The organism is Sporosarcina sp. P20a (assembly GCF_002743175.1).
Lineage (GTDB): Bacteria > Bacillota > Bacilli > Bacillales_A > Planococcaceae > Sporosarcina.
Genome location: NZ_PDYT01000001.1, coordinates 1 through 57,671, shown reverse-complemented (window position 1 = coordinate 57,671; position 57,671 = coordinate 1). Strand labels below are relative to the sequence as shown.

The following is a 57,671-nucleotide window of genomic DNA, read 5'->3' as shown; positions in this document are numbered from 1 at the left end:
CCTTCTGGCAATGTTTACACCTCCAGTTCAATCATGAATTCTTGGAATGTTTGTTCCTGTTCATCTTGTGTTTCATTTTGTTCAGTAGCTTGTTCTTTTTGTTGCTGATTTTGTTTATTAAACGCCTGTTCCCGATCACTCTTTGAAGGATCTTGTAGCGTTTGTGATAAATCGATCCGTTCTACTTGTAAGTTCTGTTGTGTGAAAGCTTGGCGCAACTGATGCATTTGGCTGTCGAGCATTTCACGTGCCATCGCAGTAGATGCTAAAATCCTTGCAGTCATAACACCATTCACTTCCAATAGTTCAACACGTATTTGTCCAAGATGTTCTGGATATAATTTGATTGAAATCCGATTCATTCCATTCGTTTGACCGAAATTCGCTCTGTTTAGTACTGCTTGGAATTCCCGCATCAATGCCTCACTTCGGCTCTCCGGTACTTTCTCTGTAGCATTTATTTGGAATACCGGTCTTGTTTCATTCTGCGTAGCGGCTAAAACTGTAGTTACTGTTTCATTTGGCTTCGACTGTTGATCTTGTTGCTTTGTATCCGCGGCAGATTGTTCTGTCATGAACCGAACGATATGCTGCATAGTCGGTGGAATTTGAACAGGTTGCTTCACTTCAGGTTGAACAATCTTTTGTTCCAGTTGACCTGCAAATTGTGAAAGAATTGGCTTAATCGTTTCCACAAGATCTATCTGTTTCGTAAATAAATCCATTTTAGGGGCCGCTAGTTCAATCGCTTTAAGCAATACCGTTAATTCTACTGTTACTTTAGGTAGTATATTCTCTATCGCGGCTTGTACTTTTTCAGTAGGTAATTTCTGTAGTACATCGAGCATGAACCAGATATCCCCTGTAGCTGCCATCTGATCAAGTTGTTCTTTGGTCATGCCGACATCTTCTAGGACGTTTGTAATCGTTTCTACTAGTTTATCAGGTTTTTCACTAATAAGATGTGCTAATTGTTGCAGACTAGGAAACTCCTGCAAGTTTGGCAGATCCTTTAAACTTAATTCAGCATCTTCACTTAACTCTACTGGTGTATTTTGGAGCTGGTCTCCTTCTAGTATTCCAGAAAGCAACGTTTTAACAGCTACATCATTTTCCGGAATATCCCGAAGCATTACTGAATCTTTAAAGAATTTGGCAACAGCTGTTGACTTAACAGGCCGCTCTAACTCTTCAAGGAATCCTTCTAGCTCTTCCAAAGAGCCAGCTTTTAGAACATCACCAAGTAATTCGGTTAACTCTTGTTCCGTATCTATTACCTTTATTGAAGCAGGCAAGGCAGTAGCAGACATAAGATCTTGGAACACACTACCCAATCCTTTTCCTTCAATATTCGCTGTTGAAGCGGATGAATTCAAAGGCATGCTTGGCGCACCGATATTCATTAGTAGTCCTAAATTCACTATTTCACCTCCCTCATACACTATTGTACTACTTCGTGAGCATAGAAGTATATTTTGCGGCATCTTCAGGGGACATTTTCTCTAGTATGGATGCTAAAGTAGCGGGCTTTAGACTAGATAATATTTGAACAGCTTCTGCGTCCCCCATTTTCGTAATGACAGGTGCTGAGGATTTGGCTGACATTTGCTCGTACGTTGTGACAATTTCCTTGAAATCACGCGTAGATTCACTTTGCGCAAGTTTTAATTTCTCGATTTCTTCATTCAGCTTTTCTTTCTCTATTTCAAGTGTTTCGTTCGAATCTTTTACTTGTGTGAGTTCATCTTGAACTTCAAATAATTGCGCTTCTTTTTCTTGAATCTCTGCTTGAAGAGAAATGACACGTTCCTCCAATATTAGATCTCCCTCGACCTTTTCATCAGTTGCTTTTTGTTCAATGAATGGAACTTTTGATGTCCACTCCTTCGCCTGATCAAAGACATTGACATCAGCTACTTTGGCTATGATCAGAACGACAGCCGTTGTGAACATAAGAGGGATGATGATCCATGCGAGCAATATTTGGAAAAAGCCAATAGACTTTTTGCTTTGCCTATCCACTGATTCTCCAACCACTCTTTTCTTTTTCAACTTAGCCACTTTACCACCCATCTTCTCTTGAACGAAACTTCATCGTCGATAGCTCGTCAATTCGATTTGTCTCTACGTGTTCCATTTCAGCATCATATTGCTCTTTCCCAATTTCTTTCATCTTCTCAAACTTTTTCACTTCAATATTCTTATCTAACAATTGAGATTCATACCAATTCATTTTCGTTCGGGATTTCATTACTTCTTGCTGAATATGATCAATCGTCAAATCAAGTGTGTTTATGAATCGAGAATAGCTGTGCAAATCATCAATGGAAAAACCTGTAGTCATTCGTTGTTGCTGTTCTTCCAAGATATTTTCTTTCTTTTTCATCTGGTCATATAGTTGTGTTGCGATCTTTTCGAATTCTTCGATTGCTTCTTTATAAGCCATTTCTGTTTCATCACGTTCTTGTTCACGTAAATTCAGCACCTTATCAAAACGATAAAGGAATGAAGTCATCTGCGCTCTCCTCCTCCAGAAGCTAACGCGATCATTTCATTTACCGTATCTTCCAATTGGATATTCTCATTAAATTTTTGTTTTAGAAAATCGGTAATGATCGGCTCATATTCAATCGCTTCGTCAATTTCACGAGACGTCCCTTTTTTATATGCACCAATATTAATTAAATCCTCGGATTTGTCGTAGGCATAATACAGTTCGCGTAATTTCGCGGCTGCCTTCAAATGTTCAGGATCTGCAATATGATTCATCAGACGACTGACACTTTTCAAAATATTGATTGCAGGGTACTGACCTTTATTGGCAAGTGTACGGTCCAAGACTATATGACCGTCGAGAATACCTCGAACAGCATCCGCTATAGGCTCATTCATATCGTCACCGTCAACTAGCACGGTATAGAATGCAGTAATAGCTCCTTTTTCATTAGTTCCGCTACGTTCCAAAAGCTTAGGTAAAATAGCGAAAACAGAAGGAGTATATCCCCGCGTTGCTGGTGGTTCTCCAACTGCCAGACCAATCTCACGCTGTGCCATGGCTACACGTGTGACTGAATCCATCATCAACATCACGTTCAGTCCTTTATCCCTAAAGTACTCTGCAATGGCCGTTGCTGTCATAGCGCCTTTAATTCGCATAAGTGCCGGTTGATCAGAAGTGGCCGCTACTACAATTGTTTTCTTAAGACCTTCTGGACCCAAGTCTCTGTCGATAAATTCACGTACTTCACGGCCACGTTCACCTATAAGGGCAATCACGTTGATATCCGCTTCCGTATTGCGTGCGATCATCCCTAATAATGTACTCTTGCCGACACCGGAACCCGCGAAAATACCTACACGTTGACCGCTACCTACCGTTAACATGCCATCGATGGCTTTCACACCTACAGCTAACTTGTCATTAATTTTAGGTCGTGTCAAAACGTTCGGTGGACTGTTTTCTGTACGAACAGTTGCCAAGCCTTTAGGCAATGCGCTTGAATCAATAGGCTTACCTAAAGAATCAAGGACTTGTCCTAATAAATTCATGCCTACTTTTACTTCAAGTGGCTTGCCAAGAGTTTCAACTAGACAGCCACTTGATATATTGCGTATATCCGTGTAAGGCATCAGCATGACAATCTCTTCCCTAAAACCTACAACCTCTGCTTGAATTAGAGAGCGTCCTCCTTCAGGAACGTTCAAATGGATAAAACATACATCTCCAATCGATGACTCAGGACCTTTGGATTCTATTAACAATCCAACAACCCGTATTACCCGACCATATTTTTTTAAGGTGTTTATATTTGGAATGATTGGAAGTAAATCTTCGGCTTTTTTCACATTCACACACCATCTTCCATGATTTTCACCAATTGTTCTTTCAGTTCATTCAGTTGCTCATCTACACTCACTACGATTCGGCCATGGTTCGTTTCGATAAAACAATCTGTTGCATTGAAATCTTCATTGACAAAAATAAGGAATGGTGTTTCGGGTGGAAATATGGAAGCTAGCTCAGAGCGATGTGTCGTTACCATTTTAAACTGTTCAGTTGGTACGAATAATTTTATCTCTTTACTCTCCTGTGCTTCCTTAATCCCTTTCCTTACGATGGATAAATACGCCTCATCATCTGCTTCTATCACTTTATTAATTATTCGTTCTGCTGAGTGCATTCCAATATCTAAAATTACCCGTTCTTGATTTATTAAATATTGCGTAGCGTTCTCATAAGATAATGTAGTAATTTCGTTCGCAGACTCTATCATTTCACTCATTTCCGCCATTGCCTTATTGCGTCCATCGTCGAATCCGACTTGAAACCCTTCGTCATATGCTTGTTGTTGCAGTTCTTCTTTTTCACTTGCCCAAGCCGCATGCATCGATTCGATATCCGCTGCCGCTTGTTCCAATCGTTGTTTTATTTCAGTATCTATAATATTTTTTCGTTGCTCCATCTCCTGCAATAAGCGATTGCGTTCCATAAACATCATGCCTGCGCTCACCGGCTCTTCAGCTTCTTCAGCCGGTTCCACCAACTGCAAGTTGCGTATTGATATCGCTTTTGTGGGGCTTTGATTCATTATAGTTCGCTCGGAACGAAACAGATTAGACAATGATGTCATCTCCTCCTCCACGCGCTATGATGATTTCTCCTGCATCTTCAAGTCTACGGATAATTCCTACGATTCGAGACTGCGCTTCCTCCACGTCACGGAGTCGCACAGGTCCCATTACATCCATCTCTTCCTTGAATGATTCTGCCATACGTTGCGACATGTTTTTGAATAGTATATCTTTTACTTCTTCACTAGACACTTTCATCGCTAAAATCAAATCTTCATTTTCACAATCACGGATGACACGTTGAATTGACCGGTTATCCAATGTGATAATATCTTCGAAGACAAACATTCTTTTGCGAATTTCTTCGGCAAGCTCAGGATCTTGAATTTCAAGAGCATCGAGAATTGTTTTCTCTGTCGAACGATCTACACCATTCAACACTTCAACGACCGCGTCTACGCCGCCTGTTTCGGTAAAGTCTTGAGTTACAGTAGATGATAATTTTCGTTCAAGTACTGCTTCGATCTCACTGATTACTTCAGGAGAAGTCGATTCCATTGTAGCTATTCGTTTCGCAATATCCGCTTGCGTTTCTTGTGGAAGCTGTGACAAGATTAATCCTGCTTGTTCCGCCTCCAAATAAGATAAAATTAATGCAATTGTCTGCGGGTGTTCATTTTGGATAAAGTTTAGTATTTGTGAAGGTTCTGCACGTCTAGCGAAATCAAACGGTCGCACTTGGAGTGAAGATGTCAGGCGGTTAATAATAGCTTGGGCATGTTCTTTTCCGAGTGCTTTTTCAAGTACTGTCTTGGCATAGCCAATACCCCCTTGAGAAATGTAATCCTGTGCAAGAGCGATATGATGAAACTCTTCAATAATCTCTTCTTTTACTGAGGATTCTACTTTTTTCACACCTGAAATCTCCAACGTCAGTTGCTCAATCTCTTCTTCATTCAAATGCTTATAGACTGAGGCTGAGACTTCAGGACCCAATGAGATAAGCAGAAGGGCAGCCTTTTGTTTTCCTGACATGTCTTTGTTTTTCTTTACCAACTAAACCCCTCCGTTATTCTTTGGCGATCCATGTTCGCAATAATTTCGCAAACTCTTCAGGTTTTTCTTTAGCCATTTTCTCTAATTGTTTTCTACGCGCTGTCGCTTCTGTCTCTTGCTCCATATTGATGTCGTCGATTTGTGCTGAATCTAATTGAGTCTGAGCTTGTTCCAACGCCAGCTCTTCTTCCATTTCTGCTTCATTGCGTCTCTTACGCAAGAACAGCACAACTAAAACAATAATTGCAAGTAGCAATACACCGCCAATCACATATACCCACCATGGAATGACTGTCTTAGTATCTTCAAACGCAATGTTTTTCCCTTTTAATGGTTGAACTGAAACTGCTATTTTCTCAGCTAGTATTTCTTCAGTCAATTCTCCAGCTACTTCTGTATCCAATGAAGTACGTACTATTGTCTCTAAAATACGTTCAACATCCTGTCGTACTTCAGGTTCCAATGAGGTTGGATCATCAGCAGTAGGAGGTTCAATCATCACTTGTATACCGATATTACTAATTTTGTATGGGCTCTCTACTATATCTTTTCTAATTCTATTTACTTCATTATTAATTGTTTCTTCTAGACGTTCGTAATCTCCGTCTCCCCCTTCACCTTCAACATAGGTAGTCCGATTATCAGTCGGATCTTCCCCTTCAGGTGTACCGCCTACTGCCGGATTGGTACCTGAGAATGATTCAGTTATCCTTTGCACACTCAATGCAATACCTTCCATGTTTTCTGGATCCACCGGTGTTACAAGATTCTCTTCACGTTGTTCTTTCTTAAAGTCGATATCTGTCGTAACGGATACAACTACTTTGTCTTGCCCCATCAACGTACCGAGCATCATTTGAACCTGTCGTTGCAAGTCGCGCTCAATAGTCTTTTTCACACCCATTTGATCCGTCACACTAGCGCCGTAAGAATTTGCTGAATCTTTTAGATCAAAATACTCAAAATATTGGTTCTGAATGACGATATTCTCATTAGATAGATTAGGCAGGCTTTTTGATACTAGATTATAAAGTGATGTGATTTGTTGTTCAGAAAAGCTTTGCCCGGGATTTGTCTTCAACATAATTGCTGCACTAGCTTCTGATGTTGTGTCATTTACGAAAATTCCCTCTGTCGGTAAAGTAAGCATTACTTTTGCATCCTTAATACCTTCTATACCCTTTATTAGATTAGCTAATTCTGTTTGCATTGCGGCAAGCTTAATCATATTAAATTCATTATCCGTAGTACCAAACCCGGCATTATCCGAAAAGAATGAATAATCGATAAGTCCTGAATCCGGGAAACCTTCTGCCGCAAGTGATACACGTAAATTATCCAGTTGTTTTTCAGGCACTGAAATTGCAGTACCACCCGGTTCCACTAAATACGGCACTCCCTGTCCATCGAGGACTTCTTTTATCCTCCCAATTTCAGAAGGTGATACTTCTGAATAAAGCGTTACATATGTAGTACGAGACATAGTCATTGTTAAAAAAACCGCCAGTGCGATTATGCCGGCCGCTGTCGTTATATATATAATCTTTTGATTTTTTGTCCGACTTCCCCAGAAAGCTTTGAGATCGGCTCTGAGCTTTGTCAATCTTTCTTTCATTCTAATCCCCCGGTCAGCCTCACTAGGCCAGATTCCACTTGTGCCCAGTGCTCTCTATCTGTTAGACAGGCATTCTAATGATTTCTTGGTATGCTTCTACTACTTTATTTCGCATTTCTACTGTTGCATTTAATGCAATACTCGCTTTTTGTGCCGAAATCATCACATTGTGTAAATCGACATCTTCACCTTTAGCAAGCTTCGCTGTCATAGTATCTGAGACCTTTTGCGTGTGGTCTACCTGATGAATTGCGTCGTTCAACATTACCGAGAAATTCTGTTGAGCTTCAAAAGGTGTTCGCTGTGCTTTCACTTCGGGTTGCTGCATCGTCATTGTAGGCATAGCACCTGTAATAGATTGTACGGCCATCTAGTTCACTCCTATTTGAATACTACTATATTATCTTCCGATCTCCAGCGCTTTCATAAGCATAGATTTATTTGCATTCAACGCAGTTACATTCGCTTCATACGATCTCGTTGCAGACATTAAATCAATCATTTCGCGCAGTGGGTCAATATTTGGCATTTCTACATAACCTTCTTCATTCGCATCTGGATGAGAGGGATCAAATACCAATTTGAACGGAGTCTCCCGATCTTCTTTCACACGTGTTACGGCCACTCCATTTCCCGCATTATTGTGTGAGTGAACACCTCTTGCCGCTTGCAAGAATGAAGAGAACTGTCCTTCCTTCGGTTGTAAAGTGACTGTTTTTCTTCTATACGGCTCCCACTCGCCTTCTACCCGCTTGGCTCGAGTTGAATCAACATTCGCCATATTGGAAGATATGACATCCATACGTAACCTTTGAGCAGTCAATGCAGAAGTCGACGAGTTCAGACTATGAAATATACTCATGATCAACGACCTCCTTTAATAACACTTTGTAATGAATTGAATTTCCCGTTTAATCGTTCTATCAAAGCAGAGTTATAAATTTGATTTGCAGCTAAATCTGCCTGTTCTTTGTCCATATCAACACCATTGCGATCTTGTCGATAACGTAAATTAGATACATCGAATGTTTTACTTGTCGTAGAATGTGTAAAGTCTAAATGCTTCGAGTCGGTTTTGTATGCCTCTATGCCTTTACTTTTCTCATTAGAAAACACTTCTTTAAAATTGACATTTTTAGTTTTATAGTTGGGAGTATCTACATTCGCTATGTTTTGCGAAATTGCTTTACCTTTCGCAGATGAGTAGTCCAATCCTTTTTCAAGCAGGTTGATGGTACCACCATAAATCTCCATCGTTTCCCCACCTTTCCCTAATTTAGTCCCTTTTTCGCGTTTTTTTATGATTTTACATAGTTCATATTATTCTTTAATAATATATTTGATTAAATAGGTTATTTCTTATTATTCTACTATCCCATTGTAGCTGAGACTAATGATTTTTGTCCAATGTTTTCTAAATGAATTTATAGTATAAAGTAACCACATTAAACTTTTCAGAGTAATCTATACATTACCACTAATCACTTAGTATTATATAAATTTATTTTCAATATAATTAATAAGTACTTCTTCTATATTTTTTTTGGATTATATTGTCGAAATTTAGCGTATGGTGCAAACAGCTTGCTACAGCAGGTGACACCATGTTTTCCTTCTTACCTTCACACCCTACATATCATCACTAATATAGTAAATATTTCCTACCGAATATGTATGAAACGCAAGATGAATTGCGTTCTATAATTAAGATATTTTATAAATAAAAAAATAAAAAAACTGAAGAAAATCCGTAAATACGGAAGTTCCTTCAGTTTCTAAACACTTTTCTTGTAAAGTGATATTTATTATTACGAATTGTGTTTTTCGAGCTCAGATAGGAATTTATCGTTCAATACTTTAATATACGTACCTTTCATTCCTAAAGAACGCGATTCAATAACACCAGCACTTTCAAGTTTACGAAGTGCATTGACGATTACTGAACGTGTAATTCCAACACGGTCAGCAATTTTAGATGCTACAAGCAATCCTTCATTTCCGTCTAACTCTTTGAAGATGTGCTCGATTGCCTCATGCTCACTGTAAGACAATGAGTTGATTGCCATTTGTACAACCGCTTTACTGCGAGCCTCATGTTCAATTTCCTCAGACTTTTCACGTAAGATTTCCATACCGACTACCGTTGCACCATATTCAGCAAGGATTAAATCATCTTCTGTAAATCCTTCTTTTAATCGCGCAAGAATCAAAGTACCCAAGCGCTCGCCACCACCGATGATTGGTACGATCGTAGTTAAACCTTCTTGGAATAGTTCTTTGTTTTCGATAGGAAATACTGTATGTTCGCTCTCGATATCGATATTTGGAGATGTCTCATTAATCTGGAACAAGCGAGTAGTATACTCTTCTGGGAATTTACGATCTTCGAACATTTTCTTCATACGATCATTGTCGATTTGGTGGTGGATTTCTAAACCAAGTAATTTACCTTTTCTGCTTACGATAAAAGCATTACAATCGATTACGTCACTTAGCTCTTCCGCCATCTCTTTAAAGTTAACAGGACCGCCTGCACCTTTTTGTAACATTGCATTAATTTTTCTTGTTTTAACTAATAAACTCATTTCATTGTTCCTCCTCAAGGATTTCTTCTGACTTTAATGAATATTCTAAAGGTTTTCAATCGTTAAATAAACTATTACGACTTCCTTATAGAATAAAATGTGACAAATCTTTGTTCTTTACAATTCCATCCAGCTTTTCGTCCACATATGCTGGTGTGATCTTAATAGATGCAGGGCCGATTTCTGCCGCTTCGAATGATAAATCTTCTAGCAACTTTTCCAAAATCGTATGCAATCTTCTAGCACCAATATTTTCTGTTTCATTATTTACTTCGTATGCAATTTCAGCCAGCTTGCTGATCGCTTCGTCTGTAAATTCAATTTCAACTTCTTCTGTTGCAAGAAGGCGTTCATATTGTTTTAATAAAGAAAAATCCGGTTCTCGCAGTATGCGCTCAAAATCACCTTTTGTCAATTTGTCTAATTCTACACGAATTGGGAATCTACCTTGTAGCTCCGGAATAATATCAGACGGCTTTGACATATGGAAGGCTCCAGCAGCAATGAACAAAATATAATCTGTCTTAACAGCCCCGTATTTTGTTGTGACTGTAGAACCTTCGACGATTGGCAAAATATCGCGTTGTACACCTTCGCGAGATACTTCACCAGAAGACTTTTGGTTGCTACTTGCGATTTTATCCATTTCATCAAGGAAAATAATTCCCGCTTGTTCTGTTAGTTCAATCCCTTTGCGTGCCACTTCATCTTGATCAATTAACTTATCCGCTTCTTCTGCTTCCAATACGATTCTCGCGTCTTTTACTTTCATGCGACGCTGAACTTTCTTCTTCGGCATTAGTGATGATAAAGCGTCTTGCATACCCGACATTTGATCCATACCAGACCCTTGCAATGCATCGAATAGAGATGGTTGTTGCGCTTGCACTTCTACCGTCACCATTTTTTCTTCGATTTGACCATTCGCAAGTTGTACAGCTATGTCTGAACGTTTTCGTCTAATCTCGGATTGATCTTCAGTTTGTTCAGGCTCAGGCTGCGTTTTTTGACCGAAAAACATTTCGAAAGGATTTTGACCTTCTGTATTCTTTTTTGCTTCAGGCACTAGTAACTTTACTAAACGTTCTTCCGCAAGCTTTTGAGACTGCTTTTTAACGGCTTCGCGCATATCTTCTTTTACCATGCGTACTCCGACCTCAGTTAAATCGCGAATCATTGACTCAACATCTCTTCCAACATATCCGACTTCCGTAAATTTTGTGGCTTCTACTTTTACGAAAGGTGCATGGATCAGCTTTGCAATCCTTCGTGCAATTTCTGTTTTTCCGACACCGGTAGGTCCGATCATCAAAATATTTTTTGGAATGACTTCTTCTTGTTCTTCAGCAGTCAATTGCATACGACGATAACGATTTCGCATAGCCACCGCAACTGCTTTTTTAGCTTTTTCCTGCCCAATAATATAACGATTTAAATACGCTGTGAGCGCTTTAGGAGTCATTTCTTGCTTCATCACTTAAAGCACCTCCACGATAATATTATGATTGGTGAACACACAAATATCGGCCGCTGTCTCAAGTGAAATTTCAGCTATTTCTTTCGCTGTCAATTCACTGCTATGTTTCTTCAGTGCACGTCCGGCTGCTAGTGCATAATTACCTCCGGAACCAATTGCCAATACTCCGTCATCCGGTTCTATTACTTCACCAGTACCCGAGACAAGTAACAGTGTATTTTCGTCCATAACGAGTAACAACGCTTCTAACTTACGCAGGATTCGATCTCCACGCCATTCTTTAGCAAGTTCAACTGACGCTCGTTGAAGATTTCCATCGTATTCATTGAGTTTCGCTTCAAATAAGTCAAATAGCGTAAATGCATCCGCTACAGAACCAGCAAAACCAGCTAAGACTTTGCCGTTATATAATCTACGGACTTTCTTCGCTGTGTGTTTCATGACGACTGATTCGCCCATCGTCACTTGCCCATCACCTGACATAGCACATTGCCCATCATGATGAATAGCAAATATCGTAGTTGCATGAAATTTCATTATAGTTCCTCCTAAGCACGAGGGTGCGTTTGTAAATAAGTCTGGCGTAAGTGTTCATTTGTGATATGGGTATAGACCTGAGTTGACGATAGATGGCTATGTCCCAGAAGTTCTTGTACGGACCGAAGATCTGCTCCAGCGCCAAGTAAATGCGTCGCAAACGTATGACGGATCATATGCGGCGTTATATTAGTATGCAAGGATGCTTTTTTCATTAAGTCATCTAATACGTAGCGTACACCACGATCCGTTAAAGGATCTCCACGTAGATTGACGAACAATTTTGTATGCTTCTTTTGCTTCATCAATCTTGGGCGACTACTGTCTATATAGTGTTGCAAAGCTTCCTCTGCAAAACTCCCGAATGGCACAAAACGTTCTTTTCGTCCTTTACCCATTACTTTCACAATTCCTAAATAATGATCCACATCTTGCACTTCGATTTCTACTAGTTCACCGACACGGATGCCTGTTGCATAAAGCAACTCAAGTAAAGCACGATCTCGTAAAGAGCGAAAATCTTCTCCCATCGTCACTTCAAAAAGCTTTTCCAGCTCTTGCTCATAGAAAAAAGCAGGAAGGCGTTCTTCTTGCTTCGGATGATACAATAATCGAAATGCCTGATCTTCAATCCCGTATCGCGCATTAATGAATTTAAAAAACGACCGGATAGCTGATATTTTCCTGGAAATGCTTGTTCTCGCATAAGAACGATCATATAGACGTGTAACATACAGTCTAGCTACGGGGTAGTCGATGTCTTCCATTTTCTCTATTCCCTCTTCTTGCAAGAATAATAAAAAATCCCGAAGATCTTTTTCATACTCCGCGACCGTGTAGGATGAGTAGTTTTTCTCTAGACGAATATAGGATACATATTCTTCTGCCAATTGATTTATTTCAGGAATCATTTTATCACCTCGATACGAATTTATCCTCGTACAACGTGCACCTGAAGATTCGAAAGATTATTGATTACATATAGTTCGAAATAAACTATCAAAGCCGAATGTTGTCCCTAAAACACTATACATTAGCAAGGAAATTTGGGCAACTTTGAAAAACTGATTGTTGATCATTTTTAGATATAAGAACTTTTTTCGTCACATAACAGTCAAATTACTTTAATAGCTAAGTAATTATTCATCATACTGATCATCATTTCTTCCTCAATATAAGACGTTATATACATTAGGAAGTTGCATAATGCTACTTCAACTAAAAAACTGAAGACAGAACCCCGATTAGATGGAGTTCCGTCTTCAGTACGACCTCAAGTCATTAAAGCAAAGATTTTAGTTATAAATTTGTCGTTGATTTAAATTCTTGTATTGCATCCAATGCGCGTGTTGCATGTTTGTTTGCACGTTCAGCTTTCGTTCTATATCTCCTATTCAGCTCAGGGAATAATCCGAAATTGATATTAATTGGCTGGAAGTTATTTGGATCAGCTTCTGTGATATAACGCGCCATGCTGCCAAGTGCGGTTTCTCTTGGAAATCGGACAGGCTTCTCGCTTTTTGCCAATTGTGCTGCATTAATACCAGCAATCAATCCTGATCCTGCTGACTCTACATAACCTTCCACACCTGTTACCTGACCCGCAAACAGGACAGTCGGCTGTGATTTAAGTTGATACGTGCAATTCAAAACTCTAGGTGAGTTGATGAATGTATTACGATGCATCACACCGTAGCGCACGATATCCACATTTTCCAATCCAGGTATTAGTTTCAATACTTCTTTTTGTGCTCCCCATTTAAGATGCGTCTGAAATCCTACTAGATTATATAATGTTCCAGCTGCGTTATCCTGTCGTAATTGAATAACCGCTTTTGGTTCTTTTCCTGTTTTAGGATCTTCTAGTCCAACCGGTTTTAACGGACCGAATAACATCGTTTTTACACCACGCTTCGCTATCTCTTCGATTGGCATACATCCTTCAAAGTAAAGCTCTTTTTCAAAATCCTTTAAAGGAGCCACTTCAGCTGAGGTTAAGGCTTCATAGAAACGCTCGAATTCCTCCGCGTTCATAGGACAGTTTAAATAAGCCGCTTCACCTTTGTCATAACGTGATTTCAAATAAACTTTATCCATATCGATGGAATCGGCTTCTACGATGGGAGCTGCGGCATCATAGAAGTATAAATAATCTTCTCCAGTTAGCTGTCGAATTTCTTCAGCTAACGCCGGCGATGTTAGTGGTCCAGATGCGATTACCGTAATTCCTTCCGGTAATTTTTTCACTTCTTCATTAATCACTTCTATATTCGGATGATTCCGGATCTTTTCAGTGACGTTGTCAGAAAATTCATGACGGTCTACTGCAAGCGCTCCGCCAGCAGGTACTGCACATTCATCCGCAGCTTGAATAATCAATGAATTGAATTGACGCATCTCTTCTTTGATCACACCTACTGCGTTCGTCAGGTTATTGGCACGCAACGAGTTGCTGCATACTAACTCCGCAAATTTATCTGTATGATGGGCTGGGGTTTGCTTCACGGGACGCATTTCGAATAATTTCACTTGGACTCCTCTATTAGCTAATTGCCAAGCAGCTTCACTTCCAGCTAATCCTGCACCAATCACATTTACAATTTGCGTCATTACAACTACCTCTTTCTCATTATGTTGAATTACTTTTTTCACTTTAGCCTTGCGGTTCTTCTTTATAATCACAATCAGTACATTGGATTTGAACACCCTTTTTCAGGCGTTTTTCGACCATTGTATGCTGACATTTCGGACATGGTCTTGTGATCGGTTTATCCCATGAAACGTAGTCGCATTCAGGATATTGATCACAGCCAAAGAAGATTCTCTTCGTTTTACTTTTACGTTCAACGACTTCGCCTTCTTTACACTTTGGACATTTTACGCCAATTGGTTTAATGATGGCTTTTGTATTACGACAGTCTGGGAAATTGGAGCACGCCATGAATTTTCCGTAGCGGCCCATCTTATAAACCATCGGAGAACCACATTTTTCACAATCTTCACCCGCTGGTTCATCTTTAATTTCAATCTTTTCCATTTCGGCATCGGCTACTTCTACGTGCTTTTCGAAATCGCGATAGAAATCATCGATCACTGTACGCCATTCGATTGTGCCTTCCTCCACATGGTCAAGACGCTGCTCCATCTGTCTTGTAAATTCGATATCAATAATATCTGGGAAGTATTGATTAACTGCCTGATGTACGATTCCCCCAAGTTCTGTTGGAATAAACCGTTTGGCATCTAGTGTGACATAGCCACGTTTTTGAATGGTATCAAGTGTGGGTGCATACGTAGAAGGTCTACCTATACCTAGCTCCTCAAGCGTCTTCACTAAACGTGCCTCCGAATACCTTGGTGGCGGTTGTGTGAAATGCTGTTTTGGATCTATGTCTGAATATTTGATACGCTCGCCTTCTTCAAGCGGCGGTAGAATATTCTCTTTTTCTTCTTGTTGATCATCATTGCCTTCGATATAAACTTTCATAAAGCCTGGGAATTTCACTTGAGATCCCGATGCTCTGAAACGAATATCTCCATTTAAAAAATCAGCAGTTACTGTATCCAAAACCGCTGGCGCCATTTGACTTGCGATGAGACGTTCCCAAATCAGTTTATATAGACGATGTTGGTCTCTCGTTAAGAACGCTTTCATTGCATCTGGTGGTCGCATAGCTGAAGTCGGTCTTACTGCTTCATGCGCATCTTGTGTCTTCGCTTTAGCTTTCGCTTTTTTCGTACTAGTTGAAATATACTCTTCACCATACATCGTATGGATGAATGATTTCACTTCTTCTTTTGCGGTATCAGAAATTCTCGTCGAATCGGTACGCATATACGTAATCAAACCGACTGTACCTTCTTTTCCAATCGCAATTCCTTCATATAATTGTTGTGCAAGCATCATCGTCTTCCTCGCGCGGAAGTTCAGCTTACGTGCAGCCTCTTGCTGAAGGGATGATGTTGTGAACGGCAATGCCGGATTACGTTTACGTTCTTTCTTCACTACTTTGGATACTTCGAATTCGTCCGGCTTTATTGAGTTGACTATTTTTTCCACTTGTTCCTGATTCGTCAGTTTCACTTTTTCTGAAGCATCGCCATAAAATTGTGCTTCAAAAGTTTTATCACCTTTAGTGAATTGTGAAGTGATGGACCAGTACTCTTCTGGTTCAAATGCATTGATTTCATTTTCCCGGTCGATGATCAAACGCAAAGCTACTGATTGCACACGCCCTGCGGATAATCCCTTCTTAACTTTCTTCCAAAGGATCGGACTGATATTATAGCCTACTAATCTATCCAAAATTCTTCTGGCTTGCTGCGCGTCTACTAAATCCATATCAATAGGACGTGGGTGTTTAAATGATTCTTTGATTGCTTCTTTTGTAATTTCATTGAAGACTACGCGGCAATCTGATTCGATATCTACACCTAATTGATGTGATAAATGCCAAGCTATTGCTTCCCCTTCACGATCCGGGTCAGCTGCGAGAAAAATTTTCTTCGCTTTTTTTGCTTCTTTTTTTAAATCTTGAAGTATCGGTCCTTTTCCTCGAATCGTAATATACTTCGGTTCATAGTTATTTTCGGTATCTACACCCATTTGACTGCGGGGTAAATCACGTAAATGACCAAGTGATGCACTAACTTTATACTTTTTTCCTAAGTAACGTTCAATCGTTTTCGCTTTAGCAGGCGATTCCACTATTACTAAGTAATCTGCCATATCGTTCCCTCCTCAGAGAGATTTCTTTATATTTATTCAGCAAAAGAATATCTGTTGCAAAATGTATAACAGTTTTCAGGATAATGCAACCTTTTAAACATCTGCCAAAAAGAGGTTATGCCGGTTTATAGTAAAGAATCAACAATCTGATAACCACTCCACAACGGCTTGGCTCCTTCATCCAACAGCTTATTTGGACCCGCTGAAAGAGGGGAATCTATAGCACCAGGTACTGCAAATATTTCTTTTCCATGATCAAGAGCATGCTCCACTGTACTCATCGTTCCGCTTCTTTCGACAGATTCTGTAATGACTAGCGCGCTAGACAAACCACTGATAATTCGATTGCGCATAGGAAATGTCCATTTTGCTGGCGGAAAGTATGGTGGATACTCCGTCACGAGTAAATGATTTTCCGCCATTTCTTCAGCTATTTTTTGATTCTTTTTTGGATACATATGTGAGAACCCATGACCTAGTACGCCAATTGTTTCCCCGCCATATTCGATAGCCGCTTGATGAGCCATCGTGTCCGCTCCATCTGCTAAACCTGAAACAATTGGAATTTGATGATCGACGAGCGGTGGCACAATAAATTCCAGCGCCATTTTGGAATAGCTTGTAGCTTTACGAGAGCCAATGATCCCTACACGAAGTTGCTTTTTCAACAAAATCTCATTCCCTTTAGTATAAAGAACCGCAGGAGGATCACATAATTGTCTTAATTCAATGGGATAATTCGAATGAAAATAAGTAATGGGGGTCACACCGTTTTCCTTCAGCATTTCTACTATCGGAAAACAAGATATCTCATTAAATTTCACTGGAAACTGTTCCAATCTTTCTATCGGTATATTAAAAACCCGCGACCATTGGAGAGCTGTATAAGAATGTAAATCTTCTAATGAAGGGTTTTCCTTCAAAAGCCTTGTAAAACGATTAAAGGGCACGGGATGGATATATTGTATGTTCAGTAATTGTAGTTGCTGATGGGTATATAGCATCGAATTCTCCTCCGTTCGACACTACAAGCATGAGCACGAAAAAAGGAGTAGCAATTAAGCTACTCCTTTCAGTTTACTTTGTTTTACATTTCTCGTATAGTCCTTTTTCTTTCAGAACTTTAATTAATGTTTCACCTATGACTGAAGGTGTCTCCGCAACTTGAACGTCAGCGGCTTGTAGAGCTTTGATTTTATCTGCAGCTGTCCCTTTACCTCCGGATATTATAGCACCTGCGTGTCCCATACGCTTACCTTCAGGTGCTGTTTGACCGCCGATAAAGCCTACTACAGGCTTCGTCATATTTTCTTTAATCCAAGTGGCTGCTTCTTCTTCTGCAGTACCACCAATTTCACCGATCATGACTACTGCATATGTTTCTGAATCTTCATTGAATGCTTTCAAGACATCGATAAAGTTCGTACCATTTACCGGGTCTCCACCAATTCCGACAGCTGTAGTTTGACCAATGCCTTCTTGTGTTAACTGGTGAACCGCTTCATAAGTTAATGTACCTGAACGAGAAACTACGCCCACGTGCCCTTTTGTATGAATATAGCCTGGCATGATACCAATTTTCGTCTCGTCTGCCGTAATAACACCCGGACAGTTCGGACCAATCAATCGTGTCTCTTTGCCTTCCATATAACGTTTCACTTTAATCATATCTAGGACAGGAATATGTTCTGTAATACAGATTACCATTTCTAGTCCTGCGTCAACGCCTTCCATAATTGCATCTGCTGCATATGGTGCAGGTACATAAATAATGGAAACTGTTGCGCCTGTTTCTTTTACTGCTTCTTCCACAGTGTCAAATACCGGCACGCCTTCCGCCGTCTGACCGCCTTTACCAGGCGTTACGCCAGCGACAATCTTCGTACCATATTCCAACATTTGCTGTGTATGGAACAGGGCAGTGGAACCTGTAATTCCTTGTACAATGACTTTTGTATCTTTATTCACATAAATACTCATGATTTGTACCTGCCTTTCTTATCCTATCAACTCAACGATTTTTTTCGCGCCTTCTGCCATGGAATCCGCTGCAACTATATTAATACCGGATTCTTTCAGCAAGGCTTTCCCGCGTTCTACATTCGTTCCTTCAAGACGTACAACAAGTGGTACTTGAAGACCAACTTCTTTAGCTGCTTCAATGACACCTTCAGCGATTACGTCACATTTCATGATTCCACCAAAGATATTGACAAAAATACCTTTAACTTTTGGATCGGATAAAATGATTTTGAAAGCGGCAGCAACTTTTTCTTTCTTTGCACCGCCCCCAACGTCCAAGAAGTTAGCGGGTTCTCCGCCGTAGAAATGGATCGTATCCATTGTAGCCATCGCTAAACCGGCTCCATTTACCATGCAACCAATATTTCCATCAAGAGAAATATAGCTTAGGTCATACTTGGATGCTTCAATTTCTTTCGGATCCTCTTCATCAAAGTCGCGTAATTCCATAATGTCCTTATGACGGAATGTAGCATTGTCGTCAAAGTTGAATTTCGCATCCAACGCAAGTACTCGTTGATCTTTTGTAACAACAAGTGGATTAATTTCAACGATAGATGCATCTTTTTCGCTGAACACTTTATATAAACCTAGGAAAAATCTTACTGCTTTATTAATTAAATTATTAGGAATTTCCATATTAAACGCCATACGACGTGCTTGGAAAGGAACCAATCCAACTACTGGGTCGATTACTTCATAGAAAATCTTTTCAGGGCTATGTTCTGCCACTTCTTCGATTTCCACGCCGCCTTCTGCAGATCCCATCAATGTTACACGATCTGTTGCCCGGTCAACGACAAGACCAATATAAAATTCTTTTTCGATATCAATTCCTTCTTCAACAAGAAGACGCTTTACTTCTTGTCCTTTAGGACCTGTTTGGTGTGTAACGAGTTGCTTACCGATTAAATCAGCTGCTACTGCGCGCACTTCGTCAAGAGTTTTCACAATTTTGACTCCGCCTGCTTTACCTCGTCCACCTGCATGTATTTGGGCTTTTACCACGATAGGTACTGTCCCAATTTCTTTTGCCACTGCCATTGCGTCTTTCGGTGAAAACGCGACACGGCCTTTTGAAACAGCCACTCCATAATCTCTCAATAGCTGCTTCCCTTGATATTCATGGATGTTCATACGTACTGCCTCCATTCGATTTACAATTGCTTGAAGTTCAACTACTGCTTTATTGTAATCAAACCGTCACACTTTGTCCAAGAATCGCTATTGCAAAACGAAATTCTTTAATTTTCAACAAATTAAACGCACTCTTATTTCATCTTACTTTTTTCACGATCTAAACGATATATATAAGCGAACACTTCCGATACAGCTTGATATAGTTCTTCAGGTATTGTTTCGTTGACATTTAATTGACCAAGTAACTCCAGCAGACTTGGATCTTCTTGTACAGGAATAGCATGTTCTTTCGCACGTTCCAGAATATTCTCCGCTATTTTCCCTTTTCCTTTGGCTATTACTTTCGGAGCATCTGATACTTCAGGGTCATAGGACAGTGCAATGGCTTCTTTTCTAGTAAATCGTTGTTGTTCTTTCATATCTTGTAATCTACTCCTCCCTCATCTAATTGGAAGGTGCTGACCGTTTTTTTGATATCGTGCTGTTTTTCTGTGAATGGTTTGAAAGTAACACCTGAAAGTTTGTAGCCAACTCCTTCTAGGCCATCCTTTAATACATCTTGAAAGGTTGGTCCAGTAGTTTTTAGAGATGGTAAATCATTAAAAACTGTTAAGTTTACAACTTTATTTTGCACATGCATATCAACCAATGTTGTCGATAGTGATTCCAATTCTAAATAAAACAATATCCGCGCAAAGGCCGGATCGATTTTCCCATTTTCCTTCATCCGACTATTCCATTGCAGCGTAGCATCGATTTTCTTACCGAATATTTCAAGTGGTAGTTGCATAATCAGCTGGTGTTGTGTGCCTGTATCCCCTGATTGGAGTAAAGTCCCATTCATGCGAAGCACCATTGTCTCCGCTGCATCACGTAGTGCCGGTGAAAGAGATGGATCCTGAAGCACGGCTAGTAATTGTGGTTTTAATGTACTCGCCAAATTGGCTACATCAGATTCTTTGCCTCCAAGCATCGCTTCGTAATTCACTCCTAATGTACTGAATACATGTTGTATAGTTTCTTTCATGGCAGCTCCGTTCATCGTCTGTGATACTTGAGCTTCAGCTGTATGGATGAGTTGTTTCACTTGATTATTCCCTGATTTTTCAGCCGTTTGCATCAATGCCCGAAGTACCTCATCCATTTTCTCAGGCGGTACTAAGAGCGACGGAACTGACTGTTGTACTTCTTTCATGATAGTTTGTTGCTGTAATGGCACAACGGCTGTTTCTTGCTTGCTCGCTTGTTGCACCAATGTTTGACTAAGTTGTTCGACTAGCATTGTTTTTGCACCATCTGTCATTGGTTGCTGTGCAAATTGTTTCAATACATTTTGTAATGCATTTTTCATTGATTCAGGTAAAGCTGGATTACTACTCAGCTGTTGAGTCAAATGCTGTACGTTCATTTTAATTGCTTCTTGGTTTGCTACTGGCGATTGGCTTATTTGACTAATTGTTGTTTGGACCGATTGCATGGTAGCTGGGGTTACTACAGCTTGTTGCGCTATGCTAGTTAGTCCCGATGTCGCGGTAGTTTGAGTTGCGATAGCTTGAGCTTGGATAAACACTTTACTAAATTGTTCAACCACAGTAGCTTTAGAACGATCCGTCAGTGGTTGTTCGGTCAACTGATTAATTACAGTCTGCAACGCATTTTTTACAGGTTCCGAAAGCGCTGTGTTCGGTAATTGTTGTGTAATATTTTTCACAAGCGCTTTTATTGTTTGTTGATTTGCGGCGGGCGTTTGACCCAGTTGACTTATTAAAGAGTGGATGGTTTTATTAACATCTGCTTGATTCGTCATGCTACTTGTAGCACTCGCAGATTGCATACTCGCTTTAGTGACCAGCTCAGCCAGTACTTGAGGCAAATTCGCCAACGATGTTCGAGCTGGCAGTATATCAGCATTCTTTAATAAGCGCAGCGCTTCAAACCGATCCGTTTTACTCGCTTGTGGATTTAGCAATTGAGATAAACTTTGACTAAGCAGTTCCTTCCCTATCACCTGGCCCAAAGGGGAAGAAAGAGATTGCATCGTCGTTAGAAGCTGTTCACGCATCGTTAGAGGAAGGTTAGGCTCGTTTTGGATGGTAGCTAGTAACGTCGTCATTTGCTGCGCAATCGTACCTGTCTGAACTTGTAGAAGCGATTGAAATATAACTGGCGTGAAAGGTAGTTTTGCTTCAGCGATTTTACCAAGCGTAGCAAGTGCCTCAGTTTTCATTCCATCTGGTAACGATTTCAGAAGATGGACAGCCTCAAGTATATTTTCTTTTGTCATAGGAATTTTTTGCTTGATCATCGTCGCGAGTATATCTTTCATTTCTTGTGATTTAGGTACATGCAGTGAATCCATTAACTGGGTTAATTGAGCCGATTGACCTTCTCCTCCACGCATCGGACCGGAAACAACCTGCAACTGCAATTCAGGTTCAGTGCCATTGACTTTGAAGTAATAATGATCTCCCGCTTGCATGGGTACTTCCAATTTAGCAAACAACTGCTGATTTCCAACTTGAACTTGCGCCATTTGACCGGGAAATAATTGTGTGATCTTTCCATGTATCATTTGTCCTTCTTTTAGAGATAGCGGCTGAGTTTCCGTAGCAGCTTTTGCAAATGAAGCAGATAATGAATGTAAATTCATTGTCGATCCCTCCACATCGTTTTGATCGGCTCGAATGATTTGCGATGGTGTTCGGAAAATCCATGCGTTTCAAGTCCTTGTAAATGTTTCGCAGTTCCATATCCTGCATTTTCATTAAATGCATACCAAGGAAACTCCTCATGTAATTCATTCATCAGTGCATCACGAGTAGTCTTGGCTAATATAGAAGCAGCTGCGATAGTTAAGCTTTTTTCATCTCCTTTGATAATGGAATAACACGGGCAAACTGTTTGCAGATTCATGGCATCTGCTAAAACCGCATGTGGGGCAATCTCAAGTTCACTTATAGCTATTTCCATTGATTGCTTTGTTGCCTGGTATATATTCAATTCATCTATTACTTTAGCAGGCTGCACATGTATGGCATACGCCACAGCCTGTTCCTTAATTAGTCGAGCAAATTCTTGCCTCTTCTCCTTGGAAACTTTTTTCGAGTCGTCCAATCCGATAAGGGCCGAACAATCTTCGGGTAGTATAACCGCAGCTGTAACTACCGGTCCCGCTAGAGGTCCTCTACCAGCTTCGTCAATTCCAGCGACTAACAAAACTCGTGAGGATCTATAGGAATCATCAAAGGCTATTTTCTTTTGAAATTCTTGAATAAGTGCTTGTTTTTTAGTATATCGGGTGCGCCATTGAAAAATTGCTTGCTGGACACCCTTTCTAGTGTCGGTTTCAAGTTCTGTAAGCCAATCATTTGGTTCTTGTAACTCTAGTAATTGTTTTTTTATTTGCTGTATCGTTGTCAATTTCTTCACCTGTCCATCTAAAATATATTTGTCTACGTATTATATCGGTTTCCATATGATTTTTTCGACAAAAAAGCAACGGTTCGGAAACAGAGTTCCAAGCCGTTGCTTCTAGTCATTCGAATTCTTCAGGAAAATCGAATGTTAATTTACCTACTTGCTGGTCGCGGATGTCTTGTACGATCATTTCTGCTACTTTGTCATAATCGATTTCTCCGCCTACAGTATATACTTTTCGACGTTCGCCGATTTTATCAAACAACGATTGGATATTGTCACCCACTGTTGTCATTTCATAGCGCTGTGCCAGTCTATCAGGATAATGCGACTCCAAAAACCGAAGTCCATATAATGCAAGCTCCTCCATATTCAATACGGAGTCTTTAATTGCTCCTGTTAGAGCTAACTTATAACCTACTTGTTGATCTTCAAATTTCGGCCACAGCACTCCTGGTGTATCCAGAAGTTCTAATTCTTTCTCGAATTTAATCCATTGTTGCGCTTTCGTTACGCCTGGTTTATTTCCTGTTTTAGCTATATTTTTCTTCGCTAATCGGTTAATCAACGTAGATTTACCAACGTTTGGAATGCCAACAATCATGGCGCGAATTGCCCCAGGACGTATGCCACGCTGCTTCATGCGATCATACTTCGGCTGCAAAATTTCTTTAGCAGCCCTGGTGACTGTTTGGAGACCTTTACCTTCAAATGAATTAATAGCAACTGTACGTAAGCCTTGCTTTTCAAAGTAGGCAATCCAGCGTTTAGTTTGTATTTCATCCGCTAAGTCCATCTTATTCAAAATCAGCAATCTCGGTTTCTGTTGCGTGACTTCGTCTATCATAGGATTACGTGATGAAAGTGGCAATCTAGCATCAATTAATTCAAATACTATATCAACTAATTTTAACTTTTCTGAGACTTCTCGTCTCGCTTTCGCCATATGGCCCGGAAACCATTGAATAGTCATTCGAATCGTCTCCTTTCGTTATTTCACAAGACCGAAATCTTTAATCGGCCAGAATACTACACTCGTACTACCGATGACTTCATCGATTGATACGGCTCCAATATGTCTAGAATCTTTACTTTTCCGACGGTTATCACCCATAACAAATATGTGATCTTCCGGAACTGTTTGTGCATCGATTTGCGGCACATCCTGCAGTGTGAAATCTTCCGTCAGTGTACCATCCTGCACTTCAGATTTGTATTGATCGAGATACGGTTCTTCATACGCTTCATCATTTACATAAAGGACATCATCTTTATACTCCACTGTATCTCCTGGCAGGCCAATTACACGTTTAATATAATCTTTCTGCTCAGGTGCATGGAATACTACGATGTCAAAACGATGAGGTTCACCAATCGTATAGCCGATTTTATTAACGATCATGCGGTCACCATGTTCCAACGTTGGCATCATGGAAATACCATCAACGACGATGGGTGTGAATAAAAAGATACGAATAATGGCGGCTAATCCAAACGCTATTAATAATGCTTTAATCCATTCTAGTCCTTCACTTCTCGTTTTTTTCTCTTCCATCAATCCAGCCTCCTGCCCTGTCTGTTATTATTGTACAGCCAATTGTCTTTCTGAGCAAAAAGAAAGGAGGCCAAGTGCAAGGCCCCCTTCGTTTCTGTTTATCTTATTAGCGGAGTTCTTTGATACGTGCTGCTTTACCACGTAGTTTACGTAGGTAGTACAACTTCGCACGACGAACTTTACCGCGACGAGTCACTTCAATTTGAGCTAGCTTAGGCGTGTGTAATGGGAATGTACGCTCCACTCCAACACCGTTTGAAATTTTACGCACAGTGAAAGTTTCGCTGATTCCGCCACCGCGACGTTTGATAACAACACCTTCGAATAACTGGATACGCTCACGAGTTCCCTCGATGATCTTCACGTGCAAGCGAAGTGTATCGCCAGGACGGAATGAAGGGTGTTCAGTGCGTAACTGATCTTTTGTAATATCTGCAATTAGTTTTTGCATATTTTTTCTCTCCTTCTTTTCTGATGCTCTTGCACGTTTTGCTTTGCAGCGGAACAACAGTAAAATAGGCGCTCTTAAAAAGCGCTTTATAAATCATAGCACACGCCTGTTAACGAATCAAGCAAATTTAGTCTCTTTTTTGTTTCCATTGCTGATGGAGTTTTTTTTGATAATCTGTTAACGGCGCTTCTTGCAATAATTCGGGACGGCGTTGTGCCGTGCGGAGGAATGCCTGCTCTTCTCTCCACTTATCAATCGCGGCATGATTGCCCGACAACAGCACAGAAGGCACTTCAAGGCCGTTAAACGTAGCAGGTCGAGTGTATTGTGGATGTTCCAGCATACCCGTCGAAAACGAATCGTGGACAGCCGACTGGTCGTTACCTAGAACATCAGGAAGTAATCGCACAACACTATCAATGATCGCCATAGAAGCCACTTCTCCACCAGTTAATACAAAGTCACCGAGTGAGATCTCATCCGTAACCAAATATTCACGAATTCTCTCATCGTATCCTTCATAATGACCACAGATGAAAACTAGATGCTGCTCTTTCGCAAGTTCTTCTGCTTTCTTCTGTGTGAATCGTTCGCCTTGCGGACACATAAGGATAACGCGAGGCTTACCATTACTTGTGTTAGTGACGGCTTCGACAGCCGCAAAGAGTGGTTCGGGTTTTAATACCATTCCCGCACCGCCTCCGTACGGATAATCATCCACTTTTCTATGTTTGTTTGTCGAGAAGTCACGAAAGTCTGTGACTTTAAACGATGCAGCTTGTTGTTCTTGCGCTTTTTTCATGATGGATGAATGAAGTACACCTTCAAACATCTCTGGGAACAAAGAGAGAACGTCGATTTTCATCATGAAAGTAATCCGTCCATCAATTCAATTTTGATAATCTGCTCATCAATATCGATATCCTTTACAACATCTTCGATATACGGGATATAATGCGGCTTGCCTTCAGTAGGCGTTACCTCCCATACATCATTGGCACCCGTTTCGATAATTTCTGTAACCGTACCGATTTCTTCACCTGTTTCTGTAATCACACGGCAGCCAATGATTTCATGATAATAAAATTCATTTTCCCCGAGTTCTGTCAACTCTTTCTCCGATACCTTGATCACACCGTCGCGAAACTTCTCGACGTCATTGATATTCGGATATCCTTCGAACATAAGTAAATCAAAGTTTTTATGCTTACGATGACTGATCACTTTGACAAACGTAGGTGCTTTGATTTTCGGCATGAAGATCGCGAGCTCACTTCCGACTTCATATCGTTCATCCGGGAAATCTGTTTTGGACATCACGCGAACTTCACCTTTAATACCATGCGTATTCACAATCGTGCCTACATTAAACCATTCCATTATTTCGCCTCCATTATATGATTAAAAGTATTTATACGTGCAAAAAAGGAAGGAACCGAGGCTCCTTCCTTTTGGATCAATCCAAGATATCCAAATACACTTTTTTGCCGTGGTGGCTGCCTGCCGCTGAGTAAACAATCGTACGGATCGCTTTTGCCACACGACCTTGCTTCCCGATCACTTTACCCATATCCTCCGCATTCACTGATAACTGATAAACGACTCGTTGAGACTGTTCTTCAGATACCACTTTCACGTCGTCCGGGTAATCGACTAACGGTTTTACAATTGTTTCAATCAGCTGCTTCATGTCCACCCCTCCAAATTACTTGCTGTATTTAGCGTTATGGAATTTTTCCATGATACCTTGTTCTGAGAACAAGTTACGAACTGTATCAGATGGTTTAGCTCCATCTTGAAGCCATTTCAAAGCCAATTCTTCGTTGATTTCAACTGTTGCTGGCTTTGTAAGCGGGTTGTATGTACCAACCTGATCGATTTGACGGCCGTCACGTGGTGCACGTGCATCAGCTACTACAATACGATAAAAAGGAGATCTCTTAGCTCCCATACGTTTTAGACGAATTTTAACTGCCATTATTATCTACACCTCCGAATAGTTTCACACAAGATAGTATATTACCAAGTTTTTATTTGTTTGTAAAGGGTTTTTTCTTAACACCCTCTATTTTATTTAAAAAACGCATCAAAACCAGGCATTTTACCTTTCTTCTTACCTTTTTGTTGCATGTTGGTCATTTGCTTAACCATTTTCTTCATTTCCTCAAACTGCTTCAGCAAACGGTTGACTTCCTGTGTGGAAGTTCCAGACCCTGTAGCAATTCTTTTTTTACGGCTCGCATTAATAATTTCTGGGTTTTCCCGTTCAGCAAGCGTCATAGAATAAATGACTGCTTCTACACGACCCATCTGACTCTCATCCACTTTAGCATTGTCGAGTCCTTTGATTTTGTTTGCACCCGGCATCATTTTCAAAATTTCGTCGAGTGGTCCCATCTTCTTTACTTGTTGCATTTGATCGAGAAAGTCATCAAGTGTAAAGCTTTGAGTACGCAATTTCTGCTCTAACTCTTTCGCTTTATCCTCATCCACATTTTCCTGTGCTTTTTCAATCAAAGACATGACATCGCCCATACCAAGAATCCGTGATGCCATACGCTCTGGGTGGAATGGTTCGAGTGCATCCATCTTCTCACCCATACCGACAAACTTTATTGGTTTTTCAGTAACGGTACGAATCGATAACGCCGCACCACCACGTGTATCCCCATCAAGTTTTGTCAGGATGACGCCAGTGATTCCGATTGTATCATCGAAACTTTTGGCAACGTTGACTGCATCTTGACCTGTCATCGCGTCCACTACAAGGAAGACTTCATCAGGATTAGTCAACTCACGAATATCTTTCAATTCTTGCATGAGTGCTTCATCCACATGGAGTCGACCCGCAGTATCAATGATTACAACGTCATTATGCTCACGTTCCGCCTCTTCCATCGCTTTGCGAGCAATTTCAACAGGTGATTGATCAGTTCCCATAGAAAATACAGGTACCGTGATCTGTTTACCTAATGTTTCGAGTTGTTGGATCGCTGCCGGACGATAAATATCCGCCGCCACAAGCAGTGGTTTCTTATTATGTTTTTTACGTAAAACTGTGGCCAATTTACCAGTAGTTGTCGTTTTACCAGCACCTTGCAAGCCTACCATCATGATGACCGTAGGCGATTTACGCGCGAACTGAATAGGGTTTTGTTCTCCACCCATTAGATTCGTTAATTCATCTTTTACGATTTTCACCACTTGCTGACCAGGTGTCAAACTCTTCATTACATCCTGACCTACTGAGCGCTCGCTGACCGTCTTGACAAATTGTTTAACGACTTTCAAGTTAACGTCTGCCTCAATTAGTGCAAAACGCACTTCACGCATCATTTCTTTTACGTCAGCTTCGTTGATTTTACCTTTGCCTGTAATTTTATTCATGGTTCCTTGCAGGCGTTCGGCTAGACCTTCAAATGCCATAGACAATCCCCCCTATTCAAAGTCTTTTAAGGTATGTAGCAATTTCATGAAGCGATTTGAATTTTCAGTAGGCGCCATTTCTTCTAGCAACTCTACAATTTCAAGTCGACCTTCATGCTTTTCGAACAGATTGAGTTTCTTCTCGTAATCTTCGAGCATAGCCTCAGTCCGTTTCACATTGTCGTACACTGCCTGTCTCGATACGCCATATTGCTCAGCAATTTCACCGAGAGAAAGATCATCTAAATAATATAATTGCATATATAAACGTTGTTTGTCAGTTAATAATGATTGATAAAAATCAAAGAGGAAGTTCACTCTTGTCGTTTTTTCAAGCAAGATCACGACCTCCTTCAGTCACTATTATATAATATCGTGCACATGTATTACTGTCAAGTACTTTTACTTGTCTTCTTCAGTTTCGGTTTCAAGTTCTTCTGCTTCTTCCATTTCTAATCCGTTCGCAAATAACCCATAGACATATTTCTCTGGATCGAAAGGTTGTAAGTCATCGATACCTTCACCAAGACCGACAAACTTCACGGGGATATCGAGCTTATTACGAATTGCCAGTACAATGCCGCCTTTTGCTGTACCATCTAGTTTCGTCAATACAATACCTGTTACATTCGTTACTTCGTTAAATGTTTGCGCTTGGATTAATGCGTTCTGACCAGTCGTCGCATCCAAAGCTAACAATACTTCATGAGGAGCGTCTTCAATTTCACGACCAATGATGCGATGTACTTTTTCAAGCTCATTCATCAAGTTTACTTTATTTTGCAAGCGGCCTGCTGTATCACAGATTAAAACATCCACGTTACGCTTCTTAGCTGCTTTCACTGCGTCAAAAATAACGGCAGCTGGATCTGAACCTTCCGCTTGACGGACAACCTCTACACCAGTACGCTCTCCCCAGACAACAAGCTGTTCAATGGCGCCTGCGCGGAATGTATCCCCAGCAGCAAGCATAACGGTTTTCCCTTCATTTGTGAGGCGGGCAGCCATTTTACCGATCGTTGTCGTTTTACCCACACCGTTCACGCCAACCATCAATATTACGTTCAGTCTACCTTCTTCGATATTCAATTCACTAGAAACTACTTCACCTGAATTATAGATTTCTACAAGCTTCTCTGAAATCAATGACTGCATACCAGTCGTGTTTTTAATGTTCTTGCGTTGGACTTCTTCTTTCAGCAAATCAATCAGTTCCATAACGGTTTCAAAACCGACATCCGCTTGAAGTAATACTTCTTCCAGTTCTTCGAAGAATTCTTCATCAACCACACGGAATCTAAATACTAAATCGTTCACTTTCGATGTAAATGAATCGCGTGTCTTCGTCAGTCCATCTTTAAACTTCTCAGCTACCACTTCGTTCGTCCCTGATATTTTATCTTTTATCTTCTTAAAGAAAGACATTCATTTCACTCCTTAGCTACTGATTTCTTCTGCCATTTCAGATAGTTTAACAGAAAGTAGTTTCGAGACACCTGATTCCTGCATCGTAATGCCATATAGGACGTCCGCACCTTCCATCGTCCCTTTTCGATGCGTGATTACGATGAATTGTGTCTGATCCGAAACTTTCTTCAAATAATTACTATATCGTACTACGTTCGCTTCATCCAGTGCAGCTTCCACTTCATCGAGAATACAAAATGGAACAGGGCGAACTTCTAAAATAGAGAACAACAAGGAAATAACAGTTAATGCGCGTTCTCCGCCGGATAAGAGACGTAAATTCTGCAATTTCTTTCCTGGGGGTCGTGCCATGATATCAATTCCGGTAGTGAGTAAGTTCGTTGGATCTGTTAAAACTAGATCTGCTTCTCCACCACCAAACATATCCTTAAACACGCGACGAAAATGACTGCGGATCGCCTCAAAGGTTGTCTCAAATCGACTCTTCATTTCCTGATCCATTTCTGCCATGGCTTCTTGTAACGTGTTTTTAGCTTCGACTAAGTCATTGCGCTGTGATTGCAAAAATTCATGACGCTCTGATACCTCTTCGAATTCCTGAATCGCATTCGGGTTAACCGGTCCTATAATTGCTAGTTGTTGCTTACAATCTTCCACTGTTTTGCGAAGTAACGGAATATCCAATGACTCAATCTGCAATTCATTCGGTCGTAAACCGTACTCTTCATCCAACCGATCCCTGACCGTTTCATATTGCGTTTCAAGTCTGGATAACTGGATCCTCATTGTGTTTAAGCGCTCTGAAATAGTGCTTACTTGTTGTCTGATCGTTTTTATACGCTGTTCATGGTCGCGAACACGTTTAGCTTGTTCAACACGCTTAGCTTTCTCTACCTCAATCGTTTGTTGCACGTATTGTTTTGCATCATTCGCTAGTTGACTTTGCTTCTCTATTTCTTCAGGAGTTAATTCTTTGCCAATTACAAACTCCTGCACATACTGCTGTTCTTCTTGCAAGCGGCTAATTGTTAACTCTAATTCATTTAATTGAGTGATCGTTTCTACTATACTGCTCGAATGATAGGCGGTTTGCTCTTTTAATACAGCGATTTTTTGCTGTAGATCATGCAATCTCTTCTGTAATAACTGTTGCTCTTCGCGTCTGTTCTCTACCAATCTCTCCAAGCTCTCTAACTTTTCCAGCGTCTCTTGAAGTTCACTTTTCAATGTTTCATGATGAGTTTGTAACTCTTGTTTTTTAGTAGATAACTGCTTTTCTGCAGAAACTGTATCTGTACGCCCGATTTCAATTGTGGATATTTCCATTTCGACGGAACGCAATTCCATTTCTGTTTCCTGTAAAGACGCATGAATAAAGGACTTTTTCTGTTGGGTTTCTTCTAACTTTACGCGCAATTGATCACGAAGATGTAAACTCGCCCCAACTAAATTGCGAGTTTCAGATGTTTGTGCAGTAGCCTGTTGAATCGATTCGTCCATTTGTTGCAATTGATTTGAAAGTGTCTCCAGCTCCGCCTTGCGGGAAAACAGCGTGGACTGGCCTTTCGCACCGCCACCTGTCAATGAACCGCCTGCGTTGATAATATCCCCATCGAGTGTCACTATGCGATAACGATGTCCTATTGTCTTTGCTAAACCTGATGCGGCTTCTAAATCACTAGCAATAATCGTCTGGCCCAATAAATTTTTGGCGACTGATTCATAGGCAGCGGACGTTTGAATTAGTTCAAACGCAGTACCGATGAACCCTTGCTGTTGAGTGAGTATTTGCCGGCTATTCATAGGAAGCTCACGTGGCTTCAAGATATCCATTGGTAAGAACGTAGCGCGACCGAAGTTTTTCGTTTTTAAATAACCGATAGCTTGTCTTGCATCACGCTCAGTCGTGGTAATGATGTGTTGCATGGCACCGCCAAGAGCTGTTTCGATTGCCTTTGTATAAGCTGGCTCTGTCGTAATGAGCTCCACTACAGCCCCTTCGATTCCTTGTATACGTTGTTGTTGCTTCGCATGAAGTACTTCCTTGACACCAGAATAGAACCCTGAAAAATCCTTTTCAAGACTTTCCAGGGCACGAAGTCTTCCTTGCATTTCAGATTGTTTACGCAATGCTTTCTGCAAAATTTGCTGTTGAGTAGATAGACGCTGCTCTTCATCTGTTAATTGTTGCTGACAAGTTCTAGCTGACTTCTCTAGCTCGTCTAGCTGTTGTTGAACAGTATTCATTCGCTGAGTCTTTTCCCGCTGCTCTTTAGCAAGTTGTTGTTTGCGTTCGGAAAGCAACGTAGTCTGAACCGTAATCTTTTCTGTAGAAGACTTTTCTCCCTGAAGCCGCTCCTCTACATGCTTGATCTCACTACGCACAGTAGCCTCTTCATTGAGACGCTCAATATAGATGGATTTCAACTGTTCAATTTGCTGTTCTGTTTCTTTTAATGAACTGTTTAACATGCCCGTGACTTGCTTACTTTCTTTTGTAACTTCTTCCAGTTCATGCTTGGCCGCTTGCTGCTTCATCTGCATAGTACTAAGTTTATCTTTGGCCATTCGTTGTGTTTGCTCTGCTGTTTGTAGTTCTTGTCTAATACGCTCTACTTGCTGCTTCGTGTTGCGGGTCTTTTCAACGGACAGTAATCTTCTACCTTCCCACTTTTCCGCTTCAGCTGTTTGTTTGATCAATTCGTTTTGGAATTCATCCAGTTGCAACTCTGCTTTCATCAGGTCTTTCTTGTCAAGATCAAGTTCCTGTTCATATTGTGTGAGTATCGTTGAGATCTTTCGCTGTTCTGCTTCATCATTGTTCACAACTACCTCTTTTTCAGAGATCTGCTGTTGCAAGGCAGATGCATCGTGATGGAGTAAACGAACATCTGCCTCTCGAAGTTCAGTACGCAAATTAGACGCTTTACGAGCCAAACCCGCTTCCTTTTCAAGCGGGACGAGTCGATCATCGATTTCTTTTAGTATATCCAGTACTCGATCTAAATTATCAGTTGTCTCAAACAATTTATGCTCCGCCTGCAGTTTATGAGTTTTATACTTCAAGACACCTGCCGCTTCGTCAAAGACATTACGTCTTTCATCCGCACGACTATTCAAAATCTCATCTACCCGACCTTGCGATATAATAGAGAATGCTTCTTTACCTAATCCTGAATCCATAAATAGCGCGGTGACGTCTTTTAATCTACAAGTCTGACCATTCAGTAGATATGCACTATCTCCGGATCGAAAAACCCTTCTCGTTACACTGATTTCAGTGTAGTCAAGTGGAAATAGATTTTGTGTATTATCTAAAATGAGTGTGACTTCTGCAAAATTAACCGCTTTCCGAGAATCACTACCTGCAAAAATGACATCTTCCATTTTACTGCCACGCAATGATTTTGCAGATTGTTCACCCAGCACCCAACGAATCGCATCAATAATATTACTTTTTCCACTTCCGTTAGGCCCAACGATGGCCGTTACTCCCGGTACAAAATCTATATGGATTTTTTCCGCGAAAGATTTAAAGCCTGCGATTTCCAGCCTCTTCAAAAACACGATTAGTTCTCCCCTTCGGTTGTCTGCATCAATAAATATTCTATCGCTCGACGGGCAGCTTCCTGTTCTGCTTCTTTCTTGGATTTACCGATTCCTTTTCCAAGTTGTTGTTCATTAAGATTAACTACAGTAACAAACTTTTTCGCATGTGCAGGACCTTTTTCTTCAATGACTTCATACTGAAGGGGTCCGTTATTTTTTTGCTGCACCAATTCTTGCAGGCGGCTCTTATAATCTGTCACATGCGAAAAAGCTCCGATACTAATTTTCGGAAAAACGATTCGCTTTAGAAACTCTTCAACGACTTCCATGCCCTGATCCAAGTAGAGCGCACCAATATATGCTTCAAATACATCCGCTAGTAATGCTGGACGCATTCTACCTCCAGTTAGTTCTTCACCCTTGCCAAGAAGAATATAATCTCCAAAGTTCAATTCATTTGAAAACTTGACTAGTGATGGCTCACAAACAATCGCTGCACGAAGTTTCGTTAGTTCCCCTTCGCTTTTTGCCGGTTCTGTACGGAATAAAAATTTAGATACTCCTAGTTCTAATACGGCATCTCCAAGAAACTCCAATCGTTCATTATCGGAAAATTTCTTGCGACGGTGTTCATTGACATAGGATGAATGGGTGAATGCATTATACAATAGATTATCATCCTTGAATTGAACGCCTAATTCCTGCTGGAGCGTACTGAATTTCTCGCGTACAGCTTGTGGCAATGTAGGGTGTGATACGGTTTCTTTCGAAGTTCTTTTATTTTTCATAAACTACTCTGCCTCTCATCTATTAATAGTCTGTACACACTTGTAAAGCGAAAAGAGACGCTTTCTCCTTTTCAGATGAAAGGAAGAAAGTGTCTCACCAAAAAGGTCATTCGCCTACTTTTGCTGTAATGTACGTTACTGCATCTCCGACAGTTGCAATTTTCTCTGCATCATCATCAGAAATTTCCGTTTCAAACTCATCTTCAAATTCCATAACAAGTTCTACTACATCTAGTGAATCAGCTCCTAGATCCTCACGGAAAGAAGCCTCAGGTTTTACTTCGCTTTCATCGACGCCTAGACGGTCGACAACTACTTTTGTTACGCGCTCAAGTACTGTTGACAACATAGTCACCTCCTCTCAAGGCCAAAGTCGGCTCATTAGCTACTATTGAATTATAGAGGGTAGTCCCCTCGTTACGCAACCATAAATAGCCCTTTCAAAGAAGTAGTTCGTTTACATCACCATGCCGCCGTCTACATTGATGGTCTGACCGGTTATATATTTAGCTTCATCGGATAGTAAGAATGCAACGGTGCCCGCTACATCTTCCGCACTTCCTAGCTTGCCTAAAGGGATAGTTGACAATAATTGCTCTTTCATATCATCGCCCAATTCATCTGTCATATCCGTCGTAATGAATCCTGGAGCAACAGCATTTACTAAAATATTACGTGCTGCCAATTCTTTTGCAGTTGTTTTCGTCAAACCAATGACGCCTGCTTTTGCCGCCACATAATTTGCTTGCCCTGCATTTCCTACAACACCTACGACAGAAGCCATATTAACGATTCTTCCTGCACGCTGACGCATCATTTGGCGCGTAACAGCTTTTGTACAGAGGAATACCCCTTTTAAGTTAATCGATAATACATCATCCCACTCGTCTTCTTTCATGCGCATCAATAAATTATCTCGCGTGATACCCGCATTATTGACGAGGATATCAATACTACCGAATTGTTTAATTGTCTCATCCATCATAGCCTTTACTTGATCAGCATCGGAGACATTTGCTTGAAATACAAGTGCTTCCCCGCCTGCAGAACGAATTTCAGCCGCTACAGTTTCTGCACGATCTTGGCTTCCGCTATAATTGACGACTACCTTAGCACCTTCTGAAGCTAAACGTAAAGCGACAGTGCGCCCAATCCCTCTGGATGCCCCTGTGACTACCGCTGTTTTTCCATCGAATCTCCCCATCATGACCATCCTTTCGCTTCTTCAAGCAACTTTTCAAGCGTTTCTTCATCATATACTGGGTACACTTTAGCTGTACGGTCAATTTTACGGATCAGTCCGCTCAATACTTTTCCTGGTCCACACTCTACGAAACGAGTTACACCCAATTCAAGTAGTTTTTCAATAGACTCTTCCCAGCGTACGGGTGAGTACAATTGTTCAACCAATAATTTTTTTATTTCATCCTGCTTCGTTACTTCATCCGCTGTAACGTTTGCAATGATCGGGATTTCTGCATCCTTCATATCGATGCCTTCAAGCGTCTTTTGCAACTCTCCGGCTGCAGGTTGCATGAGAACGGAGTGGAAGGGTCCACTTACATTCAAGGGCAATGCACGTTTCGCACCTGCTTCCTTCAAAGCTGTACATGCTTTATCCACACCTTCTTTTGCACCCGAAATAACAATTTGCCCAGGGCAGTTTAAGTTGGCTGGTTGTACAGGATGTCCTGACTCGGTGATATTCGCTGTGATCGACTCCAATACATCACGATCCATGCCAAGTATGGCCGCCATAGCACCTTTACCCGCTGGTACAGCTTCATTCATATACAAGCCTCTTTTATGAACGGCCACTACTGCGTCTTCAAATGAAAGAACTTTGGACTCAACAAGAGCTGTATACTCACCTAGACTATGTCCCGCTGTATAGTCTGGAGTAATGCCTTCTTCTTCCAAACGCGCTGCGATCATCGCTCCCACCGTGAGTAGAGCCGGTTGAGCATTATAAGTTAACGTCAATTCATCTTGAGGGCCTTCGAGCATCAATGAGCTCAGTTCAAAACCAAGAGCATCATCAGCTTTTTGCATGAATGCCTTACACGCTTCATTCTTCTCTGTGAATACTTTCCCCATCCCTACTGCTTGTGAGCCTTGTCCCGGGAAAACAAATGCCAGTTTACTCAAGATTCCTCTTCCTCTCCGATTGTTTTTTTAATCGTTTCGCATACTTGGTATTGTACCATGGTTCTGGCTTGGCGAACTGCATTAAAAAGTGCATTGGCATTCGATGAGCCATGCGCTTTAATGACAGGATGGTTCAAACCAAATAAACCCGCTCCGCCATACTCCGAGTAATCCATCTTCTTCTTCAAACCTTTTAGATCATCTTTTACTAATCCAGCAGCAAGCTTGGTTTTCAACGAAGACATGAACACATCTTTGATCATGGAAAACACATTCATTGCAGTACCTTCAATAGTTTTCAACACCATATTCCCCGTAAAGCCGTCCGTGACGACGACATCTGCCACGCCATTCAACAAATCACGCGACTCCACGTTACCAATGAAATTAATGGGTGCAGCTTGCAACTCTTCATAGGCATGTTTTGTCAGCTCATTACCTTTTCCGGCTTCTGTTCCGATATTTAATAATCCTACACGTGGCTTGTCGATACCGCGCACTTTCTCAGCATAAATACTACCCATGACGGCAAACTGTGCCAACTGCGTAGGTTTACTATCTGAATTCGCACCAGCATCCAACAACACGAAACCACTACCGTCAATCGTCGGTAATGTCGGTGCCAGTGCCGGTCTTTGAATGCCATCCAAGCGACCCACGATAAAGAGTCCTGCCGACATGAGCGCACCTGTATTACCAGCCGACACACATGCCTGTGCTTCTCCATCTTTTACAGCTTGCGCCATACGGACCATGGAAGCATCTTTTTTCTTTCGAATTGCACGCACTGGTTCATCATCTGGTTCAATGACTTCAGAACAGTGCACTACTTGAAGGCGTGGATGCGGTTCGAGGTATGGGGCCATTTTTTGCTCATCACCAAATATATGTATCGTTATGTCATCAAATGCATGAAGACTTTGTAATACTCCTTTAACAATCTCTCCGGGTGCGTTATCTCCACCCATTGCGTCTACTGCAATAATCATATGTACTTACCCGCCTTTTTTTGTTGTACGGTACATCTGAAACTCTCCCGAAAAAACAGGCTCATTTTCTACTGTTGATAGGACATCGACGACCGTACTTTTATTTTTCAAGGTTTCCTTGCGCACAGTAGCACGAGACACTACACGATCCCCGGCTCTAACCGGCTTTTGAAAGTGCAGTGTAGAACGAACCGTCAATGCCAAATCATCATCTAAGACTGCAACAGCCAATGAATTCGCCTGAGCAAACAAATGATGACCTCTGGCAATACCATTTCGTTTGAAGACATGCACTTCTTTTACATCAAAGATTGAAATTGCTTTATCATCCAATTCCACATCAATAATTTCTCCAAATATTTCTTCAGCTTGCATAGACTTCACTGTACCTAACATTTGTTGTGACGCTACGGTTTTTAACCGCTCTCGCAATTCTGGAATATGACACTCTAGCCGATCCAATCGAACGGTTTGAATGCTCACGGAAAAATGCCTAGCAATGTCTTCATCTGTCAGAAATGGATCTCCTTCAAGCAGCGTTACGAGTAATTGTTGCCTCTCCTGTTTCGGAACTCTCAATTACTACACCCCTTCAGATTAGCACTTGGTATTAATACTAAGTATATAAAGAGGCATATCAGATTGCAAGTGGTTATCTAATATACTATGTTTCACTGCTATCAATCTATCCGCTTATCAGTGAGTGCGCCTGACTGTTCAAGACGTCCACGTAACGTAGCATACTCGTCATTTTTCCAAAACGTATCCGAATTCAATAAGCGTTCCGCATCCTCACGGGCTATAGAGAGTGCTTTAAAATCATGGACCAAGTCTGCCATTTTAAATTCCGGCATTCCACTTTGCTTCCTGCCGAAAATATCTCCTGACCCTCGCAATTCCAAATCTTTTTCCGCTAAAACAAATCCGTCATTTGTTTCTGTCATCGATTGCATCCGCATCTTTCCTTCTTCTGTTGAAGGATTAGCGAGCAATACACAATATGACTGATCTGACCCCCGTCCAACGCGTCCCCTTAATTGGTGTAACTGAGCTAGGCCAAATCTTGTTGCATCATAAATCAGCATAAAAGTTGCGTTCGGCACATTGACGCCTACTTCTACAACTGTCGTGGAAACAAGGATGTTTAACTTTCCTTCGCTGAATTCCCGCATGACCTGATCTTTTTCAGCTGAAGGCAATCGACCATGCATCAAGCCTACCGTATAGCGACCACCGAAATAATTACTCAATTCGGCGTGCACCTCTACTGCGTTCTGAACATCCAATTTATCGGATTCTTCGATTAATGGACAAATGACATACGCCTGCCTTCCCCCACTCAACTCTTTTTCCATCTTCTGTAACACAGGTATTAAAGAGTCTTCCTTTAACCAATGTGTTTCAATTTCTTTCCGCCCTGCCGGTAATTCGTCTAAGATCGAAACATCCATTTCACCAAATACCGTTATCGCTAATGTTCTCGGAATAGGAGTCGCAGTCATGAATAGCACATCAGGGTTTAAGCCTTTATCACGCAAGACACGACGTTGTTGCACTCCAAAACGGTGTTGTTCATCCGTCACGACAAAGCCCAGTTTATGAAACTGCACTTCAGGTTGGATGAGCGCGTGCGTTCCGATTAGCAAGTCAATCTCCCCCGCTTCTAAGCGTTCCAGTAGCTCTCTTCTTGCTTTCGCTTTTGTAGATCCAGCAAGAAAAGCGACAGTTACACCGAATGGTTCGAACCAGTTGGCTAATAATTCGGCGTGTTGTTCAGCCAGTATTTCTGTTGGTGCCATCAATGCTCCTTGGAATCCCGCTGTAACCGCTGCATATAGAGCGATGGCTGCGACAGCTGTCTTACCTGACCCCACATCTCCTTGCAGTAAACGATTCATACGAAGTGGTGATTTCAGCTCTGCACATAATTCATTGACCACACGTTTTTGCGCATTCGTTAATTCAAACGGCAATGTACTGATGAACTTCTTCAGCAAATCCAAGTCGTATTGAATAATCAGTCCTTTTTCTTGTTCTTTACGCAGTTTTTTCATCCCTTGAATTTTCAACTGAAACAGTAATAATTCTTCATAAACAAAACGTCTACGAGCATGCTTCACGTCTTCAGCTTTAGTCGGGAAATGGACCATTTCTAAGGCTTGCGCTATAGAAGGTAGCTTGTATACTTCCATCATCTCCACCGGTAGTGTCTCTTCTATATCTTGAGCTGTTAAGTCTATTACAGTACGCATATAGCGCCGAAACGTTTTTTGATGCATAATCCCCTTCAAACTATAAACCGGCTCAAAGTCAGTTTGCTCACCTGTATGTAGACGATTCACCGTAATCGTTTGACGCCCTCGATCCCATGCACCGGTAACGTTTATTTGCATTCCCGTGATCAGACGATCTTTTAAGTAATGCTGATTGAAAAATACTGCCTTCACCAAATGATGGCCGACCAATAAACGGACTTGCATTCTTGAACGGTTTTTTCCGGAATAAAACACTGTCGGTTCGGACTCTACCCGACCTTCTACTGTGACACGCTCACCATGCGGTGTTTCAGTCAAATCTTTCATACGAAAATCCTCGTGACGATATGGGAAAGTATACAACAAATCTTCGATCGTCAAAATTCCCAGTTTTTCAAATTGTTCAGTGGTTGCTTTGCCGATTCCTTTTACTGTACCTACACTATTTTCCAAGATGTTCTCCACGTGAAAATTACCTCCTTTCTATAACCTAGTTAGAAAACGAATGTTCTTCTTTTCAGTTTACCATGAAAAGACAGGAAAATAAAAACGTTGCCCCTACTTACAGGACAACGTAATGTATTTTATTCAACAGAGATGATATAAGGATAGAGCGGTTGTTTTCCAGCATACAATTCTATATCCACATGCTCGAATTGTTCTTCGATATAAACACTAATCTTTTCTGCTTCATCACTGGTTACATCTTCACCATAAATAATTGTGACGATCTCATCTTCTTCATCAATCATAGAAGAAATGAGGTTCTTCGTCACGCCTTCCAATGAAGAATTGGAGCTAGTGATCTTCCCTTGTGCGATTCCCATGAAGTCATCTTTATGGATTGTTACACCATCAATCGATGTATCACGAACAGCATAAGTTACCTGACCGGTTTTAATAACAGATGCCGCTTGTAACATTGCTTTGGCATTCTTTTCTACCGTTGCTTCAGGGTTGAATGCCAAAATAGCCGCTAAGCCTTCCGGAACGGATTTCGTTGCTACGACTGCAGCTTCAATCTCCAACACTTCAGCCGCTTGTTCAGCAGCCATGATGATGTTTTTATTATTCGGCAAGATCAATACCTTTTCTGCACCGACCTCTTGAATTGCTTTAACGATATCCTCCGTAGAAGGATTCATCGTTTGTCCGCCCTCAATCACGGCAGATGCTCCGATACTTTTTAGAAGTTCTGCAATTCCTTCGCCCATCGAGACCGTTACGATCGCGTATTTATGCTGGACTGGTTTCGAAATTGACGCTTCATCTCGATCCATAATATCACTATGTTGTTCACGCATATTATCGATCTTCATCTTCGTCAATGAACCATACTTCTGCCCGTAAGATAAAGCATCTCCAGGTTCTTCAGTGTGAATATGTACTTTTACTACTTCATCATCCGAAATGACAAGCAGTGAGTCACCTAGTTCACTAAGATCTTGACGGAATGTTGCCTCATCAAATGGTTTATCGAGCAACTTAGCCGAATCCAATTTGACCATGAATTCCGTACAGTAGCCGAACTCGATGTCTTCTGAGTTCATGAAGCCTTGTATACTGCGGTGGTGCTCCGTCATAACTAAGTCATCCATTGAGTGCATAACTACCTTCTCAGGTAAGTCTTCACCTTTTAGGCATGCCAAAAATCCTTCATATACATAAACGAGACCTTGTCCACCACTGTCTACTACTCCCACTTCTTTTAACACAGGCAAAAGATCAGGCGTCCGTTTCAGCGAAGCTTTAGCCTCTTCCACAATAATTTCTAGTAATGCTGTTAAATCGGATGAATCTTCTATATGCTCAACCGCCGCGTTAGCTGCATCTTTGGCTACTGTCAAAATGGTTCCTTCTACAGGTTTCATAACTGCTTTGTAGGCTGTATCCACACCATATTTAAGTGCTTCCGCAAATTGCTTTACGTTTACTTCCGCTTCATTCTCAATTTGCTTGCTGAACCCTCTGAATAACTGAGATAAAATTACACCAGAATTTCCACGAGCACCCATAAGCAACCCTTTTGAAAATGCCTGTGCCGTCAAACCGATATGTTCCTGAGCATTTCTTTCTGTTTCTTTCGCACCGGATGTCATGGATAAATTCATATTCGTTCCCGTATCGCCATCAGGCACCGGGAATACATTTAAAGAATCCACATAATCCGCATTTTGATGAAGATGATGCGAACCCATTTCTACCATCTTCGCAAATTGCAATCCATTGATTGAACTCATTGACTAAAAGGCCTCCTTTTACACGTTCGTTACACGAACTCCCTGAACAAAAATATTTATAGAACTCACTGATAGCCCCAATGTCGTTTTCACTATATATTGCACTTTTGATTGTACTTGATAGGCGACTTCAGTAATTTTCGTGCCATAGCTCATGATGACGTAAATATCGATATGGAATGCATCGCCTTCGTTACGCACAATTACGCCACGGGAAAAGTTTTCTTTGCGAAGAATTTCTGTAAGACCATCGCGAATTTGGTGCTGGGAAGCCATACCCACAATTCCATAACATTCGACCGCAGCCTCTCCAACCACTTGCGCAATTACATCATTTGTAATATCTATCGTACCATGCTCATTTTTCAGTTCGATTGACATTCCTCTTCTCCTCCCCATCTCTAGACACATCATACGTACATTATACGGTAATTCATCAGGAATGAAAGTATTGAAACCCTTAAAATATAGTGTAAAGGAAAAAACCTTGAGAGTATCAAAATAAAATGTTGCATCGACTCGATGCTTATGATAAAGTACTATGGTATGCGAATTGTAACGTGAATCGCTAAATAATTCACGAGGAGGAACTAAAATGGCTAAACAATGTGTTATTACTGGACGTAAAGCTCGTTCTGGAAACACTCGTTCTCACGCTTTGAACTCTAGCAAGCGCACTTGGGGCGCTAACCTTCAAAAAGTTAGAATCCTAATCGACGGCAAACCTAAACGCGTTTGGGTATCTGCAAGAGCTTTAAAATCAGGCAAAGTACAACGAGTATAATGATTAAAAGCTGAAAGCACCGGTTAACCTCGACAAATGTTCGAGGTATCACCGGTGCTTTTTTGCTTATCTAAAATCAAAAAAACACAAAGCACCTTCTTAGGCGCTTTGTGATTTTTCTTTTTTGCGTTTTTTTGTCTTGGCGGCTTTTGGATTGGCAGCAACGGTTGATTTAGTACGGCTATCCTTTTGAAAAGCTACTGCGCACTTTCTCACGATGTTACTGACAAACTTCGGAAGCGTGAATGTGTATACTCGCAAATCCCCCAACTCCTTTCAGGAATCTGAACTCCTTACCATTAAGCATATGCCCTCACGGAAAGAGATAGTACAAACATCCGCCACTGTTTCATTACTTGTAAAACGAGTTACACCAATTTCTAATCGTTCATTTACCGTTTCGTATTTAAATCCTGTCAACGTCAACCCTGTTACTACGGGGCCAAACGAGAAAAAAGAAGTATACGGATAGCGTGAATCTTTCTTAACACGTCTCACACCAGGTAGCATGACACGGATATCATTCGTAGTATTGTGTATCTTGAATTTCACTTTACGATTTTCCGCTTGCATGCGATACAATAAATGCAGAGCAGACTGTAAGTGATCCAAGCGACCACCCGTCACACCAGTCAAGACAATGTAATCGGGTTCATATGCTAGCGCTCGCTGCACAGCCAGTTCTGTGTCTGTCTCATCTTTATCTTCATTCGCACGATGGACAATTTCTACGTTCGAGTTGATCTGCTTAAACTGCTCTTCCGTCACAGAATCAAAATCGCCAACTGCTTCGTTGGGCTGAATACCTTTTTCCAATAAATACAACGCACCACGGTCTACACCGATATACACAGTATCCTCTTGATCGTATTCAGCTAAGTCAACCACTTCTTCTATAGGGCCTGCTGCACACACGATAGCATATTTCATTTCGCCATCACACTTTCACCAGCTAATTTAATAGCTTGAAGTGCTTTGGCACGGTCTTCTTTACCATAAATTGCAGAGCCTGCAACAAAAATCGTCGCACCTGCTTCCACACAAGGTTTGATCGTTTCTTCGTTAATACCGCCATCAATTTCGATTTCAATAGATAGATTTCGTTGTTTAATAATATCAGAGAGTTGCTTCACTTTCGGTAAGACCGAATAAATAAACGACTGTCCACCAAAACCCGGATTGACTGTCATGAACAGCACCATATCGATATCTTCAAGGACATGCATGATTTGCTCAATCGGTGTATGAGGATTCAATACAACTCCTGGTTTAGCACCTGTCGATTTAATCAATTGCAATGTTCTATGCAAGTGCCGGCATGCTTCAACGTGTACAGTAATATAATCCGCACCCGCTGTCGCAAAGCCCTCGATATAAGCGTCTGGATTCTCAATCATCAAATGGACATCAAGCGGCAACTCCGTCAAAGGACGCAACGCTTCGACGACAATTGGACCCATTGTAATATTTGGTACGAAATGTCCGTCCATTACATCGATGTGAATTAATTCAGCTCCTGCTTTCTCTACTTCTTTCACTTCTTCACCAAGTCTTGCAAAGTCTGCTGCTAAAATAGATGGGGCAATTTTAATCATAATCAATACCTCGGCTTTCTATCCGTAATTTCTTGCAAGAATAGCAAATAGTTCTTATAGCGACCTTCCGAAATCTTTCCTTCTTCCACTTGTGCTTTAACTGCACAACCCGGTTCCTTTAGATGAAGACATCCTCTAAATTTACAATCTGCACCCGCTTCTGAAATCTCCACAAAATAATCTCGCAGTTCTTCTTTTTCGATATGTTCGAAATCCAAAGAACTAAACCCAGGTGTATCAGCTACCAAACCATCCGCCACTTCTAATAACTCTACATGACGTGTAGTATGTTTACCTCGTCCAAGCGCATCCGAGATGACACCGGTTTTCAGTTGAAGTTCAGGTAATATCGTGTTCAATAACGTGGATTTCCCCACACCGGACTGACCTGCAAGTACGGTAGTCTTACCGCTAAAATACGGGCGAAGTGTTTCAAGTAATGAATGCTTATTCTCTACATTACGTAGTACGGTATAACCGATACGTCGATAATATGCAAGATTCACTTCATTTTCTTCTAGTGTTTTTGGGTTCGCAATATCTTCTTTAGAAATATACAAAATCGGTTCTAACTGATGTGATTCAATAACTGTTAAAAATCGGTCTAGTAAACGAAGACTCATATTTGGTTCCACGACTGAAAAGACCAGTAACACTTGATCTACATTGGCAATGGGCGGTCTGACTAACTCACTCTTCCTCTGATGAACGTCTGTAATCGTCGCATCATTAGCCCCGTCAGGCACATACGTAACAAAGTCTCCTACCAAGGGATTAATTTTCTTTAATCGAAAAACCCCACGACTTTTACATTGAATTAAATTCCCATTATGCTCTACGTAATAAAACCCACTGATTGCTTTACGAATTTGGCCTTCAGCCATCGAACTCCTCCTCTATTCTAAATCTGTATAGTTGAACTTATCTTCCTCAATTACCGTTTGATCACGCATGATTTTATATCCTCCACGCTCACCTTCTAGAAGTTCGATCGTAAGCTTACGTGTCGTATCTTCAGTAATCTCAAATTCCTCAATAGGATCATTCATCGTGTGCGTACGATCCTGTATATAAATCTGTACTTTCTGAGGTATGAGCTTCGGTTCAGGTTTAGGATCTCCTTCAGAATCTATTTCATCTTCTTCATCATTTTCATCTTTTTCATCTTTCAGCTCTTCTGGATAGTTATATGGAATCGTCACTGTCTTCACTAACAATTTAATCGGCTTGGACGCTGGCCCTTTCGACACTACAACATCCACACGTTGTCCTTTCTCCATTTTTTCTCCTTTAGAAGGCTTCTGAGAAATAACATATCCTTTATCCACTTTATCCGAATGTTCTTCACTGACGATGTGGATCTTCAGGCCAGATTTCTTCGCATAGTCTTCTAGTTGTTTAGCGGACATACCTGATAAATCATCTAGTGATTGCAACTCTCTGCCTTTACTTACTGTAAAGATCAACTCCGTTTCTTCAGGAATGACAGACTGATCGGCTTCAGGTTGTTGGCTAAGAATGGTTCCTTTTGGCTCGTCAGAAAAGACTTCGACTGATTCAATAGGTAAAAATCCATAACCATCTAAAAAGCGTTTAGTCGCTTCAAAGTTACGCCCCGTATAATCACTAAGCACCATAGGATCTTTTCCAGAGCTGATAAATAATTTCACGCCGTCTCCCTCTTTACGCTTCTTTCCGGCTTGAGGTACTGTTTTAATCACTTGTCCTACGGTGTATTCATCAGATGTCTCTTCAAAACGCTCATCTATGACAAAGCCCTCTTTTTCAAGTATCTCTGTAGCGACAAGTTCTTCTTCGCCCACTACTTTAGGTACGATAATCTCTTTCGGTTTCATCATCATAACCAATAAGAATGCCAGTAACACTAGTAACAGAATGCTTCCAACCAATACATATGGCCATTTCTTCTTTTTAATTTTTTCTGGTGCTACTGGGTCAGGTTTTACGGGAGCTATTTTCATAGTATCTTCTGCCATTGCTGATTTCGGAACACTTTTAATAGCAGGAATAGCCATTGTCTTATCATCATCAAACGGCAAGGCAAATTTACTTTCGTTCAATCGTTCGGGTGATAAAACGGTTAATAAGTCATCATACATATCATCTGCAGTCGCATAGCGATAGCTTGAATCTTTAGCTGTTGCCTTAAGAATGACATTTTCTACACTTTGAGGTATTTCAGGATACTGATCACGGACGGATGGTGTTTCTTCTTGTAAGTGCTTCAACGCAATCGCGACCGCTGTCTCCGCTGAAAATGGCAATTCTCCTGTCAGTAATTCATAAAATACGATGCCAAGTGAATATACATCTGATCGCTTCGTAGCCATACCGCCCCTAGCTTGTTCAGGAGACAGGTAGTGGACAGTTCCAATAACAGAGTTCGTCTTCGTATGTACCGTAGAATTCAAAGCCATTGCAATTCCAAAGTCTGTTATTTTCACATCGTCCTCACCGTTCATCAACACATTTTGAGGTTTAATGTCACGATGAACAATACCGTTATGATGAGCGTGTGATATGGCAGATACAAGCTGCTTCATAATGGACACAGCATGTTCTGCTAACAATGCGCCATGAGTATGGATGTAATCTTTTAATGTTTTGCCGGCTATGTATTCCATAACCAAGTAATGGAGTTCATCTTCTTGACCGACATCATAAATATTGACAATATGAGGATGTGTCAAGCTCGTAGCGGAAAGTGCTTCCCGCTGAAATCGTTTTTTTAATTCATCTTCATTGGAAAAATCATAATGCAATACTTTGATCGCTACATCGCGGTCGAGAATAATATCGTGCGCCAAATAAACTCTGGACATGCCTCCGTCACCAATCACCCGAATAATTTCGTATCGTTTACCGATTCGTTTTCCAATCATACGGGAGTCACCTCGATTTCAGGAATAGCCAGTAGTATTACTGTAATATTATCTTCTCCACCACGTTGGTTCGCCAAGTCGATAAACTCATCTGCTTTGTCGACTAATGAACTTTGATTCAACATAATATCGAGCATTTTTTCTTTTTCGATTTTATTGCTCAAACCATCTGTACAAAGTAATACATACGAGTGTGGCAGTAATGGAAATGAGTAGCGGTCAGGTACGATGGATTTCTCTGAACCTACCGCTTTCATAATCCAATTACGCTGTGGATGCACTTCGGCTTCCTGTTCCGTAATTTCCCCGCTATCAATCAGCACATTCACAAAAGAATGGTCTTTTGTTATTTGACGAATCGCTTTGCCTGTCACTTGATAAATCCGGCTGTCTCCCACATGAAAAACTACACAGTGATCATCCAAAATGAGTGCAAGGTCTAGCGTAGTTCCCATGCCTTTATACGTGTCATCTTCTTGGGCCGTTATATACAAAAACTGATTAATATCGACGATTGCATCATACAGCAAGTCAATCCAATCCTGCTCCGTTACTACTTCTTTATCAGCCGACATGAATTGCTCACCCAGCATACGCACCGCTGTGGCACTGGCAAAATCTCCGCCCTTATGACCACCCATTCCGTCTGCAATGACTGCGAGCATCGTCTTCATTTCTGAATGAACGAATACGGCGGCTTCATCTTCATTGACAGTTCTTTTTCGTCCTGTATCTGACCGTATTTCATATTCCATAGGCTACCCTCCATTCCGATTGGTCAGGTTAGTTGATTCGTTGTAACGTCGCTACAAAGAAACCGTCACTTTGATGGTCGTGCGGTAATATCTGCAAATAGCGATGCTCATTGTCTCCTTCAAGTATATGGAGTGGAACGAGTGCGAAGTCTGAATGCTCTTTCAAGAACCATTCCACAATCTCTTCGTTCTCCGATTTATCAATCGTGCATGTACTGTATACTAAAAGACCATCTTTCTTTACCAACTGACAGGCAACTTCGAGTAATTCTTTTTGAATGATTGTCAGATTTTCAATATCTTGTAGAGTTTTTTTATATTTAATTTCAGGCTTTCTGCGAATAACACCTAGCCCACTACATGGCGCATCTACTAGCACTCGGTCGAACGATTGAGGTTCGTATGTTTTCAATAACTCTCTGCTATCCCCGCTATTTGTATGAATAGAAGTCAGCCCGAGACGTTCTGCGTTTTGGTCAATTAAACGTAATTTATGTGGATGCAGATCATGCGCCTGAATTTCTCCTTCATTTTTCATACGTTCTGCAATATGTGTAGTCTTACCACCGGGAGCAGCGCACATATCCAATACACGCATACCTGGTTCCACTTGTAACGCGATGGCCGGAAGCATAGAGCTCTCATCTTGGATTGTCAATAAACCTTGTTTAAAGACTTCTGTAGAAGCGAGGTTACCCGATTCTACTTGGATACTGCTGTCAGAAAGAGTGCCAGCAATTGCTGTAATCCCTTCTTTTTTCAGCAAGCCGATTACCTCACCTATATTGGTTTTCGTTCTATTGATTCGTGCAGTTGTGATCGGCGGCTGATTGTTGACTACTGCCGCAGCGGTAGCTTCCTCCATGCCGTATTGCTCAATCCATCTTCGGATTAACCATTCAGGGTGACTTGTCTCTATAGACAAACGAGTGACAGGATCTTCAATTTCATCTAAAGATGGCACACCTTCACGCAGTATCGAGCGCAAAATTCCATTGACCATCGACGAAACACCTTTATGTCCACGCTTATTAGCAATTTTTACCGCTTCATTGACAACGGCATGCTCAGGAATTTTCGATAGGTAAATAATTTGATAAACGGATAGACGAAGTAGCTGTCGTACCCATGGTTGTAGCTTTCCTCTAACAAATGGTTCTAAATAATAATCCAGTGTCATTTGTTGTTGTAATGTACCGTAAGTTAGTTCCGTCAATAATGCACGGTCTTTTGGTTGAAGATCATAGATTTCAATTGTTTTATGAAGCAATAAATTACTATATGCTTGCTCTTCTTCTATTTGAATCAACATGGATAATGCCGCATCACGTACATTGCCACGCCAAATTTTCTTTTTATAATTTGTCATTCAAACTTGTCTCCCACTTGCCATTTTGATCCGATTCCATTTAAGAATACGGTAGCTGTCATTCGTTTTTTTCCTGCTGGTTGTAAATCAGTAATTGCCAATGCGCCTTCACCTGTCTGTACGATAATCCGATCTTTTTCTAGACCGATGATTTCTCCTGGCATTGCATCAGATACTTGTTCTTCCACTTGTGTCCACCAAGTCTTCACTTGATCGCCAGCAAACTTTGTATAGGCAACAGGCCAAGGATGTAAGCCTCTTACTTGGTTATAAATTGAAAGAGCAGAACTCGTCCAGTCAATTCTTTCCTGATCTCTCGAGATGTTTCTAGCAAACGTCACTTGCGTCTCATCCTGTACTGTACGCTCATTCGTGCCTTCAATAATCGATGGTAACGTTTCTTTTAATAGTGTAGTTCCTGCTATAGATAGTTTTGTAAACATCGTTCCCGTATCGTCTGTTTCTTCAATTGGAGTAGTAACTTGTGAAATGATATCACCCGCATCCAGTTTCTCAGCCATGTACATGATTGTGACGCCGGTCTCTTTCTTACCATCCATGACCGCCTGGTGAATCGGTGCGCCACCACGATAGTTAGGTAATAAAGAAGCATGGACATTTATACAACCCAGTTTCGGTGCTTCTAGCAGTTCATTCGGAAGCAATTGACCGAATGCAGCTGTTACGATTAGATCCGGCTGTAGTTCGAGGATTTCCTGCAACTCTACAGAGCCTTTTAGTTTCTCAGGCTGAATCACGGGCAGACCTAAACGTAGCGCTTCTACCTTGACAGGAGGAGGTGTCAATACGCGCTTTCGGCCCACTGGACGATCCGGCTGTGTTACGACAGCAAGAAGTTCATATCCATCATTATATAGCATCGTCAAAACACCTACAGAAAATTCAGGCGTTCCCATGAAAATGATTTTTGTCATTCGTCATCCTCCTCGTCGTCTTCGAATTCTGATGGGTCCACGACACGTTGAATCTTCTTATCGAATAAAACTCCGTTCAAATGGTCGATCTCATGTAAGATTGCACGCGCTTCATAGCCTTCTGCTTCTAATTCATAAAGCTTACCATCACGTTCTTGCGCTTCAATCCTAACGAAGAAAGGACGTTCTACTTCTCCGAATAATCCAGGGAAACTTAAGCATCCTTCTACTTCTACTTCCGATCCTCCAGTTGCCGTAACGACAGGATTGATCATTTCGATAATATCTTGTTCTTCATCAAAATCTACAATCGCAACACGAATGGATTTCCCGACTTGTGGTGCTGCTATGCCCACACCGTCATGTTCGATCATCGTTTCATGCATATTATCAAGTAAAACACCCAATTTATCATCAAATACTGTCACTTCTTCGCATGGCTTCGTGAGAATAGGCGACGGGTGCTGTACAATTTTTAATATAGTCAAAATAATTTCCTCATTTCTTCGAAGAAAGGTTAAAAGATCGAGGTTGGTTCACGGTTAATCGACATGACCAAGCCGTCTTTTGCCCAACTTGTTTTGTAGTGTTTCAACAATTGTTGCAGAACCGGTATAAGTGCGGGTTCATGTTTGTATTTTATCAAACTTTGATAGCGATATCTATTGTTGAGACGACTGATGGCGGCGGCTGTCGGTCCGATCATGACTGTACCAGGTGATAAACGCTCTGCCATAAATTCAGTGCCTTTGTGTGCATAGTCAGCTGCTTTTAATACATCTTCATGACTGAACTGTACAACCGTCACATAATAGTACGGTGGATAACCGAGTTGTCTTCGTCTATCCATCTCCATTTCATAAAAAGGTACGTAATTCTGTGTTTTAGATAATTCAATCGCGTAATGCTCAGGATCATATGTCTGAATAACCACTTCACCTGGTAGTTGATCACGTCCCGCTCTACCGCTCACTTGTGTCAATAGTTGGAATGTTTTCTCGGCAGCGCGGAAGTCCGCCAGATGAAGAGAGGTATCGGCTGCCAATACGCCTACTAACGTGATACGTGGAAAATCCAATCCTTTGGCAATCATTTGAGTTCCAAGTAAAATGTCTGCTTTTCCTTCACCAAAATCATATAGCAGTCGTTCATGAGCGCCTTTTGTATTCGTCGTATCAATATCCATCCGAATTACGCGAGCTTCAGGTACTAATTTATATAATTCTTCTTGCGCTTTTTGCGTTCCAGTTCCGAAAAACCGAATATGCTCGCTTGTACATTGCGGACATTCGGTAGGCACTCGCTCTTCATGACCGCAATAATGGCACTTCAAACTTTCGCTAGCGCGGTGGTATGTCAATGAAATATCGCAGTTCGGACATTCAACAACTGTCCCGCAATCACGACAAAGCACGAAACTCGAAAATCCACGTTTATTAAGCAACAAAACAATTTGTTCTTTTCGCGCTAACCGGTCTCGGATCCCTTCAGCAAGCGCCACAGAAAACATCGAACGATTTCCTGCTTTAAGTTCTTCTCGCATATCCACCACTTCAACACTTGGCAACGCTTGATTCTTCGCGCGTTTTGATAGCGTTAATAATGAATAGACCCCTTTGGAAGCCCGAGCATAAGACTCTAATGAAGGTGTCGCACTTCCTAAAATAACAGGACACTGATAGTACTCAGCACGCCAAATAGCTACATCTCGTGCATGGTATCTCGGTGATTCTTCTTGTTTATAAGTAGTCTCATGTTCTTCATCGAGGATCAATAATCCCAAGTTTGTAAAAGGAGCAAATACTGCTGAACGTGCACCAATCGCAACTTTCACTTCACCACGATGAATCCTGCGCCATTCATCATATTTTTCGCCGGCAGACAGGCCACTATGCAAAACTGCAACCAATTCTCCAAACCGCCCTTTAAATCTGGCCGTCATTTGAGGTGTCAAGGCAATCTCAGGTACGAGCACAATCGCTTCTTTTCCTTGTTTCAACACATGATCGATAGCCTGTAAGTAAACTTCCGTCTTACCGCTTCCCGTAATACCGTGAAGTAAAAAGGTTTCTTGAATGTTCTTGTCACTCGACTGTTCAATCGCGGAAAGAGCAACTTGTTGTTCGTCTGTTAGTTGTTCCGGTTTACCGCTATCTTGCATTTTAGGCGATTCTAATTCACGGTACACTTCAACTTGCGATTGTTCTACTATTTCTTTATCTATTAGTGACTTCAAAACAGTAGCTGTAACGCCGGATTCATCAAGGATTTTACTTGCTTCAATTGATTCCGTCGGATGCAGCAACAGCCAACGAAGTAGTTCTTGTTGTTTTTTTGCATTTGGATGTACTTCATCCAACGCTGTTTCCAGTTGCTTCGCATCCGGTATATGAATCATTCGCACTTTTTTCATTTTGGTTTTTTGTTGGATTGCCGTATCAATTTCAACAATCCCTAGTTCATTATATTTCTTTACTTCATTTAAAAAGTTGGCATCTTGAATAGCTTTCAATGTGACTTGCTGGCGATTGCCCAAAAATGCACGGAATGAGTCATCAAGCTCTTCTGGCTTAATGACAGTCATGATCTTTTCATATTTAGCACGCATAGCTGCAGGTAACATAACTTGCAGTGCATCGATTTCATAGGCAATCGTTTCCGTTGCCATCCACTTTGACAATGCTAATAATTCTGTAGATAAAACCGGCTCTAAATCTATAATTTCTGCTATTGGTTTGATTTTATTACGATCTAGTTCGCTTTCCTCTTTGATTCCCGTTACATAGCCCGCAACTTTTCGTGGACCAAAAGGAACTTTGACCCGTAATCCCGGTGCCATGACATGTTCCCAATCAAGAGGAACGGCATAATCAAACGGCCGGTCAATTGGATAGGCTGCTACATCTACAATGACTTCAGCGATCATGCAGTTTACTACTTTCTTGCTGTAGAATGGTTTCAAATAATTGTTCGGCCAGTTGAGCTTTCGGCATAGCAGAAAAAGGAATTGCGTCTCCTTCTCTAGAAAGCAATGTCACAACATTTGTGTCACTACCAAAACCGCCACCAGGATCGGTGACATCATTGACGATAATATAATCCAGTTTTTTAGATTCTAATTTCTTTTGTCCATAAGCAATCACATCTGTTGTTTCTGCTGCAAAGCCAATGAGTAATTGATTTTCTTTGCGCTTCCCAAGTGTTTTAAGGATGTCAGTAGTCCGTTCCAATTCAAGTACATCATCGCCATCTTTTTTCTTCATTTTCTGACCATGGATGTTTTTCGGTCGATAGTCTGCAACAGCTGCCGATTTTACTACAATCGATGCATCATCATACTGACTGATTACAGCATCAAACATTTCAGCGGCACTTTCTACATGTATCACCTGAACACCTGTTGGGACTGATAGCTCGACAGGTCCTGAAATTAGTACAGTGTGAGCACCCAACTTCTGTGCTGCTTCCGCCATTGCGTAACCCATCTTGCCACTTGAAAAATTGGATACATAGCGGACCGGATCTATACGTTCACGGGTTGGACCAGCTGTAATGACAACTTTTTTACCGCGTAACGGCTGATAGGAAACTTCGTTAAAGTGATTGCTAATTAATTCAGTAATTTTTTCAGGCTCTTCTAAGCGACCTTTACCTACATAACCGCAAGCTAAAAAACCTTCTGAAGGTTCGATAAACTGATAGCCATCCATATGCAATTGGTCAATATTACGCATAACTGCGGGATGGGCATACATATGTACATTCATTGCAGGCGCAATCCAAACGTCTGCCTGTGTTGCAAGTAAGATAGTCGTCACCATATTATCTGCAATTCCGTTTGCAAGTTTGCCAATCACGTTAGCTGTAGCGGGCGCCACGACCACTAAATCGGCCCAGTCAGCTAAATCAATATGTGCAATGACGCGGGAATCTTTTTCATCAAATGTATCAAAATATACATCATTGCGTGACATGACTTGAAAGGATAATGGCTGAACAAATTCTTTCGCAGAATCGGTCATGACGACTTTTACATTCGCGCCTGTCTGACTCAATTTGCTGACGAGTGCAACAGCTTTATAAACTGCGATACCACCTGTGACGCAGAGTAAAATGTTTTTATTATCGATCTTCATAGAACTCTCTTCCTTTCCAAAAATAACAAACTCCCTAAGAACGGTTGAATTCCAAGGGAGTTGTTTTTTTATTTCAAATCAAACTTCGTCTTCATAAATAATAGATTCGTCTGCTGCTACGTTGATCAAGACGCCTGCCGCTACTTCCTCAAGAGCTCTACCAACACTTTTTACTGACCGGTATGAATGAAGTGATTCATTCTGTTTTTCTTGTAGTTCACGCGCACGCTTAGCTGCCAATGTAACTAAAGTGTATTTAGAATCAACTTTTCCTTTTAGTGAATCAACTGATGGATATAACATAGTTTATTCTCCCTCCAACATCTGTAAGTATCTCTGTTCCACACGTTCTCTTCTGCAATGCTCTGCCGTAACTATCGCATTGATTCGATCACATGCTTTGGAGACCTCGTCGTTCTCTACTACATAATCGTACAGGTGCATCATTTCGAGTTCTTCTCTTGCTTTTAATACACGGTCTGCAATAATATCAGATGCTTCTGTGCCTCTACCAATCAAACGAGTTTCCAGGTCACTTAAACTTGGAGGTGCCAAGAAAATAAACAGGCCGTTCGGTACTTTTTCACGCACTTGTGCTGCACCGACTACTTCAATTTCAAGGAATACGTCACGACCAGCGTCAAGTGTTGCGTTAACGTAGTCGAGTGGTGTCCCGTAGTAGTTCCCTACGTATTCTGCGTATTCGAGAAGTTTTCCTTCTCCGATCATTTCTTCGAATACTTGTTTTGAACGGAAGAAGTAGTCAACGCCGTCAACTTCACCTTCACGCGGGTTTCTTGTCGTCATGGATATGGAGTATTCGTAGTTGGTATCCGGACTTGAAAATAGTTCTTTTCGTACGGTTCCTTTTCCGACGCCGGATGGACCAGAAAGGACGATAAGGAGTCCTCGATGTTTGTACATGTAATCCCTCTTTGTTATGTATTCATTAGCACGCCATACCTGTTACGCACCGTTGATTTGCGCTTCAGGCGGACGCTTTCCAGGGGGCGTGGACTTGAGCCGCTTCCTTCACTTCGTTCAGTCCAGGGTCTCAAGACACACGCTAATCCCCTAGGAGTCGCCGCCTTACGCTCCAATCAACTAATAATGCTTCCTAACATGTAACTTTAACAAGAAAGTCTAGGAAATACTAGAAATTTATCATTAAAATGAAAAGGCCCATGTGTGCAATCTGTTCATATTATACCATAATCATACGATGAGTGCTAAAATGGAACAAAACGAAATGAAAGAGGAATCCGTATGGCATTTGATGGTTTATTTACGAAAGCAATGGTAAGCGAACTGCAGCAACTGAAGACTGGTCGGATTTCGAAGATTCATCAGCCGAATTCTCAAGAAATTATTTTTCAAATCCGCGCCAATAATAAAAATCATAAATTATTAGTATCGTTACATCCTTCATTTTCACGATTGCAGTTGACTGAAGAAGTGTTAACGAACCCTCCTGAGCCACCGTTGTTTTGTATGGTATTACGCAAACAACTTGAAGGCGGGATGATTACGTCGATTGAACAGCTTGAAAATGACCGGATTGTAAATATCCATGTCCAGGCTAGAAATGAATTGGGTGACCAAATCGAACGGAAGTTAGTTATTGAAATCATGGGCCGACATAGTAATTTGATTTTACTGGACGCTACACGCGATATGATTATTGACAGCATGAAACATTTACCACCTTCTGTGAACAGTTACCGTACTGTTTTACCCGGGCAACCTTATATTCCGGCACCACCACAAGATAAAGTAGATCCGTTCGAAGTAACCGAAGTGGAATTCAATACACTGGTAGGTGCTTTGCAGGAACCGAAAGATGTAGTAAAACATTTCGCAGGTTTTTCCCCATTAACTGCTGCGGAATTATTGTCTCGTTTAGAGGATGATAAGCAATCATTTACTGTGTGGCGATCATTTCTTGAGAGCTTCAGCTTGGGTGCAATGAAACCAACTGTCGTAGAAAACGATAGAAAAACTTTGTTTTCCGCAATTGAATTAACTCACGCACAAGGAACTACGCAATCGTTCACAACTTTAGGTGATTTACTCGACAAAGTCTATTTTGCCAGAGCGGAACGAGAACGCGTGAAATCCCAGGCCATCGATTTAGAACGTTGGTTGTCAAATGAGATTGCCAAATTGGAAAACAAAACAAAGAAATTGCAAAAAGAACAAGAAACAGCACAAGACTTGGATACGTTAAAATTATACGGTGAATTATTAACCGCGAACAGCTACATGCTGCATAAAGGCGATAAAGAAGTAACTGTAGAAAACTATTACGAACAAGGCACAACCGTCACCATTCCACTTGATCCAAGAAAATCACCAATTGATAACGCACAACGCTATTTCTCGCGTTACTCAAAAGCAAAAACAGCACTTATTCGGATTGCAGAACAGCTTGAAAAAACTAAAGACGACATCGAATACTTCGAAATGGTCAGACAGCAAGTATACCAAGCTTCTCCAATCGATATAGAAGAAATTCGTCAAGAATTAGTAGAACTTGGATTCATGCGTGCTCGTAGAAGTAAGAAGAAAGTAAAACTGAAGAAACCACAACCGGAAGCATTCGTTTCTTCCACAGGTATTCCGATCTCAGTAGGAAAAAACAATAAACAAAATGACTACCTGACATTCAAGCTAGCAGCTCGAGATCACGTATGGCTTCACACAAAAGACATACCTGGCTCACACGTCGTCATTCACGACATCGATCCAGATGCTCAAACAATCGAAGAAGCAGCCGGACTCTCAGCGTACTTCAGCAAAGCCCGGGATTCATCTTCCGTACCAGTTGATTACACACAAATTCGTCACGTCAAAAAGCCTTCGGGCGCAAAGCCAGGTTTCGTCATTTACTTTGAACAGAAAACAGCTTTCGTTACACCTGACGAAGATTTAGTACGTAAACTCCGAAAATAAAATCATTGTATAGTTAAAATAGCTGACCCCTTTCATTGTAAATGAAGTGGTCAGCTATTTTTCTTCTATAAGCAAGACTTTAGTATTCAATATTAGAAAACGACACCAGTTGATCGTAAGTGGAAGGCAGCGACTCCCTCTTGAAAAGGTGATGATGACAAGGCTTGTCGCATTATTCTATTGACCCAAAAAGAATTTATATGACTAGTAAAGAGAATCGTCTACCTGAAAGTACATACTTTTGTAGATACTGTAAGTAAAGG

Annotated in this window: 58 protein-coding genes (1 of these 58 running past the window's edge); 2 read left to right on the top strand and 56 right to left on the bottom strand. The window is 41.1% G+C overall.

The annotated features are described in order from the left end of the window. The 43 genes from flgD to CSV72_RS00080 all read right to left on the bottom strand — a co-directional run. Positions 1-11, bottom strand: the start of a protein-coding gene (flgD, locus tag CSV72_RS00290) for a flagellar hook assembly protein FlgD (protein WP_233191034.1). Its footprint begins 679 nt before the window's first position; only the first 11 of its 690 coding nucleotides appear in the window; its start codon is at positions 9-11; its stop codon lies beyond the left edge, outside the window. Between the two features lie 3 nt (positions 12-14). Further along, positions 15-1,421 carry a flagellar hook-length control protein FliK gene (locus CSV72_RS00285; protein WP_158232102.1) on the bottom strand — a complete coding sequence of 469 codons (1,407 nt, stop codon included), beginning with the start codon at positions 1,419-1,421 and terminating at the stop codon, positions 15-17. Between the two features lie 28 nt (positions 1,422-1,449). Further along, complete coding sequence (locus CSV72_RS00280) at positions 1,450-2,061, bottom strand: MotE family protein (RefSeq protein ID WP_158232101.1); 612 nt, start codon at positions 2,059-2,061, stop codon at positions 1,450-1,452. 1 nt (position 2,062) lies between these two features. After that, a complete protein-coding gene (gene fliJ / locus CSV72_RS00275; protein ID WP_099633169.1) occupies positions 2,063-2,515 on the bottom strand; it encodes a flagellar export protein FliJ in 453 nt (150 codons plus the stop codon). Further along, entirely contained in the window at positions 2,512-3,846 is a 1,335-nt protein-coding gene (fliI, locus tag CSV72_RS00270) for a flagellar protein export ATPase FliI (RefSeq protein ID WP_369802867.1), read from the bottom strand. Before fliI ends, fliJ begins: the two co-directional genes overlap by 4 nt. A gap of 2 nt (positions 3,847-3,848) precedes the next feature. Beyond that, on the bottom strand, positions 3,849-4,622 hold the full coding sequence (fliH, locus tag CSV72_RS00265; protein WP_158232100.1) for a flagellar assembly protein FliH: 774 nt from the start codon (positions 4,620-4,622) through the stop codon (positions 3,849-3,851). Then, the gene (gene fliG / locus CSV72_RS00260; protein ID WP_099633166.1) at positions 4,615-5,628 is read right to left on the bottom strand and encodes a flagellar motor switch protein FliG; all 1,014 of its coding nucleotides are present in this window, start codon (positions 5,626-5,628) and stop codon (positions 4,615-4,617) included. Before fliG ends, fliH begins: the two co-directional genes overlap by 8 nt. Before the next feature lie 13 nt (positions 5,629-5,641). Beyond that, positions 5,642-7,243, bottom strand: a complete 1,602-nt coding sequence (gene fliF, locus CSV72_RS00255) for a flagellar basal-body MS-ring/collar protein FliF (RefSeq protein ID WP_099676638.1) — start codon at positions 7,241-7,243, stop codon at positions 5,642-5,644. A gap of 61 nt (positions 7,244-7,304) precedes the next feature. Further along, positions 7,305-7,613 carry a flagellar hook-basal body complex protein FliE gene (fliE, locus tag CSV72_RS00250; protein ID WP_099676637.1) on the bottom strand — a complete coding sequence of 103 codons (309 nt, stop codon included), beginning with the start codon at positions 7,611-7,613 and terminating at the stop codon, positions 7,305-7,307. 30 nt (positions 7,614-7,643) lie between these two features. Further along, the gene (gene flgC, locus CSV72_RS00245) at positions 7,644-8,105 is read right to left on the bottom strand and encodes a flagellar basal body rod protein FlgC (protein WP_099676636.1); all 462 of its coding nucleotides are present in this window, start codon (positions 8,103-8,105) and stop codon (positions 7,644-7,646) included. Between the two features lie 2 nt (positions 8,106-8,107). Further along, entirely contained in the window at positions 8,108-8,497 is a 390-nt protein-coding gene (flgB, locus tag CSV72_RS00240; RefSeq protein WP_099676635.1) for a flagellar basal body rod protein FlgB, read from the bottom strand. Between the two features lie 554 nt (positions 8,498-9,051). Continuing rightward, positions 9,052-9,828: a GTP-sensing pleiotropic transcriptional regulator CodY gene (gene codY / locus CSV72_RS00235; RefSeq protein ID WP_099676634.1), complete on the bottom strand. Its 777-nt coding sequence runs from the start codon at positions 9,826-9,828 to the stop codon at positions 9,052-9,054. 85 nt (positions 9,829-9,913) lie between these two features. Beyond that, on the bottom strand, positions 9,914-11,302 hold the full coding sequence (hslU, locus tag CSV72_RS00230; protein ID WP_099677105.1) for an ATP-dependent protease ATPase subunit HslU: 1,389 nt from the start codon (positions 11,300-11,302) through the stop codon (positions 9,914-9,916). A gap of 3 nt (positions 11,303-11,305) precedes the next feature. Further along, positions 11,306-11,845 carry an ATP-dependent protease subunit HslV gene (gene hslV / locus CSV72_RS00225; RefSeq protein ID WP_099633160.1) on the bottom strand — a complete coding sequence of 180 codons (540 nt, stop codon included), beginning with the start codon at positions 11,843-11,845 and terminating at the stop codon, positions 11,306-11,308. An 8-nt stretch (positions 11,846-11,853) separates the two neighbouring features. Further along, on the bottom strand, positions 11,854-12,753 hold the full coding sequence (gene xerC / locus CSV72_RS00220; RefSeq protein ID WP_099676633.1) for a tyrosine recombinase XerC: 900 nt from the start codon (positions 12,751-12,753) through the stop codon (positions 11,854-11,856). A gap of 388 nt (positions 12,754-13,141) precedes the next feature. Then, on the bottom strand, positions 13,142-14,452 hold the full coding sequence (trmFO, locus tag CSV72_RS00215) for an FADH(2)-oxidizing methylenetetrahydrofolate--tRNA-(uracil(54)-C(5))-methyltransferase TrmFO (protein WP_099676632.1): 1,311 nt from the start codon (positions 14,450-14,452) through the stop codon (positions 13,142-13,144). 43 nt (positions 14,453-14,495) lie between these two features. After that, positions 14,496-16,571: a type I DNA topoisomerase gene (gene topA, locus CSV72_RS00210; protein WP_099676631.1), complete on the bottom strand. Its 2,076-nt coding sequence runs from the start codon at positions 16,569-16,571 to the stop codon at positions 14,496-14,498. Positions 16,572-16,696: 125 nt separating this feature from the next. Continuing rightward, positions 16,697-17,356, bottom strand: coding sequence for a DNA-processing protein DprA (gene dprA, locus CSV72_RS00205; protein WP_233191054.1), 660 nt, complete (start codon positions 17,354-17,356; stop codon positions 16,697-16,699). A 292-nt stretch (positions 17,357-17,648) separates the two neighbouring features. Next, positions 17,649-18,551, bottom strand: a complete 903-nt coding sequence (gene sucD, locus CSV72_RS00200; RefSeq protein WP_099676629.1) for a succinate--CoA ligase subunit alpha — start codon at positions 18,549-18,551, stop codon at positions 17,649-17,651. Positions 18,552-18,569: 18 nt separating this feature from the next. After that, positions 18,570-19,730 (bottom strand): ADP-forming succinate--CoA ligase subunit beta, encoded by a 1,161-nt coding sequence (sucC, locus tag CSV72_RS00195; protein WP_099676628.1) that lies wholly within the window; start codon positions 19,728-19,730, stop codon positions 18,570-18,572. A gap of 134 nt (positions 19,731-19,864) precedes the next feature. Next, a complete protein-coding gene (locus tag CSV72_RS00190) occupies positions 19,865-20,152 on the bottom strand; it encodes an EscU/YscU/HrcU family type III secretion system export apparatus switch protein (RefSeq protein ID WP_099633153.1) in 288 nt (95 codons plus the stop codon). Beyond that, positions 20,149-22,383, bottom strand: a complete 2,235-nt coding sequence (locus CSV72_RS00185; RefSeq protein WP_099676627.1) for a hypothetical protein — start codon at positions 22,381-22,383, stop codon at positions 20,149-20,151. The genes CSV72_RS00190 and CSV72_RS00185 overlap by 4 nt, the downstream gene beginning before the upstream one ends. Next, entirely contained in the window at positions 22,380-23,153 is a 774-nt protein-coding gene (locus CSV72_RS00180) for a ribonuclease HII (RefSeq protein ID WP_099676626.1), read from the bottom strand. The genes CSV72_RS00185 and CSV72_RS00180 overlap by 4 nt, the downstream gene beginning before the upstream one ends. Before the next feature lie 115 nt (positions 23,154-23,268). Beyond that, a complete protein-coding gene (ylqF, locus tag CSV72_RS00175) occupies positions 23,269-24,123 on the bottom strand; it encodes a ribosome biogenesis GTPase YlqF (protein WP_099676625.1) in 855 nt (284 codons plus the stop codon). Between the two features lie 18 nt (positions 24,124-24,141). Next, positions 24,142-24,708, bottom strand: coding sequence for a signal peptidase I (gene lepB / locus CSV72_RS00170; RefSeq protein WP_369802860.1), 567 nt, complete (start codon positions 24,706-24,708; stop codon positions 24,142-24,144). 103 nt (positions 24,709-24,811) lie between these two features. Further along, the gene (gene rplS, locus CSV72_RS00165) at positions 24,812-25,156 is read right to left on the bottom strand and encodes a 50S ribosomal protein L19 (RefSeq protein ID WP_029052316.1); all 345 of its coding nucleotides are present in this window, start codon (positions 25,154-25,156) and stop codon (positions 24,812-24,814) included. A gap of 127 nt (positions 25,157-25,283) precedes the next feature. Further along, the gene (gene trmD / locus CSV72_RS00160; protein WP_099677104.1) at positions 25,284-26,021 is read right to left on the bottom strand and encodes a tRNA (guanosine(37)-N1)-methyltransferase TrmD; all 738 of its coding nucleotides are present in this window, start codon (positions 26,019-26,021) and stop codon (positions 25,284-25,286) included. Next, positions 26,021-26,536, bottom strand: coding sequence for a ribosome maturation factor RimM (rimM, locus tag CSV72_RS00155; RefSeq protein ID WP_099676623.1), 516 nt, complete (start codon positions 26,534-26,536; stop codon positions 26,021-26,023). The genes trmD and rimM overlap by 1 nt, the downstream gene beginning before the upstream one ends. Before the next feature lie 76 nt (positions 26,537-26,612). After that, the gene (locus tag CSV72_RS00150) at positions 26,613-26,846 is read right to left on the bottom strand and encodes a KH domain-containing protein (protein WP_081244337.1); all 234 of its coding nucleotides are present in this window, start codon (positions 26,844-26,846) and stop codon (positions 26,613-26,615) included. Between the two features lie 15 nt (positions 26,847-26,861). Next, positions 26,862-27,134 (bottom strand): 30S ribosomal protein S16, encoded by a 273-nt coding sequence (rpsP, locus tag CSV72_RS00145; protein ID WP_029052320.1) that lies wholly within the window; start codon positions 27,132-27,134, stop codon positions 26,862-26,864. 92 nt (positions 27,135-27,226) lie between these two features. Beyond that, positions 27,227-28,582 carry a signal recognition particle protein gene (gene ffh / locus CSV72_RS00140; RefSeq protein ID WP_099633146.1) on the bottom strand — a complete coding sequence of 452 codons (1,356 nt, stop codon included), beginning with the start codon at positions 28,580-28,582 and terminating at the stop codon, positions 27,227-27,229. Between the two features lie 12 nt (positions 28,583-28,594). Next, positions 28,595-28,921 carry a putative DNA-binding protein gene (locus CSV72_RS00135; RefSeq protein ID WP_369802859.1) on the bottom strand — a complete coding sequence of 109 codons (327 nt, stop codon included), beginning with the start codon at positions 28,919-28,921 and terminating at the stop codon, positions 28,595-28,597. Positions 28,922-28,984: 63 nt separating this feature from the next. Beyond that, positions 28,985-30,007, bottom strand: coding sequence for a signal recognition particle-docking protein FtsY (gene ftsY / locus CSV72_RS00130; RefSeq protein ID WP_099676622.1), 1,023 nt, complete (start codon positions 30,005-30,007; stop codon positions 28,985-28,987). 12 nt (positions 30,008-30,019) lie between these two features. Beyond that, positions 30,020-33,577, bottom strand: coding sequence for a chromosome segregation protein SMC (gene smc, locus CSV72_RS00125; RefSeq protein WP_158232099.1), 3,558 nt, complete (start codon positions 33,575-33,577; stop codon positions 30,020-30,022). 2 nt (positions 33,578-33,579) lie between these two features. Beyond that, positions 33,580-34,347 carry a ribonuclease III gene (rnc, locus tag CSV72_RS00120; RefSeq protein WP_099633143.1) on the bottom strand — a complete coding sequence of 256 codons (768 nt, stop codon included), beginning with the start codon at positions 34,345-34,347 and terminating at the stop codon, positions 33,580-33,582. Between the two features lie 106 nt (positions 34,348-34,453). Beyond that, positions 34,454-34,693 (bottom strand): acyl carrier protein, encoded by a 240-nt coding sequence (locus tag CSV72_RS00115; RefSeq protein ID WP_085133672.1) that lies wholly within the window; start codon positions 34,691-34,693, stop codon positions 34,454-34,456. A gap of 111 nt (positions 34,694-34,804) precedes the next feature. Next, the gene (fabG, locus tag CSV72_RS00110) at positions 34,805-35,551 is read right to left on the bottom strand and encodes a 3-oxoacyl-[acyl-carrier-protein] reductase (protein WP_099633314.1); all 747 of its coding nucleotides are present in this window, start codon (positions 35,549-35,551) and stop codon (positions 34,805-34,807) included. Continuing rightward, on the bottom strand, positions 35,551-36,495 hold the full coding sequence (fabD, locus tag CSV72_RS00105) for an ACP S-malonyltransferase (RefSeq protein ID WP_099676620.1): 945 nt from the start codon (positions 36,493-36,495) through the stop codon (positions 35,551-35,553). The genes fabG and fabD overlap by 1 nt, the downstream gene beginning before the upstream one ends. Further along, the gene (plsX, locus tag CSV72_RS00100) at positions 36,492-37,484 is read right to left on the bottom strand and encodes a phosphate acyltransferase PlsX (RefSeq protein WP_099676619.1); all 993 of its coding nucleotides are present in this window, start codon (positions 37,482-37,484) and stop codon (positions 36,492-36,494) included. The genes fabD and plsX overlap by 4 nt, the downstream gene beginning before the upstream one ends. A 6-nt stretch (positions 37,485-37,490) precedes the next feature. Then, positions 37,491-38,063, bottom strand: coding sequence for a transcription factor FapR (gene fapR / locus CSV72_RS00095; RefSeq protein ID WP_099676618.1), 573 nt, complete (start codon positions 38,061-38,063; stop codon positions 37,491-37,493). 101 nt (positions 38,064-38,164) lie between these two features. After that, positions 38,165-40,204 carry an ATP-dependent DNA helicase RecG gene (recG, locus tag CSV72_RS00090; protein WP_099676617.1) on the bottom strand — a complete coding sequence of 680 codons (2,040 nt, stop codon included), beginning with the start codon at positions 40,202-40,204 and terminating at the stop codon, positions 38,165-38,167. A 119-nt stretch (positions 40,205-40,323) separates the two neighbouring features. Further along, a complete protein-coding gene (locus CSV72_RS00085) occupies positions 40,324-41,979 on the bottom strand; it encodes a DAK2 domain-containing protein (RefSeq protein ID WP_099676616.1) in 1,656 nt (551 codons plus the stop codon). Between the two features lie 18 nt (positions 41,980-41,997). After that, positions 41,998-42,360, bottom strand: a complete 363-nt coding sequence (locus tag CSV72_RS00080; protein ID WP_085428607.1) for an Asp23/Gls24 family envelope stress response protein — start codon at positions 42,358-42,360, stop codon at positions 41,998-42,000. A 214-nt stretch (positions 42,361-42,574) separates the two neighbouring features. Between CSV72_RS00080 and rpmB the strand changes: the two genes are divergently transcribed. Continuing rightward, positions 42,575-42,763: a 50S ribosomal protein L28 gene (gene rpmB, locus CSV72_RS00075; RefSeq protein WP_029052334.1), complete on the top strand. Its 189-nt coding sequence runs from the start codon at positions 42,575-42,577 to the stop codon at positions 42,761-42,763. Between the two features lie 99 nt (positions 42,764-42,862). On the opposite strand, the gene spoVM is transcribed toward rpmB, so the two are convergent. The 13 genes from spoVM to gmk all read right to left on the bottom strand — a co-directional run bounded on the left by spoVM (position 42,863) and on the right by gmk (position 55,380). Further along, entirely contained in the window at positions 42,863-43,024 is a 162-nt protein-coding gene (spoVM, locus tag CSV72_RS00070; RefSeq protein WP_099638033.1) for a stage V sporulation protein SpoVM, read from the bottom strand. 15 nt (positions 43,025-43,039) lie between these two features. After that, on the bottom strand, positions 43,040-43,693 hold the full coding sequence (locus CSV72_RS00065; protein ID WP_099676615.1) for a thiamine diphosphokinase: 654 nt from the start codon (positions 43,691-43,693) through the stop codon (positions 43,040-43,042). Further along, on the bottom strand, positions 43,690-44,358 hold the full coding sequence (gene rpe, locus CSV72_RS00060) for a ribulose-phosphate 3-epimerase (RefSeq protein ID WP_099677103.1): 669 nt from the start codon (positions 44,356-44,358) through the stop codon (positions 43,690-43,692). The genes CSV72_RS00065 and rpe overlap by 4 nt, the downstream gene beginning before the upstream one ends. Before the next feature lie 2 nt (positions 44,359-44,360). Then, the gene (gene rsgA, locus CSV72_RS00055; RefSeq protein WP_099676614.1) at positions 44,361-45,242 is read right to left on the bottom strand and encodes a ribosome small subunit-dependent GTPase A; all 882 of its coding nucleotides are present in this window, start codon (positions 45,240-45,242) and stop codon (positions 44,361-44,363) included. Between the two features lie 12 nt (positions 45,243-45,254). After that, positions 45,255-47,261: a Stk1 family PASTA domain-containing Ser/Thr kinase gene (gene pknB / locus CSV72_RS00050; protein WP_099676613.1), complete on the bottom strand. Its 2,007-nt coding sequence runs from the start codon at positions 47,259-47,261 to the stop codon at positions 45,255-45,257. Next, on the bottom strand, positions 47,258-48,016 hold the full coding sequence (locus CSV72_RS00045; RefSeq protein WP_099676612.1) for a Stp1/IreP family PP2C-type Ser/Thr phosphatase: 759 nt from the start codon (positions 48,014-48,016) through the stop codon (positions 47,258-47,260). The genes pknB and CSV72_RS00045 overlap by 4 nt, the downstream gene beginning before the upstream one ends. Before the next feature lie 28 nt (positions 48,017-48,044). Continuing rightward, positions 48,045-49,385, bottom strand: coding sequence for a 16S rRNA (cytosine(967)-C(5))-methyltransferase RsmB (gene rsmB, locus CSV72_RS00040; RefSeq protein ID WP_099676611.1), 1,341 nt, complete (start codon positions 49,383-49,385; stop codon positions 48,045-48,047). Next, positions 49,382-50,320 carry a methionyl-tRNA formyltransferase gene (fmt, locus tag CSV72_RS00035; RefSeq protein ID WP_099676610.1) on the bottom strand — a complete coding sequence of 313 codons (939 nt, stop codon included), beginning with the start codon at positions 50,318-50,320 and terminating at the stop codon, positions 49,382-49,384. The genes rsmB and fmt overlap by 4 nt, the downstream gene beginning before the upstream one ends. Further along, positions 50,317-50,808, bottom strand: a complete 492-nt coding sequence (gene def / locus CSV72_RS00030; protein ID WP_099676609.1) for a peptide deformylase — start codon at positions 50,806-50,808, stop codon at positions 50,317-50,319. The genes fmt and def overlap by 4 nt, the downstream gene beginning before the upstream one ends. Before the next feature lie 29 nt (positions 50,809-50,837). After that, positions 50,838-53,246, bottom strand: a complete 2,409-nt coding sequence (priA, locus tag CSV72_RS00025; protein WP_099676608.1) for a primosomal protein N' — start codon at positions 53,244-53,246, stop codon at positions 50,838-50,840. Next, positions 53,236-54,456: a bifunctional phosphopantothenoylcysteine decarboxylase/phosphopantothenate--cysteine ligase CoaBC gene (gene coaBC, locus CSV72_RS00020; RefSeq protein ID WP_099676607.1), complete on the bottom strand. Its 1,221-nt coding sequence runs from the start codon at positions 54,454-54,456 to the stop codon at positions 53,236-53,238. Before coaBC ends, priA begins: the two co-directional genes overlap by 11 nt. Before the next feature lie 78 nt (positions 54,457-54,534). Continuing rightward, positions 54,535-54,759: a DNA-directed RNA polymerase subunit omega gene (gene rpoZ / locus CSV72_RS00015; RefSeq protein ID WP_099671937.1), complete on the bottom strand. Its 225-nt coding sequence runs from the start codon at positions 54,757-54,759 to the stop codon at positions 54,535-54,537. A 3-nt stretch (positions 54,760-54,762) separates the two neighbouring features. Beyond that, positions 54,763-55,380 carry a guanylate kinase gene (gene gmk, locus CSV72_RS00010; RefSeq protein ID WP_099676606.1) on the bottom strand — a complete coding sequence of 206 codons (618 nt, stop codon included), beginning with the start codon at positions 55,378-55,380 and terminating at the stop codon, positions 54,763-54,765. Positions 55,381-55,722: 342 nt separating this feature from the next. Here gmk and CSV72_RS00005 point away from each other — a divergent pair, with 342 nt between their 5' ends. After that, a complete protein-coding gene (locus CSV72_RS00005; RefSeq protein ID WP_099676605.1) occupies positions 55,723-57,408 on the top strand; it encodes an Rqc2 family fibronectin-binding protein in 1,686 nt (561 codons plus the stop codon). Positions 57,409-57,671: the final 263 nt, after the last annotated feature.

Bases quoted from the DNA above. Each gene is read 5' to 3' on its own strand.
- fliJ (WP_099633169.1), bottom strand. From the start codon at position 2,515: ATGACTTCATTCCTTTATCGTTTTGATAAGGTGCTGAATTTACGTGAA.
- fliF (WP_099676638.1), bottom strand. From the start codon at position 7,243: ATGAAAGAAAGATTGACAAAGCTCAGAGCCGATCTCAAAGCTTTCTGG.
- fliE (WP_099676637.1), bottom strand. From the start codon at position 7,613: ATGGCCGTACAATCTATTACAGGTGCTATGCCTACAATGACGATGCAG.
- flgC (WP_099676636.1), bottom strand. From the start codon at position 8,105: ATGAGTATATTTCATAGTCTGAACTCGTCGACTTCTGCATTGACTGCT.
- flgB (WP_099676635.1), bottom strand. From the start codon at position 8,497: ATGGAGATTTATGGTGGTACCATCAACCTGCTTGAAAAAGGATTGGAC.
- codY (WP_099676634.1), bottom strand. From the start codon at position 9,828: ATGAGTTTATTAGTTAAAACAAGAAAAATTAATGCAATGTTACAAAAA.
- hslU (WP_099677105.1), bottom strand. From the start codon at position 11,302: ATGAAGCAAGAAATGACTCCTAAAGCGCTCACAGCGTATTTAAATCGT.
- xerC (WP_099676633.1), bottom strand. From the start codon at position 12,753: ATGATTCCTGAAATAAATCAATTGGCAGAAGAATATGTATCCTATATT.
- trmFO (WP_099676632.1), bottom strand. From the start codon at position 14,452: ATGACGCAAATTGTAAATGTGATTGGTGCAGGATTAGCTGGAAGTGAA.
- topA (WP_099676631.1), bottom strand. From the start codon at position 16,571: ATGGCAGATTACTTAGTAATAGTGGAATCGCCTGCTAAAGCGAAAACG.
- dprA (WP_233191054.1), bottom strand. From the start codon at position 17,356: ATGCTGAAGGAAAACGGTGTGACCCCCATTACTTATTTTCATTCGAAT.
- sucD (WP_099676629.1), bottom strand. From the start codon at position 18,551: ATGAGTATTTATGTGAATAAAGATACAAAAGTCATTGTACAAGGAATT.
- sucC (WP_099676628.1), bottom strand. From the start codon at position 19,730: ATGAACATCCATGAATATCAAGGGAAGCAGCTATTGAGAGATTATGGA.
- CSV72_RS00190 (WP_099633153.1), bottom strand. From the start codon at position 20,152: ATGAAAGAACAACAACGATTTACTAGAAAAGAAGCCATTGCACTGTCC.
- CSV72_RS00185 (WP_099676627.1), bottom strand. From the start codon at position 22,383: ATGAATTTACATTCATTATCTGCTTCATTTGCAAAAGCTGCTACGGAA.
- ylqF (WP_099676625.1), bottom strand. From the start codon at position 24,123: ATGACTATTCAATGGTTTCCGGGCCATATGGCGAAAGCGAGACGAGAA.
- rplS (WP_029052316.1), bottom strand. From the start codon at position 25,156: ATGCAAAAACTAATTGCAGATATTACAAAAGATCAGTTACGCACTGAA.
- trmD (WP_099677104.1), bottom strand. From the start codon at position 26,021: ATGAAAATCGACGTTCTCTCTTTGTTCCCAGAGATGTTTGAAGGTGTA.
- rimM (WP_099676623.1), bottom strand. From the start codon at position 26,536: ATGGAATGGTTTAATGTAGGCACGATTGTGAATACGCATGGTATTAAA.
- CSV72_RS00150 (WP_081244337.1), bottom strand. From the start codon at position 26,846: ATGAAGCAGCTGATTGAAACAATTGTAAAACCGTTAGTCGATTACCCG.
- rpsP (WP_029052320.1), bottom strand. From the start codon at position 27,134: ATGGCAGTTAAAATTCGTCTAAAACGTATGGGAGCTAAGAGATCTCCT.
- ffh (WP_099633146.1), bottom strand. From the start codon at position 28,582: ATGGCATTTGAAGGTCTAGCCGAACGCCTGCAAGGAACCATGAATAAA.
- ftsY (WP_099676622.1), bottom strand. From the start codon at position 30,007: ATGTCTTTCTTTAAGAAGATAAAAGATAAAATATCAGGGACGAACGAA.
- rnc (WP_099633143.1), bottom strand. From the start codon at position 34,347: ATGAAAAATAAAAGAACTTCGAAAGAAACCGTATCACACCCTACATTG.
- fabG (WP_099633314.1), bottom strand. From the start codon at position 35,551: ATGGGGAGATTCGATGGAAAAACAGCGGTAGTCACAGGGGCATCCAGA.
- plsX (WP_099676619.1), bottom strand. From the start codon at position 37,484: ATGATTATTGCAGTAGACGCAATGGGTGGAGATAACGCACCCGGAGAG.
- CSV72_RS00085 (WP_099676616.1), bottom strand. From the start codon at position 41,979: ATGAGTTCAATCAATGGATTGCAATTTGCGAAGATGGTAGAAATGGGT.
- CSV72_RS00080 (WP_085428607.1), bottom strand. From the start codon at position 42,360: ATGTCAATCGAACTGAAAAATGAGCATGGTACGATAGATATTACAAAT.
- rpmB (WP_029052334.1), top strand. From the start codon at position 42,575: ATGGCTAAACAATGTGTTATTACTGGACGTAAAGCTCGTTCTGGAAAC.
- CSV72_RS00065 (WP_099676615.1), bottom strand. From the start codon at position 43,693: ATGAAATATGCTATCGTGTGTGCAGCAGGCCCTATAGAAGAAGTGGTT.
- rpe (WP_099677103.1), bottom strand. From the start codon at position 44,358: ATGATTAAAATTGCCCCATCTATTTTAGCAGCAGACTTTGCAAGACTT.
- rsgA (WP_099676614.1), bottom strand. From the start codon at position 45,242: ATGGCTGAAGGCCAAATTCGTAAAGCAATCAGTGGGTTTTATTACGTA.
- pknB (WP_099676613.1), bottom strand. From the start codon at position 47,261: ATGATTGGAAAACGAATCGGTAAACGATACGAAATTATTCGGGTGATT.
- CSV72_RS00045 (WP_099676612.1), bottom strand. From the start codon at position 48,016: ATGGAATATGAAATACGGTCAGATACAGGACGAAAAAGAACTGTCAAT.
- rsmB (WP_099676611.1), bottom strand. From the start codon at position 49,385: ATGACAAATTATAAAAAGAAAATTTGGCGTGGCAATGTACGTGATGCG.
- fmt (WP_099676610.1), bottom strand. From the start codon at position 50,320: ATGACAAAAATCATTTTCATGGGAACGCCTGAATTTTCTGTAGGTGTT.
- priA (WP_099676608.1), bottom strand. From the start codon at position 53,246: ATGATCGCTGAAGTCATTGTAGATGTAGCAGCCTATCCAATTGACCGG.
- coaBC (WP_099676607.1), bottom strand. From the start codon at position 54,456: ATGAAGATCGATAATAAAAACATTTTACTCTGCGTCACAGGTGGTATC.
- rpoZ (WP_099671937.1), bottom strand. From the start codon at position 54,759: ATGTTATATCCATCAGTTGATTCACTAAAAGGAAAAGTTGATTCTAAA.
- gmk (WP_099676606.1), bottom strand. From the start codon at position 55,380: ATGTACAAACATCGAGGACTCCTTATCGTCCTTTCTGGTCCATCCGGC.
- CSV72_RS00005 (WP_099676605.1), top strand. From the start codon at position 55,723: ATGGCATTTGATGGTTTATTTACGAAAGCAATGGTAAGCGAACTGCAG.